We start from the raw sequence: 54,768 nt of genomic DNA, 5'->3' as shown, positions 1-54,768 counted from the left end.
CATCCAGACCGCCGCCGAGCTGGCGCCTGAACAGGAGGGGCACCTTCCGGGCTGCTACGTGCATCCCAGCGCGGTGCCCGCGGGCCGTCTCGGCCGCTGCGTGCTGGGACCCGGAGCACGTCCGCCCGCGGCCATCACCGATGCCGACGCCCTCTGGTTCGAGGCGCGGGGCCGCCAGGTGCGCCTGGGGCTCTAGGGGTTTTCTGTGTTCATCCGTGGCCGACATTCCCTCCAGGAGTACCCTGTTCGGATGGACCCACGCCTTCAACGCGCGCTCGATCGCTGGCAGCTGTCGGAACCCCGCCCACTCATGGGGGACGCGGGCACGCGCCAGTACGTCCGCGTGAACCACCCCCAGCTGGGCACGGCCCTGGTGGTGCTGCACCCGCTGGACACGCCCGAAAAGACCGACGACAGCTACTTCGAGTTCCGCGCCCTCCAGGCCTACCTGGATCCGCTGCTGAGGGTGCCCACCATCCTCCAGAGCGACGATGCGGACCGCTGCCTGCTCGTGGAAGATTTGGGTGACACCACGCTGGAGCGCCGCCTCGTGGAGCACCCCGAAGAGGAGCTGGCCTGGGCCCAGCGCGCGGGCTGGCTGCTGACCACCCTGGCGGGCCCTCTGACCCTGGGCGCGCCCAGCCACACCTTCTTCATGAGCCGGGCCTTCGACCAGGCCAAGTTCGAATTCGAATGGGAGTACTGCCGCATCAATTTCTTCCACGATTTCCTGCAGAAGGATCCGCCTCGCTGGCTGGACCGCATGATGGAAGAGGTCCACGCCAGCCTGGAGACGCGGGCGCACTTCTTCGTTCACCGCGATTTCCACGTGCGCAACCTGATGGTGCACGGCGACCGCCTCGTGGCCATCGACTTCCAGGATGCCCGCCGGGGCGCGGCCACCTACGACCTGGCCAGCCTGCTCTACGACGCCTACTGGGACTGGTCGAAGGAGGCGGGACGCGTCCTCGTCGCCCCCCTGCAGGACGAGCTGGGCTGGAACCACGAGGCCCTGATGGAGGAGTTGAACCTCAGCGCCCTGCAGCGCAGCCTCAAGGCCCTGGGCACCTTCGGCCATCAGCTCGTGCACCGGAAGAAGGCCCACTTCGCTTCGGCCGTGCCCCGCACCCTGCGCCATCTGCGGGGCCATTTCCAGCGCCTGAACCACCAGGACGGCGTCCTGGCCAGCGAACACATGCTGCGCCTGGCGGAAGACCGGCTGCTGAAGGGGCTGGAGACCTAGCCGCCCAGCAGGTCTTCCACGAAGGCGGGCACCAGGTCGGTGGCCCGGCCCGTGCGGGCCTCCTGGAAGGCGCTGGCCACGAGGCTGGGTTCGAGGTTGAGTTCGACGGTGCGGGCACCGGGACCGACGGCCTCCACGAAGCCCGCCGCCGGGTAGACGTGGCCGCTGGTGCCGATGGACAGGAAGAGGTCGCAGCGGTCCAGGGCCTCGTAGATGCGGGGCATCTCCAGGGGGAGCTCGCCGAACCACACGATGTGCGGGCGCAGGGGGCCGCGGTCGCAGGCGGGACATCGATCCGCCGCGCCCAGATCGCCCGTCCACGGCTGTACCCCATGGCAGGCCAGGCAGCGGGCCCGGAGCAGTTCGCCGTGCATGTGCAGCAGGCGCTGCGAGCCCGCGCGGTCGTGGAGGTCGTCCACGTTCTGCGTGACGAGGAGGAAGTCCCCCTTCCAGGCGCGCTCCAGGCGGGCGAGGGCCAGGTGGGCGGCATTGGGCTGAACCGCCTTCAGGCCGCGCCGCCGCTCATTGTAGAAGCGGTAGACCAGGTCGGGATCGCGATGAAACGCCTCGGGCGTCGCCACGTCCTGCACCCGGTGGTTCTCCCACAGACCGTCGGCGCCACGGAAGGTGCGCAGCCCGCTTTCCGCGGAAATGCCCGCTCCCGTGAGGATCACGAGGCGGGCATCCCGTGTGTGCATCTGGGGCTACTTCCGCGGGCCGAGGTCCAGCGCCTTCCCATCCACGGCGCCGGGCCGGAGGCCCAGTTCGTGGGCGAGGGTGGGGGCGAGGTCCACAGTGCGCACGGGCTCGCGGCGTTCGGCGGCCTTCCAGGGCCCCCAGAAGATGAGGGGCACGCGGCGGTCGTAGCCGTTGGGCGTGCCGTGATTGGCGGGATAGTCCGTGGGCGGCGTGCCAATGACGACGAGGGGTTTCACGGCGATGAGGATGTCGCCGCTGCGGTCGGGGTGGAAGCTGCGGCGGAGCAGGGCGCGCAGGCTGCTGTCGCGGGGGCTGCCCTGGACGGTCGGATCGGTGGCCTGAAGTTCTTCGGAGGTGAAGGCATCCGCCACTTCGGGGCGCGCCCGCAGCCAGGCCTGCAGGTGGGCCAGCACCGCGCGGCGGTCCAAGCCCATGGCCTTCACCACCGTTTCGTCGAGGTAGAGGGAATTGGGTTCGGTGCTGGGCAGCACCAGGTCGTGATCGGCCTTGAAGGCCGCGCGCAGGTCCGCTTGCAGGGCGCCCATGAAGGGCTCCGCCAGCAGGCGGCGGGCGGGGAAGCCCTGGTCGGCCAGGGCTTCGGGCACATCGAGGCCGCCGTGGTCGGCGCTCAGCACCACCCAGGCGCCGGGATACTCTCGGTCCAGCCGCGCCAGCAGGCGGCCCAGCACCTGGTCCAGGCGGTGCATCTGGTCGCGCATCTCGGTGCCGAGGCTGCCGTAGCTGTGGCCGATGTAGTCGGTGGCCGAGAAGCTGAGGGCCAGCAGGTCCGTACCCGGGCCCTGGCCCAGCTTCTCGCCGTCCAGCAGGGCTTCGGCAGCCTCCAGCGTCACGGCGTCGAGGAAGGGCGACTTGCGGAAGCGGACCTCGAAGCCCTTGTCGACGGGCATGCCCGCGCCCTGGATGAGCCGGGGCAGGGCGCCGTTGCGCATGGTCTGGGCGCCGTAGGTCCACTCGGCCTTCCGGCCTTCGGGTGTCGCGGGATCCTTCGACCAGAGCCAGTTGTCGGTGGCGATGCGATCGGAAAGCTCCTGGTCGTAGCGGACGAGCCACTGGGGCAGGCGCGTGCCGTAGACCGTGGAGCTGGTGAAGCCCGCGGAGCCCGTGAACCAGAAGGCGCCCGTGGGTTTGCGACCGGCCATGAGGATGGCGGCGCGATCCTTCCCCGAGACGGCGAAGACGCGGCTGCCGGGCACCTGGGCTTGCAGCCAGTCGCCGAGGGCGTCGCCCAGGAAGCGCAGGTTGGAGGCGCTGGCCTGTTCCGGCGCATGCAGGGCCTTGGCGGCGGGATCCTCCACGCAGTAGACGCGATGGCCGAGGGCCCGATCCATCCACACGTTTTCGACGATGCCCGTGTGGGCGGGGAAGCGTCCCGAGAGCAGCACGGAATGGCCCGGGCCGGTCTCCGTGAAGCCGTGATCGTGATAGGCCTCGCTGAAGAAGACGCCTTCCTTTCTGAGCCGCGCGAGGCCGCCGTGCAGTTCGGGACCGTAGGTCTGCATCAGGGCAGCGGAGAACTGATCGACCGAAATGACGACGACGAGCTTCGGTCTGTGCGGCGGAGGCGCGGCGACGAGGGCCGGGACGAGCAGCAGGGGGAGGAGCGCGGCGCGGCGCATCAGAAGCTCACGCCCACACCGAAGGTCCAGAGGCGTTCGAATTCCTGGCCGTTGCCCTGGGCCGTGAAGTAGGCGGCCAGATCCGATACGCTGCCGAGTTTCACGGGGCGATCCTTGGTGACGGGCTGCTGGTAGCTGGCCACCACGTAGGGGTGCACGATCACGGAGGGCACGCGCCACCGCGCGCCGACGCGCAGCCAGGTGCGGCTCAGGTCCTTGGCGCTGGAGGCGCCTTCGGTGTCGACGGTGTAGCGCTGGAAGCGCTGGATGAGGCCGATCTCGCCGGCGATGCCCACGAAGGGCACCCAGACCTGGGCGTTGAGATCCACGCCGGCGCCCTGCTGCTTGAGGGTGGTGCCCTGGGAGCCCGTGCCCTTGGCGAGGTTGCCGTCGGCGGTGAACTGTGAGTATTCGAGCCCGCCCTCCAGCTTCAAGAGGGGGCCGATCTGAAAGATCTGGCGGTTGGCCGTGGCGATGAAGCCCTTGCCGGTGTCGAAGCTGCCGGCGACGAGCTGGCCGCTGCCACTGAGGAGGGTCTGGGGCAGGCTCTGGCCCGTGGGCCGGGGCAGCTCCAGGCGCAGGTCCCACTGGGCGCAGAGGGGCAAGCTGGCGAGGCAGATCGCGAGGAGGGGAAGGCGCATGCGAGCTCCGGCAGAACTTTCGATCATACCCCCCGAAGCGGCCAGGTCCCCAGGGGCGTGTGATGTCCGCGGGGCCGGCTTTCGAAGAGCACGAGCCGGTCCGCGGCAAAGGCGCGAGCCGGCGGATCCGCGAAGGCGGCAAAGGGCTGGGCCTGCTTGAAGCGGGCCAGGGTCAGGTGGGGATGGAAGGGCCGCGTGTCGAGGCTTTCGCCCGCCGCGAGCAGGGCGCGGCGCAGATCCTCCGCAAGGGCCTCCAGGGCCCTGGCGGGATCCAGGCCCAGCCAGAGCAGGCGCGTGGTGGGGTGCTTCGAAAAACTGCCGAGGGCGGCCGTCTGCAGGGAAAAGATCCGGTGGCGGGCGGCGACGCTGGCGCCGAGGGCTTCCAGGCCGGGCAGGATCAAAGGCGGACGGTGCCCCAGGAAGGCGAGGGTCAGGTGCAGGTCCGCGGAGGCGCACCAGCCCTCGATGCCAGGGTATCCCTGCCGCCAACCTTCCAGCGCGGCGGCGAGCCCTTCCGGCAGCGGAAGGGCGAAGAACAGCCTCAGACCCCGGCCTTCCACTTGATGGAACATCCCATGCTCGGGAGCTGGGTGGTCGGAAGCTCCTCGCCGTTCAGCACGCGGACGATGGCTCGCCGCAGGTCATGGCGCGTGACGTGGGCGGCGTCCTTCCAGTTGTCGTCCATGCGGCCCCGGTACCTCAGGCGGCGGTGCGAATCGTAGAGGAAGAAATCCGGCGTGCACACGGCGCCCAGGGCCCGCGCCACGGTCTGTTCCTCGTCCCAGAGGTAGGGGAACACGTAGCCCTTTTCCGCGGCCCGGGCGCGCATGGCTTCGAAGCTGTCATCGGGGTAGGCGACCGCGTCATTCGAATTGATGCCCACCACGGCGCACTGCCCGGCATGGATCTTGGCAAGTTCATTCAATCGGTCATCGATGGCCTGCACATAGGGACAGTGGTTGCACATGACCACCACCAGCAGGGCGGGGGTGTGGAAGTCGTGGAGGGACCAGAGCCGCCCGTCCACCCCGGGCAGCGTGAAGTCGGGACAGGCGGTGCCGAGCGGGACCATGGTGGATTCCGTGAGCGCCATGGGGACCTCCAGGAAGTCCCTTCCATCGTACGCCGGGGAGCAAGCGGAGGCGCGCGCCGTCATTTTTTTGACTTGACCGAAAGCGACCTGCATCTAGGCTAAATCCAACCAAGGAGCTTATGACGCAGCTGCCCCGCCTTCACTGGTCCACCCTCGGCGACGATACGGGGGGGCTGGAACATCGGTGGGCGGCCCTTTGGAACGTGAGCGTGGATCGCGGTACCGCGCCGGCCCTGGCGCCCAAGGACGTGGATCTCTGGGTGATCAGCGCCAAGGGCGCCTGGCCCCCGCCGGAACTCAATCGCATGATGGCCGAAGTGGCGGCCCTGCCCATCCTGCTGGGCCTGAAGCCCGACGCGGCGCCCATGGATCCCAAAGCCCTGTCGGAATGGGGTTCGCTGGGGTCCGTGCGCTGGGGCGTGCTGGGCCCCGAGCCCCCCATGCCGGGCCTGCGCCCGCGCTCGGGCACCACCACCCAGCTGACGGTTTCGCAGGCCCTCGCTTTTGGTCTCGTAGGCACCAGCGTCGCCATGCAGGACGTGCTCGCCCGCGCTCGCAGCGCCGCCGCCACCCGCGCGACCGTGCTGCTGCTGGGGGAGAGCGGCACGGGCAAGGAGGTCATCGCCCGCGCCATCCACCGCATGAGCGCCGACGTGGCCGAACCCTTCGTGGCCGTGCACTGCGGCGCCATCCCCGAGAACCTGTTGGAATCCGAACTCTTCGGCTACAACAAGGGCGCCTTCACGGATGCCCGCAAGGACACGCCGGGCAAGTTCCGCGAGGCCCACGGCGGCACGATCTTCCTCGACGAAGTGGGAACCATGCCCCTGGGCGCCCAGGTGCGCCTGCTGCGCGTGCTGCAGGAGCGCGAGGTGCAGCCCCTGGGCGGTGGCGCGCCCGTGAAGGTGGATGTGCGCGTGGTGACGGCCTCCAACGTGGACCTGTGGAAGAAGGTGCAGGACGGCAGCTTCCGCGAGGATCTCTTCTACCGGCTCGAAGTGGTGCCCATCACCCTGCCGCCCCTGCGGGCGCGGCGCGAAGAAGTGCCCTTCCTGGCCCAGCATTTCCTCAACCGCAAGGCCCGCGAACATGGCCTCTACCCCAAGGCCCTGCACCCCAGCGTGGATCCCCTGCTCATGGCCATGCCCTGGCCGGGCAACGTGCGTCAGTTGGAAAACGCCATCGAGCGGGCCATCGTGCTGTCGGGCACCCGTCCTGTGCTCACCCGGGAGGATTTCGCCTTCCTGGCCGAGCGCATGGGCGAGGCTCCGGCCCTCAACCAGGCCCCCGATAGCACCCATCCCATCGCCTCGAAGGCCGAGTCCGCCCCGGTGCTTCCCGATGCCTTCGCGCCCCTGCCGCCCGCGGCCTTCGGCATGGACCTGCCGGCCGAGGGACTGGACCTCAACCAGGTCGTGTCGGACATGGAAAAGACGCTCATGCTCCAGAGCCTGGCCATCACCCGGGGCAACAAGAAGCGCGCGGCGGACCTGCTGGGCCTCAAGCGCACGACTTTCCTCGAAAAGATGAAGCGGCTGGATCTGGAGGATTCCGAGGCGGCGGAAGCGGCCGAGTAGCCCGACCCAGACGCAAGCGCGGGGGAACCCCCGTTCCCCCGCGGCATACCCCCTGTCCCACTTCACTTCCCACTTCCGCGGCGATCTGGCCGGCCGCACCCATTGAATGCAGGGCGGGGGGGAATGGTTCCCGGGGGCCCCTGCTAATCTGGGCGAATGGCGAATGCGACCCATCTGAGGTGGAAACTGGAGGTTCCGGACCCCCAGGAAGAGGCGCTCTGCGCCTGGCTGGAGGGGGAGGGCTCCTCCGCCTTCTACCGGGAAGCGGATCCCCCGCAGGCCTGCTTTGCGTATTTCCCGCCCGACCAAGCCCCCCCCGATGCGGCGGGCCTGGGTGCCTTCCCGGGCGTGCGCCTGCTGGAGGCCGAGGCCTTTGGCGACGAGGACTGGTTGGCCAAGAGCCGCGAAGGCTTCGACGCCTTCAACGTGGGCCGGCGCTTCCATGTGCGGCCCCTCTGGGACGAGACCCCGGGTCCCGCGGACCGCATCGACCTGGTGGTGAATCCCGGCCTGGCCTTTGGCACCGGCGGCCACGAGACCACGCGGCTCTGCATGGAACTGCTGGAGGAACTGGCGGCTTCCGGGCGCCTGAAGGGGCCCATCCTCGACATCGGCGCCGGCACCGGCATCCTCTCGCTGGCGGCCCATTTGCTGGGGGGCCAGGGGCTCACGGCCTTCGATATCGACCCGGACTGTGGCCCGGCCATGGACGAACTGATCGAATTGAATGCCCACCTGCTCAAGGGCGCCAAGCCCTATGACAGCTTCGTCGGCACCCTGGAGCATCCCCAGGCCGCGGGCCCCTTCGCCGGCCTGCTGGCCAACATCCTGCTGCTCACCATCCAGGATCTGCTGCCCCGCATGGCCGAGGTGTCCGCGCCCGGCGGCTGGCTCATCGCCAGCGGCATCCTGGCCGAGTGCACGGACGAGGCCCTGCTGAGCCTGGCCTCCCACGGCTTCAGGCCCGAGAAGGTGGTGAAGGAAGGCGAGTGGATCGCCATCTTGGCCACGCGGGTGACGGCATGAACGGATTCGCCACGGAGGCACGGAGAACACGGAGAAAAACGCACGGAGATTCACTGCGATCTCCGGCCCTTTCTCCGTGTCTTTCCTCGGTGCCCTCCGTGTCTCCGTGGTGGGTCCTATGAACCGCTCGGATCGTCCCATCGGCGTCTTCGATTCGGGCATCGGCGGGCTCACCGTCATCCACGCCCTGCGCCAGTCGCTGCCCCAGGAGGACCTGGTCTACCTCGGCGACACGGCGCGCCTGCCCTACGGCAGCAAGAGCCACCGCACCATCGAGCGTTACACCCTGCAGATGGGCGAACTGCTGCAGCGCCATGATCCCAAGCTCATCGTCATCGCCTGCAATACGGCCAGCGCCCACGGCCTTCCGGCCCTGCAGGCCGTGAGCCCCTGTCCGGTGATCGGCGTGATCGAGCCCGGCGCCGAAGCCGCGGCGGAGCAGCCGGGGCCCGTGGGCGTCATCGGCACCCTGGCCACCGTGGGCAGTGCCGCCTACGAGGCGGCCATCCGCCGCCACGACCCGGAGCGCGTGATCCACAGCGTGGCCTGTCCCCTGCTGGTGCCCCTCGCGGAAGAAGGCTGGTTCGATGATCCGGTCACCGACACCATCTGCCGCCGCTACCTGAACCAACTGCCCTTCGAGGTGAAGACGGTGGTGCTGGGATGCACCCACTATCCGACGCTCATGGCGAGCCTGGAACGCAGCCGTCCCGGCACGCGGTGGATCGACAGCGGGCGCGTTACGGCCAAGGCCGTGGACCGGCTGCTGCAGCGCAGCCTCGGCTACCGCACCGCCAGTGCCCGCGGCAGCCTGCGGGTCCAGCTCACGGACGCCAGTAGCCGCCTCAAGGAAGTGGGCAGCCGCTTTCTGGAGGAAGCCCTGGGCGATGTGGAAGTCGTCGAAATCTAGACTGGTTCGGGCAGGAAGTCGTACCCTGCCGGTGGGAGGGCGCCCATGGAAGGCCATGTCCATTCGATGACCAGTCTGTTCGCCCAGCTTGGTCTCCCCTCGGCCCCCGCGGAGATCCAGGCCTTCATCGAATCCCGCCGGCCCCTGGCGCCCGGTCTCGCCTTGCACGAGGCGCCCTTCTGGACGCCCTCCCAGGCGGGATTCCTGCGCGAAGAAATCCAGAACGATGCGGACTGGGCCGACATCATCGACGAGCTCGACAGCGGATTGCGCCGATCCAATCCGTGAACCAAGCCCGCATGCCCCACCTGAAACGGCCGTCATCCCCTTGGAGCAGACGTTCATGAGCAAGGTCGCCCTCATCGTCACCGCCGAATTCGAACCCGAGCTGAAAGGGGAGATTCTTCATGCCCTTCTCGCCCATCGGGAACGGTCCCTGAGGGATGAGTCTGGAACGCTGCAGTTCGAGGTGTTGGTGCCGCAGAACGAGCCGGGCAAGTTCCTGATCTTCGAACTCTACGCGGATGAGGCCGCACTCGCGGCCCACTCCGAAGGCGCCAGCATCGCGCAGTACCGCGCAGAAACCCGTTCCAAGATCACGAAGGTTTCGAAACACAGGTGCGACCTCGGCCAGGAACTCCCGGCCTGAGTCGCCAGCCTTTCCGCCATCCTCAGCCAACCATAGGGCCCGACCATGTCCACCGATCCAGACCATCCCGCACCCCTGACCTGCCCTGCCTGCCACAGCGACTATGTCCGCCGCTCCCGTAGGACGGGCCTGCTGGACCGCCTGTTCAGTTCGTTCGCCGTCTACCCCTTTCGCTGCCAGCTCTGCCGGCACCGGTTCCACCGCCTCCAGAAAGGCGTCACCTACACGCGGATCGACGAGGATCGGCGCGAGTACGAGCGTCTGCCGATCGACCTGGCGGTGACGCTTTCTCTCGGAACGCGGCAGGGCCAGGGCACGCTCACGGACCTATCCATGGCCGGTTGTTCCCTTGGCACGGAAATCCGCTTCGAGCCCGGCGACATCCTGCGGCTCCAGGTGCAGCTCCCGGATCAGGCGGAGGTCGTCGACGTGCAGGAGGCCGTGCTGCGGGGGCTCCACGCGAACCAGGCGAAGCTGGAGTTCCTGCGATTCAAGACCGGGGACGAGGCACGGCTGCAGCAGTTCATCCGCGAACGGATCCGGCAGGGCGTCAGTCGTTCTTAGCCTGGTAGATCTGGATGAGGTTGCCGCAGGTGTCGTCGAAGACGGCCAGGGAGGCCATGCCCACGTCGGTGGGATTCATGGAGAAGGACACACCGAGGGATTTCAGACGGACGTACTCGGAATCGAGGTCGGCCACGCGGAAGGCGGTCAGCGGGATCCCCTGTTCGAGGAGGGCCCGCTGGTAGGTCCTGGCCGCAGGGTTGCTGTTGGGTTCCAGCAGCAGCTCCACATGGTCGGGTCCCTCGGCGGAGACGACGGTCAGCCATCGGACTTCCCCCAGCGGGATGTTGCGCTTCTGCATGAAGCCGAGCACTTCCGTGTAGAAGGCCAGGGCGTGGGCCTGGTCGTTCACCAGGACGCTCGTGAGTTCGATCTTCATGCAACCCCTTTCGCCCGAATCTAGGCGGCTCCCGGCAGGGTGAACACGACGCAGGTGCCCTGGCCTTCGGTGCTTTCGATGCGGATTTCGCCGCCGTGGCCGCGCACGATCTCGCGGCAGATGCTGAGGCCCAGGCCCGTGCCGCGCCCCTCGGGCTTGGTGGTGAACATGGGGCGGAAGACCTGGCTCAGCAGGTCGGCGGGAATACCCAGCCCCGAATCATGGAAGCGGAACTCCCACCACTGCCCGCCAGGGGTGCTTTCCTCGGAGAGTTGGGCACTGAGGGTGACGGCGCCGCCGCCGGGCATGGCGTCCACCGCGTTGTTCATGAGATTGAGGAAGAGCTGCTCCATCTGCTTGCGGTCCACATTCAGGAGGCAGTCCGCGGGGGCCTGGGCGGTGACCGTGACGCCGTGGGCTGTCAGGGTGGGGGTCCACAGCTGCTGCAGATCCAGCAGGAGGGCGGAGAAGGACTGGGACTGCCGATCGAGCTGGGGACGGCGGGTGAGGTCCAGCATGCGGCGCACGATGTCGCCCACGCGCTTGATCTGGCCGCCGATGACGCCCAGCCTTTCACGGGTCTTGTCCGGCAGGTCCTTCTGGCCTTCGAGCAGCTGGAGGTGGCCCGTCACGAGGTTGAGCGGCGTGCCCACCTCGTGGGCGAAGGTGGCCGTCAGCTGGCCGGCGACGGCGAGCCGTTCCTGGGCGCCGAGTTCCTCGCGCAGGAGGGCGTTGCGTTCCACCAGGGCGGCCAGTTCGCGGTTCTTGGCCTGGAGTTCGGACAGGGCCTCGTCGATGCGGCCCTGGAGGTTGGCGTTCAGACCGCGGATCTCGCGGATGAGGGTCTCGCGTTCCTCGGCGGCCTGTTCGATGCGCCCGGCCATGTCGTTGAAGCGGGCGGCGATGAGGCCCAGTTCGTCGCTGCGGCGCACGGGGGCGCGGGCGTTGGCCTCGCCCTGCTCCAGGCGCTGCATGGTGAGGACCAGGCCCTCGATGGGATCGCTGATGAGCACGCGGAGGATGAGCCAGAGGAGGATGAACTCGCCCATCAGTACGCCGGGGAGGGTGTGCAGGGTCTTGTTGAAGTTGTTGGTCCAGACCACCTCCCAGCGCTCCAGGTCGCAGTAGGCGCGGATGAGGCCGATGGGCGGTTGGCCGGGCTTGTGGGTGTGGATGGGCAGGTAGACCTTCCAGGCGCGCCCGGCGGGATCCAGGTCCACCAGTTCGGCCTGGGGCCCGGGCAGGGAGAGGTAGGATCCGATTTCCGAGCCCCACTCCACCTTGTCCTCTTCGCCGGAGGAGCGGACGAGTTCGACCTCGGAGCCCTTGCCCACGCGCTTGAAGACATCGATCTGGAAGATGCTGCGGTCCGGGCCGGCGATGCTCTCCAGCAGCTGGTCGAGCTTGTCTGGATCCTTGAAGGTGGGATCGCGCTCGACGATGTCCGTCTCCACCGTGAGGGCCGTTTCGATGGTGAGCTTGCGCGAATAGCTCTCCAGTTCCCGGCGGCTGTTGCGGGTGATGGAGTAGGCCACGGCCACGGTGAGCACGCTGGTGACGAGCCCGAGGAGAACGAAGAGCTTGGCGTGCAGGCTGCGCATCCAGGCCAGGGGTCGAATCCGCATCCGCCAGAAACTCATGCGAGGGTTTCCTCAAGGGGCAGACCGAGCGCGGCTCGAAGGGCGCGGGCGAGGACAGCGGAACCCAGCGGCTGGGCGAGGGCGGCAAAGCGGTCGAAGGCCGCGCGGCGGGCCTCGGCCACGGTTCCGAGAAGGTCGAGCACGCCGGCACATAGGGTGGGCCGCGTGCGCGCCCGAAGCTCGCCTTCGACTTCCCAGAGCAGGGCCTCCAGGGCGGCGAGGTCGTGGTGCTCCCCGAGGATGGTCTGAAGCGCCCGCAAGTCTCCAAGTACGGCCTCGGGTGATTCGGCGAAGGCGCTTTCGAGGGCCTCGACGGCATAGCGCAGTTTCTTGAGGCGGACCCGGCCCTTGTGGAGGGCTGCGGGATCCTCGTGGGCGACCAGGGCGGGCAGGGGCTCCAGGGCCGCGGAGACGCGGGGTTCCAGGCAGGCCCAGGCGGCCTCCTGCAGGGAGGTGGCCTGGAAGGGCTGCTGAAGGGCACGCACGTCGAGGAGGCGGCGAAGGTCCGGCAGGCGCAGGCGCTCCAGGGCTTTGCCCATGGCGCGGCGGGCCTTGGCGCGGCGATGGTCGACCCCTTCGAGCAGGTGCTCCAGCACGGCGGCCTGGGCGGGGGTGGCGGCCTCGAGGTGGCGGGCCTTCAGGAATTCCGCGTGGACGTCGAGTTCGCGGGGCAGGCCCAGGATGTCCACCAGGTCCTTCAGGGCGCGGCGCTGACCCTTGTGGCCGGGGTAGACCTCTGCATCCACGAGATCCAGCACGGCGCCGAGGCGGCGGGACGAAACCCGCACCTGGTGGAGCTGTTCGGCCTCAGCGGCCCAATCATCGGTCCTGAGCAGTTCCTGCAGGCGCGCCAACCGGACCTCGAGGGCGCGGTGAAGCAGGATCGCCAGGTCGGCTGGATGCATCTGATGATTTTAGACACAATTCGCAAAAGCGAAAAATTGGCGTAAGCTGGGGAAACCATGGAACACATTCACATCAAGGGTGCGCGCGAGCACAACCTCAAGAACCTCGACCTCAGCCTGCCGCGCAACCAGCTGGTGGTGATCACGGGGCTGTCGGGCTCGGGCAAGTCCAGCCTCGCCTTCGACACGCTCTACGCCGAGGGCCAGCGGCGCTACGTGGAAAGCCTGTCGGCCTACGCCCGGCAGTTCCTCGACCAGATGGAAAAGCCCGATGTGGACAGCATCGAGGGGCTGTCGCCGGCCATCTCCATCGAGCAGAAGACGACGAGCAAGAACCCCCGCTCCACCGTGGCGACGGTGACGGAGATCTACGACTACCTGCGCCTGCTCTACGCCCGCACGGGCCGGCCCACCTGCGTGGGCTGCGGCAACGCCATCGCCAGCCAGACCATCCAGGAGATGGCGGATCAGATCCTCGCCAAGCCCGAGGGTTCCAAGCTGCAGATCCTCGCGCCTGTCGTGCGGGGCCGCAAGGGCGAGTACAAGAAGCTGCTGCAGGACCTGATGAAGCGCGGCTACATCCGCGCCCGAGTGAACGGCACGATGCTTGATCTCACGGAAGGCATCCCGGACCTGGACAAGCAGAAGAAGCACACCCTTGAAGTGGTCATCGACCGCCTGAAGGTGAGCCCCGCTATCCAGTCGCGCCTGGCGGACAGCCTGGAGATCGCCTGCAACCTGGCGGAAGGCAGTGCGCTCATCGATCTGGACGGCACCGAGCAGCTCTTCTCCAGCAAGCTGGCCTGCAACAACGTGAAGTGCGCCAAGTTCGGCCAGGGCCTGCCGGAGCTGGAGCCGCGCTCCTTCTCCTTCAACAGCCCCTACGGCGCCTGCCCCACCTGCGACGGCCTGGGCTTCAAGCGCCAGTTTGCGGAAGAGCTGATCATTCCCAATCCCGCGCTGTCCATCAACGAAGGCGCCATCCAGGCCAGCGGCTGGAAGAGCGTCAGCGAAGACGGCTGGCGCTCCCAGATGCTGGATCAGCTGGCCCGCAAGCTGAAGTTCAACCTCGACACGCCCTGGAAGAAGCTGCCCGCCGACATCCGGCGCCTGCTGCTCCACGGCACCGAGAAGGAGATGCGCTTCACCTACGAGAGCAAGCGCAACCGCTACGATTTCGTGCACCACTTCGAAGGCATCATCGGCAACCTCGACCGCCGCTACCGCGAGACCACCAGCGAGGAGATCCAGGCGGAGCTGGAGGAATCCATGCGCGTCATCCCCTGCGAGGATTGCGGGGGGCAGCGCCTGAAGCCCGAGGTGCTGGCGGTCTTCGTGGCTGGCCTGAACATCGCCCAGGTGGTGTCGAAGAGCGTCCGCGATTCCCGCAAGTGGTTCGCGGACCTGGCCCTCGAAGGCAAGGACGCCGTCATCGCCGAGAAGGTGCTGAAGGAGATCCGGGAGCGCCTGGGCTTCCTGGATGACGTGGGCCTCGGTTACCTCACGCTGGACCGCAGCGCCGCCACGCTGTCGGGCGGCGAGGGCCAGCGCATCCGCCTCGCCACCCAGATCGGCAGCAAGCTGCAGGGCGTGCTCTACGTGCTGGACGAGCCGAGCATCGGCCTGCACCAGCGGGACAACCTGCAGCTCATCCGCACCCTTCAGGAGATGCGCGACCTGGGCAACACGGTGCTGGTGGTCGAGCACGATCTGGAAACCATCCTCGCCGCCGATCACGTGGTGGACATGGGCCCCGGCGCCGGCGAGCACGGCGGCATGGTGGTGGCCCAGGGCACGCCCGAGGAGATCGGCCGCACGGAAGGATCCATCACCGGCGACTTCCTGTCGGGCCGGGACGCCATCCCCGTGCCTCGCACGCGGCGCAAGGCCAAGCGCGGCTACCTCTCCGTGGTAGGCGCCGAGGAGAACAACCTCAAGAAGGTGGACGCGGAATTCCCCATCGGTCTCTTCACCTGCGTCACCGGGGTTTCAGGCTCGGGCAAGAGCACACTGGTGAACGAGATCCTCTACAAGGCCCTCGCCAACCAGCTGCACCAGGGCGTTCACATCGTCGGCAAGCACAAGGCGATCAAGGGCCTCGAGGCGGTCGACAAGGTCATTGACATCGACCAGGCGCCCATCGGCCGCACACCCCGCAGCAATCCCGCCACGTACACGGGCCTCTTCACGCCCCTGCGCGAGCTCTTCGCCCAGTTGCCCGAAAGCAAGGCCCGCGGCTACGCGCCGGGCCGCTACAGCTTCAACGTGAAGGGCGGGCGCTGTGAGAAGTGCGAGGGCGACGGCGTTCTCAAGATCGAGATGCACTTCCTCCCGGATGTCTACGTCACCTGCGAACAGTGCAAGGGCAAGCGCTACAACCGCGAGACCCTCGAGATCCATTACAAGGGCCACAGCATCTCCGAAGTGCTGGCCATGACCGTGGAGGAGGCGCTGACGCTCTTCGCGCCCATCCCCGTGCTGGCCAACAAGCTGCAGACGCTGATGGACGTGGGCCTGGGCTACATCCGCCTGGGGCAGAGCGCCACCACGCTCTCAGGTGGCGAGGCCCAGCGCGTGAAGCTGGCCAAGGAGCTGAGCAAGCGCGCCACGGGCCGCACGGTCTACATCCTGGACGAACCCACCACGGGCCTGCACCTGAAGGACATCCAGAAGCTGCTGGAGGTCGTGAACCGGCTGGTGGAGACGGGCAATACGCTCATCGTCATCGAGCACAACCTCGACGTGATCAAGACCGCGGACTGGATCCTCGACCTGGGCCCCGAAGGCGGCGGCGAAGGCGGCCGCATCATCGCCGTGGGCACCCCCGAGGAGGTGGCCAAGCGCAAGACCAGCGTTACCGGGAAGTTCCTGGCGCCGTATCTGAAGTGAATCCGAACGGCCCTATCCTGCCTCAGGCGTACTGGTCCACCCGCTGGCCCACGCCGGCGGCCTGGGCGACCATCTTGGCCATTTCGGCGCCCTGCTCGGCCTGGATATCCAAGGATTTCTTCAGGACGCTGACGGCCACCTGGTTCTGGGTGTTCGCCTGAACCTCGGCAGCAAGCCCTGCGGCGCTGATTTCCATAGAGACCTCGACAGGGCCTTATCGGATGTGGGGCTTGCGGACTTGAGCGGCCCGGAGCAGGGCGGCCGCATCCTGCACGGGGGCCTTGGCGGTGGTGGCGGCGCGGTTCTCGGCGGCGATAGCCTCGAAAACCTCGCGCCGATGCACTTGCACGCTGCGCGGGGCCTTGATGCCCAGGCGGACGCCATCCTTCGTGATCCCGAGGACGACGACCTCCACCTCGCCGCCAATGACGATGGACTGATCCGGCTTTCGGGTGATGACGAGCATGGGCGGGTTCCCGGCTTCAGTCTTGGACGAGGATCGGGAACCGGAGGGGGAACGTCTCCGAACTGAGGATGATCTGGTAGCCCACGCGCGTCTTCACGTTCACCACCAGGGGGCCGGCCAGGTTCGTCGTCATGTGCCGGGGGTTCTCGGGCACCACCACGAGGGTGAGAATGAGGGCGTCCTCGGGGGATTCCAGGCCGAGGGCCTGGGCCTCCTCATCGCTCAACGACACCTCGTAGTCCTTCTTTACGGCCACGGGATCGATGCAGATGAAGGACACCTCTTCGGCCTCGGTGGACTGGAGGAATTTGAGGGGGTAGGCGTCCTGCGGCTCCACGAGCCGGTAGCTCGTGAGCTGTTCGAAGCCGAGCAGGCCCTTGGGGAAGGTCAGGACGACCCCTTCTTCGAAGAAGGGAGAGGCGGGCTTGGTCGTTTCGGGTTCGGGGGTCATGGCCGTCCAGGGTTGTTCCAGATCAATCCATCGGGAGATTCCGGGTCATCCTGAGTTTCCACCATCCCCTCGCTGAACACGGCCCAAAGGGCGTCCAGCCGTTTGCGGCGGAACCGGGGGTTGGCGATGGTGCGCTCCAGGGCCTCCTTGGAGGTGGGCGGATGGGTGAGCCGCGCTGTGAGCCAGCGATTGCCCAGTTCCATGACGGCACCCACGTCCCCCTCGTTGCCCCAGGCCCAGCGCAGGGCCGTCAGCTTGAGGGCGCGCTCCACGGCCAGGTCGCCCAGGTGCCGGATCTTGTCCACGACGGGATCGTGCTTGGGGGGCGTGTAGGCCCGCACACGCTTGAGCAGGTGGCGCATCTCCTTGGGCAGGCTGGCGAGGCGGGGGCCGATCTCGGGATGATCCCGGTGGGCATCGCATTCATCGGCCAGGATGCGCAGAAGGGGCAGCAACAGGGCGGCGTCACGGCTGGCGTAGCTGATCTGGGCCTCGCGCAGGGGGCGGATCATCCAGTTGGAATCCTGCTCCTCCTTGGGGATGTCGAGCCCCAGCTTGAGCTTGGCCATGGTCTTGAGCCCCGGCTGAGGGTAGCCCAGGGCCCGGGAGAGCAGCATGGTGTCGAAGATGCTCTCGGGCACCACGTCGTAGAGGCGTTTGAAGACGATGCCGTCGCCGGAGAAGTCATGGACGATCCAGGGCACCTGGGCCATGGCCTGCAGGGCGGGGCGCATGAAATCCTCCAGCGGCAGGGGATCCACGAGCCAGGCCTGGTCGTGGGTCGCCACCTGCATGAGCGCCAGCACGCAGTGGTGGACGCCGGTGAGGCTGCACTCGATGTCCACCGACAGCAGGCCCGCCGCATGCCACTGGGGCAGCGCCTCCTGCAGCTTTTCCGGCGTGTCCACGTAGGTCGTGGGGAGGTCGAAGTGATCAAGCACCATCCCTCCAGTGTGCCGCAGATGACAGTCCGTTACCCTGTACAGTCCACAGGAATTCCAAGGAAACACGATGAATCGATCCCTCTTCTGGACCACCTTCGGCACCGTCTTCCTCGCCGAGGTCGGCGACAAGACGCAGCTCGCGGCGATGACGGCCACCGTGCGCAGCGGCCAGGTCTGGACCGTCTTCCTCGCCGCCAGCGCGGCTCTGGTGTGCGCCACGGCCATCGGCGTCGCGGTCGGCGGCGTGCTCTTCAGGTTCATCCCCGAGGCGGCCATCAAGTGGGTGGCGGGCGTGGCCTTCATCGCGGTGGGGCTATGGGTGCTGATCAAGGGCTGACCCGGCTCTTCTACGATGGCGACTGCGGCTTCTGCAGCGGCGCGGCGCGATTCGTGGCCCGTCATGACAGCTCCGGTCGCATCCACTTCGCACCCCTGTTTGGAAGCACCTTCACGCGGCTGGTGCCCGCCTCCCGGTGGCGTGGGCTTCCCGACAGCCTCGTGGTGCTGACGCCCGAGGGGGAGCTGCTGACCCGCTCCGAGGCGGCGATTCACGTCCTGAAGCGGATGGGCCCGGCCTGGCGGCGGGTGGGGGTGGTTCTGGCCTGGATTCCAACCTGGCTGCGCGATGGGGCCTACCGGTTCATCGCCTGGATCCGGCCCGCAAGACGAGCTTGTCCAATGGATAAAGCCGTGCTGGACGAGCGGTTCGAGGCATAGACATAAAAAAATGTCACAAAGCTCGATGAACCCGCACCCCAAGGGTTAGGAACAGCAACACGGTCTCGATCGCTCCTCCAAATCGGGGGGATCGGGTCGCGTTCCATCACACGTGGGGTCGCCGTGCGCCCCCCGCCGCGGCTCTGTCCGCATGGAGGATTCATGATCACGAAGCTCATCGGTGCCGCCACCCTCTTCGCCGCCGGGTCCCTGACGGCCGCGGGCTCCCCCACCCTCGGCGCCACCCCCGTCGACGCCTTCGGAAGCGAGGCCGCCCTCAGCCAGGCCGGTGGATGCGGTACCAAGGATGCCAAGGACGCAAAGGAGGAGGGCAAGGCCCCCGCCAAGGCGAAGGCGAAGGATGCCAAGTCCAAGGACGGTTCCTGCGGCAAGGGTTCCTGCGGCAGCAAGGACAAGAAGATGAAGAAGGACGGTTCCTGCGGGAAGGACAAGAAGGACGGCAGCTGCGGGAAGGACAAGAAGGAAGGCTCCTGCGGCAAGGACAAGAAGTCGTAGGAGGCTGCCGTGACTCAGGACCGTTTCCACGGCGTCGGCCTCGGGCTGCGCCGTCCGCACCTCGAAGAGGTCGCACGGAGGGAAGGCCACGGCGTACCCTTCTGGGAAACCTGTCCTGAGAACGTGGTTGGGGACGGGGGCCGCCAGCACCGGCTGGCCTGCGCCATCCTCGATCGGGATCCGGTGCTCACCCACGGACTGACCATGTCCGTGGGTGGCTACGATCCCTGGGACGAGACCTACCTCCAGGACCTGGGGGACTTCCTCCTCCGCACTGGCACGCCCTGGCATTCCGAGCACCTCTGCTTCACCCGGGTGGACGCGAACTGCCTGCACGAACTGCTGCCGCTCCCCTTCACGCGGGAGGCCGCGCGCCACACCATCGCCCGCGCGCGGGACCTGCAGTCCCGGCTGCCCGTGCCGCTGCTGCTGGAAAACATCACCTACTACGCCGAGCTGGGGGCTTCCGACATGGACGAGGCCGACTTCATCAGCACGGTGCTGGAGGGCGCGGACGTGGGCTGGCTGCTGGACATCAACAACGTCTACGTCAACGCGCTCAACTTCGGCTTCGATCCCAAGGCCTGGCTGTCCCGCATGCCCCTGGACCGGGTCTCCCAGATGCACATCGCGGGGCACAAAAAATTCGGCAACCTCACCATCGATACCCATGGCGCCGACGTCATCGACCCCGTCATCGAACTGATGCAGTGGACCCTCGCGCGCCTCGGCCGCCCGGTGCCCGTGCTGCTGGAGCGGGACAACCACATCCCCGACCTCGATGCGCTCCTCGCCGAACGGGCGCAGATCCAGGCCGCCTACGACGCGGCCTACGACGCAGCCTTGGCGTCCGCGGAGGCCCGCCATGCCTGAAGCGACGACCGGATCCGGGTCCGAACCGAGAACCCTCCGCCTGCAGCGCGCCATGGCCTCGCTGGTCCTGGATGCGGACGAGGTCGCCCTCGAGGCCGACCCCGGCCGCGTCGCGCGGAGCCAGGCCCTTCCGGGCGCCGATCAGCAGGCCTTCCGGGACCAGGCCGAAGCGATGCTCACCTACCGCGAGCTGGCCCGGGCCAGCCTCATCGAGCCTCTCGAAACCATGTTCCCTGTGACAAAGGCTCTGCTGGAACCGGCCGGAGCCTGGGAGCCCTGTGTCCAGGCCTTCCTCGAGGCCCGTCTCATCCGCAGCGGCCAGTACCGCGACATCGCCCCCACCTTCCTGGGCTGGCTGGCCAGCACGCGCTGGGGCCAGGACCGCTGGCCCTTCCTGCTCGAACTGGCCCACGTCGAGATCCTGGAAGTGCTCGTCGCCCGGTTTCCGGATGCGGCTCGGCCCGAAGGCCTGCGCGCGGAACCGACGCCCGAAGACTGCATCGTCCTGGATCCGGCCACCCAGATCCTGACCTACACCCATGCGGTGCATCGCGCGAGCGAAGCCTCACCGGTGCCCGAAATCCGCCCCACTCATCTCATCGCCTATCGCCTGGCTGATGGCGATGCCCGGCTCCTGGAGCTGACCCCCGCCACGGCGGCGCTCCTCGTGCGGGCCCAGGACCGGCCCCTTGGCGAGGTGGCCGCGGCCCTGGGCCTGGCCGGCCCCGACGCGGCGATGACCCTGCTCAAAGACCTGCATCGAGACGGCGCCATCGCCGGATTCCAAACCCCCACCTAGCCCGAGAGGCCCCCATGCTCCTTCGCATCCTCCTGCCAGCCCTGCTGCTGGCTCCTACCCTCATGGCCCAAACCAAGGTCTTCCGCGTGGACGACAACCACACGGTGCTGGGTTTCAAGGCTTCGACTCTGCTCTTCGACGTGCCGGGCCGCTTCGCGCACTACAAGGCCGATATCCAGGGCGATCCGGCCACCTTCGAGGGTGCGAAGGTGCGCCTCGAGATCGATGCGAAGTCGCTCAACACGGCGATCCAGAGCCGCGACGAACACCTGCGCTCGGCGGATTTCTTCGACGTGGCCAAGTATCCGAAGATCACCTTCACCTCCAGCGATGTCCGCAAGGAGGGCGACCGCGTGAAGGTCCACGGCACCCTTCAGATGCACGGGGTCAGCAAGGACCTCGACCTCTCCTTCGAGCCCGCCGAGGGCATGAACGGCGCCGGCGTGCGCACCTGGTCGTACCGAACCATGCTGCCCCTGGACCGCCTGGACTACGGCATCGGCGCCGAAAGCGTGGCGGCCAAGATCAGCCTAAAGCGCCAGGTGGAACTGAACCTCCTGCTGGTGGGCTTCTTCGAAGAGCCCAAGGCCGCGATGAAGCCGCCCGTCGCCTCGAAGAAGGCCCCCGCCAAGAAGTAGCTTGCCGGGGAAGGGGCCGCCGCCGACACTGGCAGCGGCATGACGGCAACCCTTCTCGCAGAACCGGAGCTGATCCAGCGGGCCGCCCAGGGCGACTCGGAGGCCTTCGGCGGTCTCGTGCAGCCCCACCTCTCGCTCTTCTTCAACGGGATCCAGCGCATCCTGGGCAACGAGGCCGATGCCCAGGATGCGCTGCAGGACGCGCTCATGAGCATGCACCGCGATCTGCCCAGGTTCGAGGGACGCAGCCGCTTCAGCAGCTGGGGCTACAAGATCTGCCTGAACGCGGCCCTGATGACGCGGCGCAGCCGGGTGCGGATCCAGGACATGGAACGCCCCGAGCCGTTGGCCCTCGGGCCCTTTGATGAGCGCGGCCACCACACGGAAACGGACCACCTGCCCGAATGGCAGGAAGAGGCGCAGGCCCACGCGCTGGTGGAGAAGCAGGAGATGCGGGCCTGCCTGCTGCGGGCCCTGGACGAGCTGCCGGATTCGCAGCGGATCGTCTTCGTCCTGAAGGATCTGGAGGACTGGGATCTCGACGCCATCGCCCGCCACCTCCAACTGGCGCCAGGCACCGTCCGGCAGCGGCTCCACCGCGCCCGGGTGCTGCTTCAGGCGCGCCTGCGAAGCCATGTCCTGGGAGGCCGCTCATGAAGCTCCTGCCCTCCTGCCACGACGTCCAGACCGAACTCACCGAGTATCTGGAAGGCGCGCTGCCGCTGCGGAGGCGGCTCGGCATCTGGCTGCATCTCCTGCTCTGCCGCGTGTGCGCGGGCTTCCTGCGCGGCCTGGAAGCCCTGCCCGGCGTGGCCAAGCGATCCCTCGCGGCGCCGGCGAAGGCCCCCGAAGCCGCGACCCTCGCCCTCGCCCAAGTACAGGCCCAGGTGCAGGCAGCCCTTCGCAAAGAGAAGTGAACGGGGAAGTGAACTAGCCCCGCTTCAGCGTGATGATGACGATCTCCGGCGGCGCGGCGATGCGCATGGGGAGGCCCACCACGCCCAGGCCGCGGCTGACGTAGAGCAGATCCTCGCCCTCGCGGAAGAGGCCCTGCGTGCGCGGGCCGATGAGGCGGGCGCTGCTGATACCGGGAATGGGGTTGATCTGGCCGCCGTGGGTGTGACCCGAGAGCGTGAGCCGGGCCCCCGCCGCCAGGGCCTGTTCCCATTCGCTGGGGCGGTGGTTCATGCAGATGCGGAAGGCGTCGGCGGGCAGGTCGCGGGCGGCCTCGGCGGGCCGGGGTCCGGGGCCGAAGACCATGCGGCGGAAGCGGCCGTTCCGCGCCATGGGATCCTGCAGGCCCATGAGGGCCAGGGTCGCGTCTCCCCGCGGGATGAGGGTCGCCGCGTTCTCCAGGCAGCGGATTCCCGCGGCCTCCAGGTCGCGCCAGATGGGACGGGGATCGTCAAAGTAGTCGTGGTTGCCGAGGATGGCGAAGCGTCCGAGGGGCGGATTCCACCCCTGGAAGGCGACGAGCAGGGCTTCGAGTTCCTCAGGGCGACTGTCCACCAGATCGCCGGTGAAGAGGAGCAGTTCGGGCTGTTCGCGCTCCGCCAGCTCGCGCCAGCGGCGCAGGGTGGCCGGACCGATGAGGGGGCCCGCATGAAGGTCGCTGAGCTGAGCGAGGCGCAGGCCATCCAGTCCCTCGGGCAGATCCGGGAAGGCGAGGGGAAGCCGCGTGATCCTCGGATCCCCGTAGGCTTCGCGGGAGCCGCCCGCGCCCAGGGCTGCGGCGGCGCCCGTGCTGGCGACGGCCGCCGTGCGCAGAAAGGCGCGGCGCCCGGCGTCGTCCGGTGCCTCGGCTTCCGCCTCCAGATCATCCGGATGGCCCAGGCGGCTGATCCGCCAGGTGCCCTCCGCGATCATGGCGATGATCAGGTGGAGCACCGTGAAGGCCTGGAAATAGAAGCCCGAGCGCGCCAGGGACCGCAGCAGGGGCAGGGAGGGGTGCCCGCTCAGGCTGGCCACGCGGAGGAGCGCGAACACGATCAGGGGCACATGCACGAGAATGAGCGCCCAGGGCAGCCACCGGTGCGTGCGGTCCGGAAGCTCCAGGCGCAGCAGGCGCAGGTGGAACCACTGGACGAGCACGATGAGGATGAGGGCGATCAGGAAGGGCATTCGAGTCCCTGGGGCAGCTTAGGGTCGCACGATCACGCTGAGGGTTCCCACCGTACGGTCCTTCATCACCCCGTCGAGGGGCCTGTGGAGGCCCAGGGTGAAGGAGAGGTTCCCCGCCATCCTGCGCAGCACATCCATCGGCAGATTGAGGTGGCGGCTATCCAATTCGAGACCCGCCACCCGCTGGGCCGAAGGGCGCGGCGCGCTGTCCGGCCAGAGGGTCGCGTGTTCGACGTAGGCCCGGAAGACGCCCAGGCCCAGTTCGCTCCGGAGCCGCGCCAGGCGGTTGCCCGTGCTCGTGTAGGCGGGAAGGGCGGCCTGCACCACGCGGTTGGCATCCAGGGCGGTGGGCAGGAGGGAGGTCGGCACGCCGCCGAGGTGGAAGCGGTCGAAGGGGCCCGGGTCGCCGTTGAGACGGCCGGCCTCGGCCTGGAGGCTGAGGGGCGCCCAGGGGTTGATCCACCCGGCTGTGAGGGCGAGGCGGCTGAGGGTCCAGGCCCGGCCCTCGGTGCGTCCCTGGTACTCGTGGAGAGTCGCGGCGCCCCGGAAACCCTGACCGTCCTGGCTCCAGTGGTTGGACAGGGAGGCGACGCCGCCAGCCAGGGCGCGAGTGAGCACCTCCCCGCCGATGGGCGTGATGCGCTCGAAGGCCGCCACGGGGCGGAAGCTGAAGCGAGGCCGGCCCAGGTCCTCGTAGGCGAAGGCCAGCTCGGCGCCCCGTCGCTCCCGATCCATACCCTTCACGAAGAGGTGATCCTGCCGGGAGGGCTGATCCAGCGTGGAGAAGATCTGAAGCGAGGGTGCCCAGCGCCAGCCCCGCCAGGCCGCGCCCAGATTGCCGCCGCGCGGGCCCGTGGCGTTGCCGAGGCCCGCGAGCACCTGCCAGTTCAGGCGCCCCAGCACATCATTGCCGCCGCCGCCCACCTGCAGGCTGGTGCCCGAGGGCGTGTCGCTGTAGCCCACGAGGGAGAACACATGGTGGGTCTCTCCGACGCGGTAGGGGTGCGGCTCCACGGAGACGGGCGGAGGCAGGGGGCTGGGTTCGTCGGCCTTGGGCAGAATCGTCTGCTTCACCAGGGCCGCGGCGTCCTGGGGCAGGGGCCTTTCCTCGAGGGGCGGCAGGGACGCGTCGAGCCTGCGGATCTGCAGGCCCGTGGCGCTGAGCTGGGTGTAGTAGATCCACTTGCCATCGGGCGAGGCCACGGGATTCCAGGCGGCCGCCAGGGTGCGCGTGAGGGGCCTTCCTGCGCCATCCACGAGGTTCCAGATGCCGTCGACCTCTTTCCAGGCGAGGGAGGCGGTGGGCGCGGGCGTCACGGGTGCGGTGCCCGGGCCCACGCGCCAGGTCCGGAGGTGCGGTTGGAGGACGCCTTCACCATCGGGCAGGCGCAGCTCGTAGGCGATGGTGCTGGCCGAGGTCCAGGAGGGCTTGGCGGGCAGGGCGCCGTCGATGCGGCCCAGCCGCCGGGTGGGGGGAAGCACGGGCAGCGCCGGGGCATGATCGGCGGGCTCGTCGGGGTCCGCCTTCTTGTCGGCGGCCTTGGCCTTCGGAGCCTTCAGGTCCCAGAGGTAGAGCCCGGGCTTTCGGGGATCGAGCACCCGCGCCAGGAGCCTGGAGCCATCGGGGCTGAGGGACAGGTCCGAGGCCCAGCCGTGCAGCTGGGTGACGAGTTCGCCCTCACGCAGCCCTTCCTGGGCTGCGCCCTGCGGGTCATCGCGCTTTGCGCGACGGTGGACCTCCGCTCCTGCTTCGGTCTCGCGGAGCCCCTCGGCCTTGGCGCGGCGCTCCAGTTCCAGGGCCGTGTGGGTGAGCTCGGCGCAGAAGCGCTGATAGCCGTCCTTGGGAGCGAACCCGAAGGTGGCCTTGAAGGATTCCTCGAAGGAGCGCTTGCCAGCGATGCGGAGCCACAGCGTCTGGAAGGCCTTGGGATCGGCGGCTCTGGCGTCCAGCCATTCCAGGTAGGCGCTGCCCGCCAGGTAGGCCATGCTGCCGCCCAGGAAGCCCTCCGCCCCGCTCATCGCCTCGTACGAAGGCAGCTTCCCCTCCAGGGCCCACTGGCGCAGGACCGAGGCGCGGATGGCGCTGTGGGGCCGGCCGCTGCCGGTGAGCTTGCCTTCGATGTAGGTGGCGTAACCTTCGATCGCCCAGCGGGGTGTCTTGCGGGGCAGAGGGCCCACCACGGCGGTCCAGCGTTCCAGCAGGCTGGCTTTCCGGGCAGGCCGCAGCAGGTGGTGCATGTGGGCCAGCTCGTGGGTGAGCAGCAGCTCGGGCCAGCCGTGGTGGTGGCCGATGCTGGAGTCCGCCTCGGGCTCGGTTTTCCAGAGCACCACGTGGGGCCGGTTCAGGAAGGGCAGGGCCTGGCCGTTGGACTCCATCACGGGGTCCTGGATCAGGATGTCGATGGGCTTGTCGTGGGCGTAGCCGACGAGGTTCAGGTACTGGGCATGGATGCCTTCCACGCGACCCGCCACCTCGCGGCCGAAGGTTTCGAAGGCCCTGGGGCAGTGGATGCGGTAGTGGGTCGTGGTGAAGGTGATCCAGGCGGCATCGGGCGCCTGGGTGCGGGGGGCCGCCTGAAGCAAGGCGGGCAGAAGCAGGAGGGTGGAGAGAGGTCTCAGAGGCATGGCTCCAGTTTGCCCGCCGGGTGACTCGGGTCACATTATGAGAACCAATCTCAAAAATGCCTTGAAAGGGGAATGTGATTATTTGAGACTCATTCTCGTGTTGATCGCGCTTCCCCCTCCCGCTCCGGTGCCACAGGTGTCGCAGCCCACGCCTTCCACGCCGCTTCCGGCGATGGACCGCCGGGTGCTCGCCATGGGCACGGAACTGCGCGTCCACCTGGAGGGGACGGGTGATCTGGGTAAGGCCTCCGAGGCGGCCCTGGCCGAAACCCAGCGCATCGAGGCGGCCTGCTCCACCTGGAATCCGGCCTCCGCCTGGAGTCGCCTGAACGCGGCCCGGGGGGCGGCCGTCCCGCTGGCGGCGGAGTGGATCGGTCTGCTGGAAACCGTGAAGGGCTGGACGGCGCGCACCGAAGGGGCCTTCGACCCCGTGCTGTGGGCGCTGCTGAACGCCTGGGGCATTCGCCAGGGGGGCGCGCATCCAAGCCCCGAGGCCGTGGCGCAGGCACGCGAGGCTTCGGGCGCCGCCCTGCTTCGGCTCGATGCGCGCAGCGGCATGGCGCAGCTGGGCCATCCCGCCGCGGGCTTAGAAGAGGGGGGTTTCCTCAAGGGCTACGCCCTGGATCGCATGAAGGCCGCTGCCCAGGCCCAGGCGGGACTCCTGGATTTCGGCGGCCAGCTCCTGGCATGGGGAAGCCCGGTCGAAGCCTCGGTGGCCGATCCCCTGGACCGCCAGCGACCCCGCCTCACCTTCCGATTGAACGAAGCCTCGCTCTCCTGCAGCGGCACCTCCGAGCGGGGCCGTCACATCCTGGACCCTCGTAGCGGAGAACCCTGCCCGGCCTGGGGCAGTACGGCCGTCGTCGCGGCGGACGGCCTGACGGCGGACGTGCTGTCCACCGCCCTCTACGTCCTGGGACCCAAGGCTGGCCTTCGCTGGGCCGAACGCCACGACGTGGCGGCGGCCTTTCTGCTTCGGGACGGCAGCATCCGGTTGAGCCCGGCCTTCCGTTCCCTCCACCCCACCCTGATTCTAAGAGAGCCCCGATGAAAGCCTTCCTCACTCCCCTGATGTGCACCCTGCTGGCCGGGCCAGCCTTCGCCCAGGAACCGCCCAAGCCCGATCAGGAGAAGCGCATCCAGGATCTGGAGCGCAAGCTCGACATCCTCTCCAAGCAGCTCGAGGCCCAGAGCACGGGCACCCAGATGGAGGCGCCGGACCAGGGCCGCTTCGGCCTGGGCGCCTCTGCGTCCAAGGTCTACGACACCAAGGGTGGCCTGAGCATCGGCGGCTACGGCGAGGTGCTCTACACCAACACGCGCAGCAAGCTGCTTCCCGATGGCAGCACGCTGCCGAGTACGGCCCAGACGGATGCCCTGCGGGCGGTGCTGTACATGGGCTACAAGTTCAACGACTGGATCGTGCTCAACACGGAACTGGAGTGGGAGCACGGCGGCTACAGCGACCGCAGCACGGACGGCGAGGCCATCCTCGAATTCGCCTACCTGGACTTCCTCGTGAACCGCGCCTTCAACGTGCGGGCGGGCCTTCTGCTCATGCCCATGGGCTTCGTCAACGAGCTGCACGAGCCGCCCTCCCGCCTGGGCGCCCGGCGCCCCTTCCTCGAAAACGAAGGCGGAATCATCCCCACCACGTGGCGCGAGAACGGCGTGGGCATCCACGGGGATCTCGGCCATGGCCTGACCTATCGTCTTTTCGCGGTCAACGGCCTCGATGGCATCGGGCGGGATGCCGACCACGGTTTCAACGCCGAAGGCATCACGGGCGCCGTGCAGCTGGGCAAGCAGGCCCAGGCCAACAAGCTGGCCCTCACGGGACGGCTCGATTGGACCTTCACGCCCGGAGCGCTGGTGGGTGGCAGCTTCTACCGCGGCAACAGCAACCAGGGCGGCAATGACACGATTCCTGATACCGGCGTGCCCCTCGACACCAGCATCGCCGAAGTGCACGGCGAGTACCGGGCCCGGGGCTGGCAGGTGCGGGCGATCTACGCTCAGACCAGCATCAGCAAGGCCGGAGTGGAGGCCCTGCCCGCGGCCAGCGTCCTTCGGGAAGTGGGGACGAACCAGGCCGGCGGCTATCTGGAAGTGGGCTATGACCTGCTGAGCAGCGGCGGCACGCGCCAGTCCCTGATCCCCTTCGTGCGCTACGAGCAGCTCAAACTCCAGAAGCAGGTGGCGGCAGGCGTCGTGGCCGACCCCGCCAACGACCGCACCTACCTGACCTTCGGCATGGACTACAAGCCCATCCCCCAGGTGGTGGTCAAGGCCGACTACACCAAGGCCGACAACAAGGCCAAGACCGCCCAGGATCAGTTCAACCTCGGCATCGGCTACAACTTCTGAGGAGGGCGGCATGCGCCTGTTTCAAAGCCTCCTCGCGGGCGTGACGTTGGCCGCCTTGGTGGCCTGCGGAGGCAGTGGAGGTTCAGACACCAAGTTTTCCCGCCCCATGCCCGTGCCGCCCCTCCTGGCCGCCACGGTGGGGACGGGGGGAAGCGTGCATTACGACCTGGTGGCCCAGGCCGGCACCAGCGAACTTGAAGCGGGGAAACCCACCGAAACCTATGGCTACAACGGCGCCATCCTGGGCCCCACGCTGCGCATGCGCCGGGGGCAGGCCGTGGAAGTGGCCCTCGCCAACCACCTGCCCGAATCCGATCACAGTGACACCAACCTGCATTGGCACGGACTGAAGGTACCGGGGAGCATGGACATCGTCCCCGACCTCCACCAAGGGATCCATTCCGGTGAAACCGCCTTGGCCGCCTTCACACCCGACCAGCCCGCGGCCCTGCTTTGGTACCACCCCCATCCGCACGGATCCACGGGCCTCCAGGTCAATCTGGGGATGGCAGGGCTGATCCTCCTGGAAGATGACGTCTCCGATGCCCTCCCGCTGCCGAAGGCCTATGGCGTGGACGACTTCCCCCTGGTGGTGCAGGACCGCCGCCTGAAGGCCGACGGTTCCCTCGCCTACATGGAAAGCATGGGCGGCAAGGATTTCATGATGGGCGAGCGGATCCTCGTAAACGGCGTGGAGAATCCCTACCTGGACTTGCCCGCAGGCCTGGTGCGGCTGCGCCTGTTGAACGGTTCCAGCACCCGCCGCTACGCCTTTGCCCTCGAGGATGGACGCACCTTCCATCAGATCGCTTCGGATGGCGGGTTTCTCGCGGCCCCCGTGGCCCTCACCCAGCTCAGGCTGGGGCCCGCCGAACGGGCGGAGATCCTCGTGGATTTCTCGAAGGACCTGGGCCGCAGTCTCTTCCTGCGCAGCGAGGCCTTCGCGGCCGCAAGCGAAGAGGCCGAGGCGGGCCAGGGGAGGGGCTTTCCCGTGATGCAGCTGCGCATCGCGAGGCCCGGAACGGCCCGTCCCGTGCCTGGGTCCCTGACGCCCGTTCCTCGCATTCCCGAATCGGAGGCCGCGATGACGCGCAGGTTCGGGCTGGAGGATACGGGTGACGCCGTGATCAACGGGAAGACCTTCGATGAGATGCGAGTGGATGTCACGGTATCCGCCGGAAGCACGGAGATCTGGGAGGTGACCAATTTCGCCACCACCATCGCCCATCCCTTCCATATCCACGGCGGCCAGTTCCAGATCCTCAGCCGGAGCGGCGGTGAGCTGCCCGAGGGCGAGCGGGGCTGGAAGGACACCTTCCTGGTCAGTCCCGGCGAGACCGTGCGGGTGATCTTGCGTTTCCAGGGGCTCAGCGGCCGCTACCTCTACCACTGCCACATCCTCGAGCATGAGGGCGCCGGCATGATGGGCCAATTCGAGGTCCAGTGATCTTCTGGAGTGATCATGATGCGTCTCGTTCCAGCCTTCCTCCTGACCGCCTCTCTGGCCGCCGCGCTGCCCAGTCGGGATGAGGCGTTGAAGCTCGCTTTTCCGGGCGCCGCCTTCACGCGCAAGGAATACTTCCTCAGTGAGGCCCAGGCCCAGAGGGTGAAGCAACTCTCCCAGCGGGAGCTGCCGGGCCTCTGGTGGATCGCCTACGAGGCCGCGGTGAATGGAAAACCCGTGGGCGTGGCCTTCTTCGACACCCACCGAGTGAGGACCCTGAACGAGACGGCCATGGTGGCCGTGGCCCCCGATGGCCGGATCCTGCGCGTGGAGGTCATCCAGTTCCATGAGCCCCAGGAATACATGGCCAAGGATGCCTGGAAGCAGCAGCTGGTGGGCCACCAGCTCGATGACGAACTGAGCCTCAGGCGGGGCATCCGTCCCCTCGGCGGGGCCACGCTCACGGCCAATGCCCTCACGGACGCGTCGCGGCGCTGCCTCGGCCTGTGGCAGGTCCTATACGGGGACAAGAAATGACGCGCCTGGAACGCTGGAGCCTCCACCTGGCCGCCCTGTTCACGGGCGCGACGGGCCTGATCTACGGCTGGCTCCGCTACTACGGGCAGCGCGAGGGCGAGTTCGGACTGGAGGCCCATCCGCTTCAGGGCGCGCTGCAGCATCTGCACGTGCTTGCGGCGCCCCTGCTGGTCTTCGCCCTGGGCATGCTGGTGCGGGGCCACGTGCTGCCCATGTGGCGCTCGGGTCGGCCCGTGGGCCGGGCCTCGGGCTTCCTGCTGGCGATGGTCTTGGCGCCCATGGTGCTGAGCGGCTACGGCGTGCAGGTGGTGGTCGCACCCGCCGGACGCCTGGCCCTGGCCTGGATCCACGGTGTGTCGAGCCTGCTCTTTCTCGCGGGCTACGGCGTGCACCTGCTCGCGCCCCTGAGGCAGACGCGTAGCGCCCTGGCCGAAGCGGATGCCTCCCTGAATCCGTCCTGAGCTCAGACTCCAAAGGGCAGGCGTTTTCAAGGGACCACCAGCGGCCGGGGAGGGGTACATTCAGGGTATGTCACGCATCCGCATTCTCCCCGACCAGGTGGCCAACCAGATCGCTGCGGGAGAAGTGGTGGAACGGCCCTCCTCCGTGCTCAAGGAGCTGGTGGAGAACGCCCTGGATGCGGGTGCGCGGCACATCGAGGTGGCCTGGGAGGAGGGCGGCAAGCGCCTGCTGGAAGTGGCCGACGACGGCTCGGGCATGGCCCGGGACGACCTCTACCTGGCCCTGGAGCGCCACGCCACGAGCAAAGTGCGCACGGCCGAGGACCTCGGTCACCTCGGCACCTTCGGTTTTCGCGGAGAGGCCCTGCCCAGCATCGCCAGCGTGAGCCGCTTCGATCTCACGAGTGCGGAAGCGGAAGGCGCGGGCCATCGCCTGCGCTGCGAATTCGGTGTCATCAAGGAGGTGGCGCCGGTCTCCCGCAGCCGGGGCACCACCGTGACCGTGCGCGATCTCTTCGCGCAGCTGCCGGCGCGGCGCCGCTTCCTCAAGTCCACGGACACCGAACACGCCCAGCTCTGGGGCGCGGTGGCGCGGCTGGCCCTCAGCGCGCCGGGCGTCCACTGGGTCATCCGTCCCGATCGCGGTGCGCCCCTCGTGCTGCCGCCCGTGGAGGATGCGGGCCTGCGCCTGGCACCCCTGCTGGGCGACAAGCTGGGCCGGCTGGTGCCCTTCGTGAACGGCGAAAGGCCCTGGCAGGTGCGGGGGTTCGTCTCGCCGCCGGATCTCAGCTTCCGTGACCGCAACCACCTCTACCTCTTCGTGAACGGCCGTGCCGTGCGGGATCGCCTCCTGCTGGCGGCCCTGTCGGAAGCCTGGTCCGGTACCTTCGCCAAGGGCTCGTACCCCGCGGCCGTGCTCTTCCTGGAGATGCCGCCAGAAGCCGTGGACGTGAACGTGCATCCCACCAAGGCCGAGGTGCGCTTCCGCGAGCCCCAGCGCATCTTCGCCTGGGTGCGGAGCGGCGCGGAAGAAGCCTGGGCCAAGCTGCGGGGCGGCCTCGCCTCGGTGCTGGAACTGCCGCCCAAGCCTTTGGAGGCCGAATTCGAACTGGATCCGTCGCGCCGCGCCGCGCCCCAGCATCCGCGGCTCTGGTCGGATCATTCGGGCGGCGCCCTGGGCGCCTACCAGACCCAGACCGAGACCTTCGACACGCGGCCCCTGGACACCATCTACGCCTACGAACCCACGCCCACGGGCGTGTCTGAGAACCTGGAGGAACGCTCGGAGATCCGCTACCTGGGGGCCTTCCAGCGGACCTACCTGGTGGCGGAAATTACGACATCCGCCGGGCCCGAACTCTGGCTGGTGGACCAGCACGTGGCCCACGAGCGGATTCTTTTCGAGCGGCTCTTCCTGCGCCGCCACGCCCCCGCCATCCAGCCCCTGATGCCGCCCCAGGTGGTTCAGCTCGGACCCGAAGCCATGGCCCGGCTCTCGCCCTTCCTGGGGGAACTGGGGGCCGTCGGTGTCGAAGCGGAGGCCTTCGGCGCGGACGCCCTCGTGGTCCGCGGCCTGCCGGATTTCCTGGCGGACCGGGATCCGCAGGCCCTGCTGGAGGATCTGCTGGCCCGTCTGGAACGGGAAGGCCGCGTGGATCTGGACGTCTTCCGGCGCGATCTCAACGCGGAACTGGCCTGCCGCGCCGCCATCAAGAAGCACCACGCGCTGCCCTCGGACCTGGCCCTGGGACTCATCCGGGACCTGCTGGCCTGCGAGGTTCCCAACACCTGCCCCCACGGCCGGCCGATCATCAAGAAGCTCACTCTGGATGATCTGGACCGCAGCTTCGGGCGCAGGGTGTAGACGCCGAAACGCGGATCAGGACGGTCTCAGCGCCTTTTCGGCCACCAGGTCTACGCCCAGCCGTTTGGCCGTGGCGTAGAGCGCCGGACGGGCGAGGCCCAGGGCCTGGGCCGCCTCGGCCACCTTGAAGTGGCGGCCCTGCAGGGTGTCCAGCAGAAGGCGGCGCTGGAAGGCGCGGGTGGCTTCATCCCAGGTGCGAGATTGCAGGGTCGGGGTGTCCAGCTCGGGGAAGTGTCGGGGTTTCAGGATGCCGTCCTCGCAGCGCAGGATCGCGCGCTCCAGGGTGTGGAGCAGTTCCCGGACATTGCCGGGCCAGGGCAGGCGGGCCAGGGCCTGGGCCAGGCCCGGGGCCAGCGCGGGGATGGGCCGCTTCACCGCCTGGGCCGCGCGGAGCGTCAGCCGAGGCAGCAGGAAGGGGAATTCGTGGCGCCGCTCGGCCAGGGCGGGCAGGTTGAGCACCGCGCCTTGAAGCCGGAAGAGCAGGTCGCGACGGAAGGCGCCGGCCCGGCTCAGATCCTCCAGAGACCGGTGCGTGGCCGCGATGAAGCGGACATCCACCTTGAGGGCGTGATCCGATCCCACCCGGCGGATCTCGCGCTCCTGGAGGACGCGCAGCAGCATGGACTGGAGGCGCGGCGAAAGGTCCGCGACCTCGTCGAGAAACAGGGTGCCACCCTTGGCGACCTCGATGGCGCCGCGGCGGTCCCGGTCAGCACCCGTGAAGGCGCCCTTGGTGTGCCCGAACAATTCGGATTCCAGCAGGCCCTCGGCGAAGGCCGAGCAGTTCACCGCGACCAGAGGGCCGGATCGACCCGAGCGCTGGTGCACCTCTCCGGCCGCGAGTTCCTTGCCACTGCCCGTGGGGCCGAGGATGAGCACGGGCAGATCCGAGGCGGCCACGCGGTCCAGCTCGCGCAGGATGGTGGCCATGGGTTCGCTGCCATCCGTCAGCAGGAGGCCGGACTCGACGACCGCTTCGACCGGGCGCCGCGCCCGGATCCGCGCCAACCAGGGCGAGATGAGCAGGGGTTCCAGGGCCGGCGCCGGAGGCGCGTCCGCCCTTTGGCCCAGCAGCACGGCGCCGACGGGGCTACCCTCCCAGATCAGCGGGTACCCCCGCCAGGCCCAGCTCCCGTGAAGGAACGGAGCCAGGCTGCCGTTCTTGGCTAGGCGGCTGAGCGCTCCTTCAGGAGGCGGGTCCCCGCTCCCGAGGGAATGCAACTGGCCATCCTCTTCCCAGACGATCCAGATCGGCGTCTCGCGCTCGTCCAGCCAGGCCTTGAATACAAGCTCGGGTGCGGGATCAGCCTCCCCCTCGGACAGAGGCCAGAGCGCCGCCAGACGCCGCTGATGCCGAGGCGAGGCCGCCCGATCCGCGATGACCTGCAGTGCCAGCAGGTCCGCCGCCGTGCGCAGCTCCGGCACCCGCTCCATGACCTGCAGCCCCAGTTCCAGGCACATGATCTGCGTCGGGCAATCCCGCCAAGCCGACCAGAACGCCTGAGCATTCCCTGTGCCCCGGAACAAACGATGCGCTTCCCAGCTGAGGCGGGTTTCGGGGTCAGTATGTTCCGGAGGGCCTTCTATCAACGGGCCCAGTGCAGCTTCCAAGAACCGTGCATAAGGGTGTTCACTTACATGCGGCAAACTTTCTCTGACCAGATCCCATCGGTCAGCATCAACACCATGCGTCGCTTGCAACCCCCACCCCTCAGGCAAATCCGGGTATTGTTCGACTAATTTGCGAATTTGAGAAAGAGCCTCCTCTTCTTCTAGATAAATTCCAGCAAGTTGTGCTTCTTCGAGATCACGCCAGGGCCCCGGGAGAGGGCCTCTTATTAAACGCCAGAGTTTATGGGTTGGAACGTTCGCCCATTGAAGAGCCGCGATGGCTGCATTCGAGGCAGCACGTGAGGCCCACCCGACTGCCTGTAATCGTACGAAGTGAGCGTAGGCCAAATTGAAAGCTTGAAGTGCACCTTTGGGGTTGTAATTTCTAAACCAAACCTGCCCCTGTGCCATCCAGTGGAATGGGTCTGCGCAGGGAGCGGCGGGGGTATCCCACGCGGGGTAATGGGGGGCGGGAGCTGCGGGCTCGCCACCCCAGCGCATGCGGAGTCGGTCCCAGGTTGGATGTCCCGAGGCCTTGGGGGCTTCGGGGCGCTGGAGGTCTTCTTGGAGGTCGGCCTGGATGGAAGGTCCCCACCCCGATGGGTGGGAGGCAGGCATACGCAGGGCGAGGAGATCGGCGAGGTCGGCGCCGGGGGCATGGCCGGCACCGAGGCTGTGGGGCACCAGGGGCATGAGGCCCTTGGGTGACGCTCCGAATCCCCGAGCCCAGGCCCGGACCGCGGGGGCCAACATCCAGCCTCCGGTGGGGGATTCCCATAGCCAGGCGGCCTGGTGGTGGGCCTTCAGATCCTCGGGGAGAGTGGCCATCACCAGGGGATCCGCATGCTTCTGGAGGGTGGGCCAAGGAAGGTTCGGATTGAGGGGTCCCTCGGGGAGCAGTCGGCCTTCTGCATCCATGGCTTTGAGCAGGCTCTCCCACCATCCGCAGGGTAGGTCATGCCATTCGGGCGGGATCAGATCCAGGTAGGGCGGGAGCCAGAGATGGCCCTCCGGATCCACTGCGCCGAGGGCCGCCACCCATTTCAGGCGCAGAGGCAGGTCCAGCAGCACCGACCCCGCCGCCATCCAGGGCGTTCCATCGCCTTCAAGCAGGGCTTCCCAGGCCCAGGCTAGGAGTTCGTCCTCCCGGTCGCCGCGCTGGGTGGCGGGGACCTTGGCGCTCCCGTGGCGCAGGCGCGCAACCCAGGCGGGATCCGGACGGGAATCGAAGGTGGTCGGGGGCGAGAGCACATGGGGACCACGGGATCGGTGGGCCTCCTGATCCAGCCGCGGCCACCGTCCCTCATGACCTCCTAGCAGCCAGGCCTGGGAAATGGCGGCCAGGGCCCAGGGGGCATCCCCCCAGCGCCTTCCCCGGTCGAGTCCCCAGGGGGCCTTCCAGTCTCCCAGCCAGGCCGCTCTCAACATCGGAGCATGGCTCGCCAGACCTCCCAGAAGTCCGGGAAAGTCTTGGCGACGCAGTGGGGGTCCAGGAGGTTTCCGCCCCAGCGGAGTCCGCCGAGGGCGGCGGCGAAGGCCATGCGGTGATCGTTCCGAGGATCGAAGGCGGGCCGCTCGCGAGGCGGCGTGCCTGGGCGGATGCGCAGGGTGTGGTCTCCGATCACCTCGGCCTGGCCGCCCAACCAGCGCACCAGTTCGGCCGAGGCGTCCAGCCGGTCGCATTCCTTGAGAGGCAGGGTATGGAGGCCCCGCAATTCCGAAGGCTCGGGCGCCAGGGCGGCCAGGGCGGCGAGGACCGGGCCCAGGTCGGGGCAATCCGTCAGATCCGCATCCAGCCCGCGAGACAGGCGGCCTGAGGCTTCCAGGACCTGCGCATCCACCCAGTGCAGACTGCAGCCGGCGGCTTCCAAGATCGCGATCATGGCTCGGTCTCCCTGGGCGTCCTCCGGATCGAGGGGGCCGAGCCGCAGCGTCCGTCCCGTCGCGGTCGCGGCGGCGAGGAAGGCCGCGGCTCCGCTCCAGTCCCCCGGCAGCTCGAACCGGCCGGCCCGGAGGGAATCGCCGGGAATGCGCCAGCAGCCGGGTTCCAATTCGGCCATGCATCCGAAGCGCCGAAGCCACTGGGTCGTCAGGGTGAGGTAGCTGGGGCTCGCCACCTCGGTCCAGGTCAGCAGGCTCGGTCCAGGCAGGGCGGCTGCCGCGAGGGCAAGTCCCGACAGGAATTGGCTGCTGAGGTGGGCGTCCACGCGGAGGTCGAGCTGTTGCGGGGGCGTGGGACTGGGATGCAGCCATGCTCCGGATTCATCCGGCAACCAGCGCGCGCCCAGGGCCTGCAGGGGTTCAAGGAGGGGACCAAGGGGACGTTCGAAGAGGCGGGGGTCGCCCTCCAGGTGGATGGGTCCTTCGGAACACAGGGCCAGCCAGGGCAGCAGGAAACGCAGGGTGGTGCCGGAGGCTCCGAGCCAAAGGGGGGCCTCGGCTCGGGGTCGGGCGCCTCCCCGAAGGCTCCATGTCCCGTCGGCTTCTTCGAGGGCGTAGCCCAGGCTTCGCAAGGATTGGCGCATCCAGCGGGTGTCTTCAGCCTCCAGACCGCCGCGCAGCAGGCTGGGACCGGGGGCCAGCGCGGCCAGCAGCAGGGCTCGGTTGGTGACGGATTTGGAGCCCGGGATGCGCACCGACGCCAGGGGTTCGCCAGGGGCGAGGTGGGTGTCTTCGGGAAGTGACAGGCGCATCTGGGCAGGGTGCCGTGAGGCAGGCCCGGCCGCAAGCGCGGATTAGCGTATGTTTTCGTAGAAGGGTTTGCTGAGCCGCTTGTCCGTCACCAGGGTCCACTGGTAGACGCCGTAGAAATCGATGGTCCGCTTGTAGCGGAGAGTGATCGTACAAGTTCCAGCCTCTCCGGCGCCGACCTTGGTGACTCGAATCGCGTTTTTGTCGGTCAGGGCTTCATCGACCTCCAATTCCTTGGCCTTGGCTTTCACTTCTCGTTCCAGTGTTTCGACGGGCTTGCCCGCGGCACCGCTGGCGATGAAGTCACAGGCGTCAGCCAGTTCGCTGTTGCCGTAGTAGACGGGGACAGCCTTGTACGCCACCGCACCCAGGACGCCCAGGACGAGAAAGGAGATGATGCACCCGATCTTGCCTTCACCGCGCTGCCGTTGCCGCATGGATGGTACCTCCGGACTCACTTCAGGTCTTCGAGCGCCTGCTTGGCCAGGGGGGCGACCAGGGGGCCATCGGGACCGAGAAGGGTTGACTGAGGATACTTCAGGGACTGCCGGAATGCCTGCCCGGCTTCGGATTGGTAGGCACTGCCCAGATGCAGGAAGCAGAGGCCCATGTGGTAGTCGATGGTGCCCTGGCTGACTCCGCGGACGGTGCTGAGCCGCGCATCGCGAAGCAGTTCGATGGCCTTGTCGTACTTTCGGAACTGCATCAAGCCCAGGGCCAGGTTGAGTTTGATCAGGTTCGCCTCATCACCCTTGGCGCCGGCGGACAACAGGCGCAGGTGGGCGAGCAGGGCGGGATAGCTCAGGTTCGTGGCTCCGAGGGGGATCTCCAGGGCCTCCGATTGCAGCGGCAGGGTGGAGGTCGCCCCTTCCTGGACCAGACTCAGCGCTCCCTTGGCTGAGCCTTCCGCCTGCTGAAGCTGCTCGACGGTGGAAACGGAGCGTTCCTGGACCTGGAGGATGGGCCTGCCGACCGCCAGACCCGCCTTGAGGGCGGGCTCGGTCGCGGCGAGCACCCAGGGGCCGGGTTCGCCCGGGATATCCAGGGCTGAGAGGCCGAGGCCCGGACGGTGGAGGGTCGGTACGGCGTTGAGGCGCGCCGCCAGGGCTTCGAGGGGATCCTGTTCCAGGGGTTTGACGACCAGACGTTCTTCCTCGCCGTCGAGGGTGGCCACCAGGAGTTCGACGCGATGGATCACCTTGTCGGGGACCGGCCGAGCCAGGAGCACCAGTTCGGCGTCCCGCGAGGCCTTCAGGCGCACCAGGGCCTCGGCCGCAGGTTCGCCGGCATGGGCGGGAAGGAAGGCCAGCTGCTGAAGCCGGTCACCCAGGGATTCCAGCAGGGCCTGGAAGCGGGCCCGTCCGGTGAAATCCCCTCCCTCGAGCCCCAAAAAGGCCAGGCGGGGTTTCGGACGGGCCTCCAAACGGAGCGACTTGCCGTCCTCCACGGTGATGCGCTGCGAGAAGCCGCCGCCGGGGAACCGCACCATCACGTCGTAGGGGCCCGAGCAGACCTGGAGGTTCGTCAGAGGAAGCATCCCCTGGCTTCGGCCCGAAAGGAACAGCTCGCCGCCGGGCCAGGCGGAACTCACGCTCAGCAGGCCCCGGGAGGGTTCCATCCGGATCGGCTCCAGGGTGTGGTCCGCAGCCGGGGTCGCGAGTTCCGCGCCCAATTCGAGCACCTTGGTCCGGTAGCAGCCAGCGCGAAGCTCCAGACGGTGCTTGCCCGGCGCGAGTTCAGGAATGATGAAGGGCGCCGAGAGGTCCTCAGGCCGCAGTCCCAGGGGCACGGCGAGGGGCGCAGCCTCGGGGCCGGCCTTGCCGATGGCGTACCCGAGGCTCTTGCCGTCCACGAAGACTTCCACATCGCTGGGCTGTGTGTACAGCGTGACGGTGGACGAGGTCCGGGTCAGCTTGAAATCCACTGGTTTCGCATCCTTCGGAGCGAAGTCGAGCGTGACTTCGGCGGGGGCGTGTCCCGGTCGCGCGTAGACCAGCTTGTGATTTCCGAAAGGGAGGTATTTCCGCGGTAGGGCCGGGGTGGCACGGCCGTCCACGGTGAGCCGACCGCCTTCGGGCGCGTAGCTCAGTTTGACCAGGGCGAACTTCTCCCCCTTCATACGGTCGAACTGGGCTGCCAGGCGCTGGGAGGTTAGGGCGCGGTCCAGGTCGAAATCCGGATTGAGGTCGATGAGGGCCTGGAGGCGAACCTGGGCACGCGCCTTGTTCTGGGCGCTGCGGTCATCGAGCACGGCGAGCCAGTTGTAGCTTTCGCACAGCACCTGGATCCACTCGGGCTCGAGTCCGGCGGCCTTGGGGGCCAGCGCGGCCACCACGCTGTCGAAACGGGCGGTGGCGCCCTCCCGGTCCCCCTGAGTGGCCCAGAGGGCCTTGGCCTGAAGGAAGGTTTCCTTGAGGGCGGCGTCCTGGCCCCAAAGGGCGGCGCAGAGCAGAAAAATGGACAGAAAATGTCGAAATCTCATTTTAGTTCAACCGGATCAGCAGGTCGTTGCGGCGGTCGCAGAGGATCAATCCTCCGGAGCGGTCCAGGGCCAGGGAGGTGATGCGTCCGCTGATGCCCAGGGCCTTGAAGGTGGCCTGACGAAGCAGGGCGCCATCGGGCCCGAAGATCACGACCCCTTCGCCAAAATCGCCGCCATCCACGAGGGCGGCCACCTGGCCGGCGCCATCCGCGGCCAGGGCGGTCACGGTGCGAAAGGGGGCCGGCAGGTCCTTGCCATAGGGCACGACGATCCGGGGCTGGCCCTCGGCGTCCAGGAAGAGCAGCTTGCGGTCCGCGTCGGCGGCGACCGCCAGACCACCGCTGGGCAGGGGGGCGAGGGCGTTGAGCGTCGGGGAGGCCACGGTCCGGGATCCCCCATCGGCTGCGAACACCGTGAGCGCGGGGGTCTTGGCATCCGCCACCCAGAGGCTGCCCCAGCGGTCCAAGGCCGCTCCCGAGATGGCGCCGAGGCCACCCAGGGGCTGCACGGCGGCGGCGTCTTCGCGAACCAGGCCGTTCTTCGTCAGCATCCACAGGGCACCTTTGGGGCTTGCGAGCAGGGCGCGCGTGCCGGGCGCCGGAGGTCCCAGGGGCCCGGCCTCAGCGGCGTGCAGGCGGAAGGCGCGGTCCAAGTCGTTCTGGAAGACGAGCAGGTCCCCGTCCGGGGCCAGGGAGAGCAGGGTCGGCGTCTTGAGCCACTTGGTCCGGCCCGCGGGCCAGGGGCCCTCATTGCGAAAGGGGGGCTTCTGCAGGCGGTGCTTCACGCGTACCGCCATGCGCCAGGCGGCTTCCTGGGCCTCGGGGGACTGGGGCGCCTCGGAGCGCACCCGCTGCAGCATCCGCAGACAGCCCGGCAGGTCGCCCATCTGGTCGAGGATCTCGGCGGCTTCGAACATGGCCCGGGGGGCCACGGCCGATCCGGAATGGAGGCGGAAGGCGTCGATGGCCTGCTGGAGGGCGCGTCCCCACTGGCCCTGGTCCCGCCAGGCCCGGGCCAGTTCGAGGCGGGCCTCGGCGCAGGCGGAAGCATCCGGGAACAGGTCGAGCACGCGATTGAACTCCGCCATCGCATCCTTCAGGTCGGCGGGGCGGCGGGCCTCCTGGGCCAGGAGCTGGCCGTGCAGAAGCAGCCCATCGGCGGCTTCGGGGGCCTTGATGTACTCGCTGCGAAGACGGTCCAGATAGGGCTTGGCCGCCTCGGGTTTGTGCTCGACTTCCACCTGGTGGCGGGCGAGGCGGAGGAGGACCAGGGGCGCGAACTCGCTGCGGGGGCTGGTCTGCAGCAGCTGCTCCCAGGTGTCCGTGGCTTCCTTGTAGGCCTTGGAGGCGTAGGCCCGCTCCCCGCTGTGATAGAGGCGGTCGGCCAGATCCCCGTCCTGTGCCGATGCTTGGGTCGGGGCCTGGGCCAGAGCCATGGCCGGCAAAGCGCAAAGCAGCGCAGCCGGGGGTCGGAACCAGGGGGACAGGACGAGCATGGAGGCCTCGGGTCAGAAAAAAAGCATATCCGCCTGGGACTCGCTCAAGGCTCCAGGGCCTTGAGGAGCGCTTCGGGCGCATAGGGCTTGTAGAGCACGCCCATGAGCCAGGACTCGCCGGGGCTGACGTCGCGGGCCGCCGTGGAAAGAAGGATCTGGCGGCATTTCCGAGCCTCCACCTGGGCCTTCAGCCAGGGCAGGAGATCCCCGGAGCCGTCGGTTTGTTCCGAGATCACGAGGTCGACGGGATGCTGCTCCAGGATGGCTTCGGCTTCGGTGCGGTGGCCCGCTTCCTGGAGCTCCCATCCCTGTCCGAGGGCCGCCAGCAGGCGCTTGCGGAAGAAGGCGCTGGGCTCCAGAAGCAGGATGGTGCGGATCGGTGGCCTTCTCGAGATGTCGGCTTCGCTCAGGCCCAGGGCGAGGAGGGACTCCTTCGCGGCGCTGCGCAGGCCCAGGCCCGAGGCGCGGTTGAAGACGTCCTTGAGCGGGTCGACGAGATCCATTTGGCGGGTGAGGCCGCCGATCTCGCAGAGGCGGGCCAGTTCGCGCCAGTCCTGGTCCGTGCGGCCCATCTCCTGAAGCACGAAGGCGGACAGCTCCTGGGCCAGTTCGGCCCGCATGATGAATTCGGGATCCTGCAGGGCCTCGCGAAGCGCCAGCAGGGCGGGGGCGCGCCCGGGCCCGGCCGCGGGCAGGCCCTGCATCATGTTCCGGACCTTCTCCTCGCGCCCCGCGATGTGGTTCAGGCTGGCGCTGCGGCGGCCGAGTTCCTTGACCACTGCGGCCACGCGGTCATTGGTGTCGCGGTCCCAGTCGCCCTTGGTGCGGAGGTCGAAGAGGAAATCGGAAAAGGTGTCCTTCAGCCGCGTGTAGAGGGCCTGGTCGAAGCAGTAGAGGTGCTGGGTGGCGAGGATGGCCCGCAGGCGCTGGCCTTCGCCCTCCCGCTCGTCGCAGCAGCGGGTGATGAGCTGTTCGAGGGCCGGCAGCGTGTCCTGGGGCAGGGGTTTCTCGAATCCGGGGAAGGCCGCAAGGAGGCCCTCCAGGGCCCGAATGAGGACGAGGGGCAGTTTGAGGTGAGCCGACTTGGTCAGCAGACCCAGGCCGGATTCTGGCGTGGCGATTTCGGCCAGGGCTTCCACGAGGGCTTCCTGCAGGCGGGCGGGTTTGCCGTCATGCAGGAGGTCGAGCAGCACGGGCGCCGCGCTGGGGCAGCGGATGGCGCCCAGGGCCTCGACCGTTTCGAGAAGCAGGTCGTCGCGAACATCCGTCTTGAGGAAGGCCATCAGCGGTTCCGCGGCGGCCTGGGTACCGTTCACCGCGAAGATGCGGAGGGCCGTGCGGACCTTCTCGGGATGGCCCGATTCGAACAGGGCCATGACCGCCGGAAAGCTGGAGGGCAGCTTCCCGAAGTGGTGCATGGCCCGGTGTCCCACCTCAACGATGGGATCCTGCATGGCGAGCAGGAAGAAAGGGACCAGGGCATCCTCCTCCCGGGCGCCGATCACATCCAGGCAGGCGGTGCGGCGCTTGGGCTCGGAGACGCCGAGCACGCGCACGAGGGCGGATTCATCCGAGGCCGGCACCAGGCGGCAGAAGGTGTAGTCCAGGCCCTCGCTGTGGGAGAAACGGGCGAAAGCCTCCTGGAGCACGGGCATGGCCGCGGCCACCGGAAGCTGGGCCTGAAGCACCTGGCGCATCAGACCCTCGCAGACCTGATTCAGCGTGCCGCTCAGGATGACCTGCTGCTTGGTGGCGAGGTCCTGTGCCTCGGTCACCATGGCGCTGAACCGGGCCACCTTGCCTTCCACCAGAACGGCCAGCGCGTCGGTGAGGAAGAGCTCGTAGGGTCCCTTGGCCTGTTCCCGGATCCGATCGAGGCAGGGGATCGGGTTGCCGGCTTCGCCCGCCGCGAGGGCCTGTTGCAGGGCTTCGACCGTTTCCGGTTGGCGCGTGCCCATGCGGGCCACCAGGGCCCCGGCCAGTTCTGACCGGGCAGCGGTCCGGGCTCCGACCTGCACGCGGTGGGTGAGGGTTTCGAGGGCCTCCAGGTCCTCCAGGGTCTGCAGGGTCTCCTGGAACAGGTCCAGCAGGAGGGGGCCAGCGGCCTCCCCCTGGAATTCGGTGATGGCCCGCAGGAGCAGGCGGAAGGCCAGGGGATCGGCGCCGTTCAAGGCCTCCCAGAGGGCGGGCAGGTCCTTGGGCTCGGCCACGGCGGCCAGACCTCGTGCGCCCTGGTGCGCCAGGCGGGCGTTCGCTTCGCCTTCCAGGAGGCGGCCGAGAAAAAAGGACAGGGGCTGCTGGGAATCCTGGGCGCCCAGTTCCCGCCGCAGGATCAGCTGGCGGTCGGGGTCGGTGCGCTGGGCCGCCAGCTTGAGGAGGGCCTCCCGGGCCGACCGGATCTCCAGGCGGCCCAGGGCCGCGCAGCCTTCGTCGAAAACGCCCAGGTCCGTCTCCTGCTGGAGGGCCTGAAGGAGCCAGGGCACCCATTCCGGCCAATCGAATTTGGCCGTGAGGCCCAGGATGAAGCGCTTCATGGCCGGTGGGTTCGAAGCCTTGGTCAGGCGGCTTCCGAGTTCGGGCAGGGCCATTTGGCGCAATTGTTGGAGAAGCTGGTAGAGGCGGAGCTGGGCGCTGGCATCGCTTTCGACATGGTCGCTCAGCCAGGCCCGGAGTTCGTCCAGGGGGGTGACGGGGATGTGTCGGAGAAGGGCGGCCATGCCCTTCCATCGGCCCAACCGCTTCCCGGGTCAAGAACCACCATTTTCCTTCGGAAGTGTTAGCGTTTTTCCATGCGCGCCCTGCTCCCGATCCTCCTGGTTTGCACCCTCCAGGCCCAGGCCCCGGCTTTCCTGGACCAGCTGCCGCCCGCGGCCCAGGTGGAGGCCATGGACATCGTGAATCGCGCCGACTTCGTGTTCGAAACGCGGACCGAGCCCAAGCACGTGCGCATGTCCACCATGGAGAAGCTCTTCGACCACCCGGTCCTGGGTGCGGCCATGTGGCGGAACTGCCAGTTCGTGCCGGGGTTCTACGCCTTCATCCACCCGGATGGCGCCTGGAGCATCGACGATACCCGGGGCCTCCACGGAACGTTGCGCTTGGTCTACAAGCGCCCGGGCCATCGCGTGTACCTGGTGGAGGGCCGGGCCGAGAAGGGCCGCCTGAAGACGCCCTTCGCCGTGGGAGCGAAGATGCTCACCTCGTACCGCTACTGGGAAGGCAAGAACGGCTTCGAAAGCCACCTGCAGACCTGGACGGCCCTGGATTCAGCGGTGCTCGGCGCGCTGTCGCGCCCCTTCCGCGGCTACATCAAGGGGCGGCAGGATGAGTTCATCGCCTACATCAACGGCAATGTCGCGACTTTCGGGGAATTCGCGGAGCTGAGTCCCAGGGACTTCTACGGGCCCCTCAAGCGGGATGGCGACCCGATGGCGCTGCGCGAATTCGAAGCCCTCTTCCTGGGGAAGTGATGCTGTTCCCCTTCTCGGCGTCCTGCCGGGCCCTGCTCCGGCCCGGCGAGGCCTTCGCCCCGGCTCCACCGAGCCTGGCCCGCGCCTGTTGGGAGATGGCGCGGGTCTGGATGCCGCTGGCCCTGCTGAACGCGCTGGGCACGGCCTGGCGGATGGGCCAGGCCTATGAGCTGCTCCGGCGTGGGGCCGTCGCAACAGGTCTCTTCGAAAGGTTCGGCGTGGATCCTTCGGATCTGCGCGCGGCCCTGGCCTCCTTGCCGCCGGCGCCGGCCTTCGGGAGGATCTGGCCCTGGCTGCTGTTGGCAGTGCCCCTCGGCGTGCTGGGCACCTGGCTCCATCACGCCGTCTGGGATCATCTCGGCCTGTGGCTGCTGGGCGGGCTGAAACGGAAACGGGGGTTCCGCACGAGTCTGCTCGCCGAGGCCCAGGCCCTGCGGGTGGCCGCGTTGGGCACCCTGCTGGGGCTCCTGGGCTTCGTCCCGGTGTTCGGCACGCTGCTGGCGCTACCGCTTCTGTTGCTGGACGCCTACCTGTGGGTGTTCCGGGGCTTCGCCCTGGCCGCGCGCCACGATTGCGAGCCCTGGCGGGGCCTGGCGGCCACGGTGGTCCATGCGGTGCTGGTGAGTGTCTGCGGTCTGGGGCTGCTGGGGCTGACCCTGTTCGTGGCCCGGTTGGCCGTATGAGACGGGTGCCGTGGTTGGCCCTGGGGGCCCTGCTGGCCGGGCTGGGAGCCTGGGCTTCCACCTGGCTTCGGCCGGTGGCGGACCTGCTTCCGGGCTGCGCTTTCAAGCACTTCACGGGATTGGCCTGCATGACCTGCGGCCTGACGCGCTGTGTCATGGCCCTGGGACAAGGAGATTGGCGAGGCGCCTTCCACTGGCATCCCGCAGCGGCGGGCCTCGCCTTTCTGCTCCCGCTCCTCTCCTTATGGGACCTGCGGCGGGCCCGGCGGGGCGATCCCTATCCGCGGCTTCCGGATTCCCGAAAGGCGCGGACGTTCATCTGGGTGCTCCTGCTCGCCGTGTGGGCGTTTCAGGTGGTGCGGGGGATTTAGAAGCGGTTGGGGAAAACCCATGCCTGCCCAGGTCGTGCCGAAGCACCTTCCTGTGCCCTTGTGCCCCTGGGGATGAAAAGGTTGTTTTGTGGGAGTGACCCAGTCCGGTCATGCTTTGGTCACGCATCACCGGAGTCCCACCATGTTCCAGCAAATCCTGGATCAGCTTATCGAGCGCGTGCCCGAAGCCCTGGCCGCGACGTTCAACGACCGGGACGGAGATCCCGTCTGCGCGCGCACCATCCAGGTGTCCAACGAAGGGCTGCAGTTGCTGGGCGCCTATCAGCACGTGGTGAAGCGGCACCTGCAGCAGGCCGTGGAGGAATTCGACCGCGGCGAGATCAAGCAGGTGGCCTTTGCGACGGACCAGCACTGGATCCTGATGGTGGGCGCCAAGGAACAGTGCACCCTGGTGCTGGTGATGCAGCGGGAGGGCCTGCTGGGCCGGGCCCGTTTTCACATGGAGCAGGCCATCGAGGCCCTGAACCACGAACTGTAGGGAGAACTCGATGGAACGGTTCATTGGACTGGCCGGAATCGTGGCCTTCGTGGCCCTTGCGTACCTGCTGTCCCACAAGCGCAGCGCGATCCACTGGCGGACGATCCTCTGGGGCCTGGGGCTCCAGTGGATCTTCGCCCTCATCGTGCTCAAGGGCGTGCAGATCTCGAGCCTGCTGAGCTTCCTGCCCTTCCCCAGGGGAACGGGTTGGGTGGTGCTGGCGCTGATGTTCACGCCCATGCTGCTGCGGCGCTTCGCCGCCTACGAGAACAAGCCGCTCAACTGGGGCCTCTTCGGCGTCATCGTGCTGGGCCTGCTGCGCGGGAACCTGGTGGGTTCCACCTTCGACAAGATGCGCCTGGTGGTCGAACACCTCATGACCTATGCCCACGAAGGCGCGAGCTTCGTGTTCGGCAGCCTGTCCGATGGCCCCGGCAGCAGCGTGGGGATGGTCTTCGCGTTCGCCGTGCTGCCCACCATCATCTTCGTGGCTTCGATCTTCGCGGTGCTCTACTACGTCGGCATCATGCAGTGGGTGGTGAGCGCGGCGGCCCGCGCCATGGGCCGCTTCCTGAAGGTCTCCGGCGCGGAAAGCGTGAGCGTGGCGGCCAGCATCCTCATGGGCCAGACCGAAGCGCCCCTGACCATCCGGCCCTTCCTGGCCAAGATGACCCGCAGCGAGCTCATGGTGATCATGACGGCGGGCATGGCCCACGTGTCGGGCAGCATCATGGTGGCCTACGTCCAGGTGGCCCACGTCGACATCGTCCACCTGCTGACGGCCGTCATCATGACGGCGCCCGGCGCGGTGATGATGGCCAAGATGCTGGAACCCGAGACGGGCGCCCCCGAAACCGCCGGCGAGATCAAGGTGGACATCCCCAACCACGACGCGAACGTGCTGGATGCCGCGGCTCGCGGCGCCTTCGAAGGCGGCCAGCTGGCCTTCAACGTGGCCGTCATGCTTATCGCCTTCATCGCGCTCATCTACCTCATCAACGGGCTCATGAAGGCCATCCATCCCGGTTTCAGCCTGGAGCTGGTGCTGGGCTGGATGTTCAAGATCCCCGCCTTCCTCATGGGCGTGCCCTGGGGCGAGGCGGGTCGGGTGGGCGGCCTGCTGGGCAAGCGCATGGTGGTGAACGAATTCGTGGCCTTCCTGGATCTGGGCCGGATGACGGATCTGTCCGCCAAGGCGAGGCTCATCTCCACCTTCGCCCTCTGCGGCTTCGCCAACTTCAGCAGCATCGCCATCCAGGTGGGCGGCATCGGCGCCCTCGTGCCCGAACGGCGGGGCGACCTGGCCCGCCTGGGCATCCGGGCCATGCTGGCCGGAACCCTGGCCAACTTCCTCAGCGCCTGCATCGCGGGCATCCTGAGTTAGCCGAGCAGGCTGTAAAAAACCCGCTGATGCGGTGAAAGCTCCAGCCTTTGAGGAAGGCTGCCGATGAAGGGGCATCGGTTGGAGGTTTCATGTCGAGGGTCCGTTCTGTCGCGGTGTTACTGGCCATGGCCGCATCGACTCTGGTCGCTGGGGATTACGATGCGATCATCGGCGCCATCAAGAAGTCCTGGCCCAATTGCGAAACGCTCGCCGTGGTCTGCGATTCGAACGGCAGCAAGGGCGCCCTGGCGGCCCTTACGGGGGCCGCGGGCGGCATGAAGCTGATCGTGGTGGACGTGAAGGGTCCTCAGGACATGGGCAAGGCCATCGGCACCCTGTCGAGCCGGAAGCCGGACGCCGTGCTGCTCCTCGCGGGGGACCGCATCGCCGGTGACGGATCTTCCGCGGCGACCTTCCTCATCCAGCGCATGGCGGCCATCAAGGTGCCGACGGCCGCCACCACCGAGGCGGGCGTCAAGCAGGGCGCCGCCCTGGGCATCGGGCCCGGGACGGGCGGCAAGCTGCTGGCCAATGCCAAGGTCTCCGCCGTCGCGGGCGTGACCGTTCCGGCCGGCGCCACGGCGCTCTAGACCGGCTCGGCACTTTGCTTCTGAAAGGTCAGTGGACCGTTTCCGGTTCCTTGGGCCCGTCGTGAGGCGGCTCAATGCCGCGCCAGCCCGCCTTCCATGCGAGATTCATGATCAGCGAAAGCGTGATGTAGGCCGCGAAGAAGCTGCCGAAGAAGCGCTGCTGGAAGAGGATCATCATGGCCAGGACGAGCACGATGCTCAGGTTGGTGACCATGACCGCGCGGGGGCTGGTGGCGCGCTTCTTGAAGCTCGAGAACCGGATGGTGGACACCATGAGCAGGCCGACGAAGAAGAGCATGGCCGCGAAACAGTAGGCGAGGCCCGCCGCAGCGGGCGGCGTGGGATGCCAGATGATCACGGACGCCACGCAGGCGGCGCCGGCGGGAATGGGCAGCCCGACGAAGTAGCGGGAATCCACGGCCCCCACCTGCACGTTGAAGCGGGCCAGGCGCAGGGCGCCGCAGGCCGTGAATACGAAACAGGCGGCCCATCCGGCGGCCCGCACGTGGGAATCATTGATGCCGAGCTGGAAGAACCCGTAGCGGTAGGCCAGGATCGCGGGAGCCATGCCGAAGCTGACGACGTCCGCGAGGCTGTCCAGCTGCACGCCGAATTCCGTGGCCGTGTTGGTGGCCCGCGCCACCCGGCCGTCCAGACCATCGAAGACGCCGGCCAGCACCAGCAGGCCCGCGGCCCAGAGGAAATAGCGCTCCGGCGTGGCGCCCGCGGCGTTGATGGACATGACCACGCTGGAAAAACCGCAGAACACGGAAGCCATCGTGATGCTGGAGGGCAGCACGAACATCGACCTCCGCATGGCTCGCTGTCGCCGCGCGCGGCGTTCCTCGGGACTCAGACGGGGTCGCATGACACCAGTTTACCCGGGGCCCCAGGGGATGTCGCCGGCGCGGAAGGGTATCCTGACAACCTTCGGAGGTTCGGTTGAAGCACGTGGTGGTCATCGGGGGCGGGCACGCGGGGATCGAGGCTGCCTACATCGCGGCGCGCATGGGCATGGACACCACCCTGCTCACCATGAACCTCGACCAGATCGGCCAGATGAGCTGCAACCCGAGCATTGGAGGGGTGGGGAAGGGCCACATGGTCCGCGAGCTCGACGCCCTGGGTGGCGCCATGGGCCGCCTCATCGATGCGACGGGGATCCATTTCCGCATCCTCAACGAAAGCCGCGGCGTGGCCGTGCGCGGCCCGCGGGCCCAAGCCGACAAGGTGAAATACCGCATCGCCGCTCGCCACCTGCTGGAGCACACGCCGAATCTGCGGCTGCGCCAGGGCATGGCGGCCGCCCTGCTCTGGCGGGAAGGCACACAGGGGCTGCGCGGCGTGGAGCTGCTGGACGGTTCCGTCCTGCCTTGCGAGGCCGTGGTGGTGACCAGCGGCACCTTCCTCAACGGGTGCATCCTCATCGGGGAGAAGCGCCTGGAAGCGGGCCGCGCGGGCGAACCCGCCAGCACGCACCTAGCCGAGCAGCTGCGCAGCCTCGGGCTGCGCCACCGCCGCCTGAAGACGGGCACCAGCCCGAGGCTGGCCAAGGCCTCCATCGATTTCAGCCGCCTGGAGGTCCAGCCCGGGGATGATCCACCGCGGCCCTTCAGCTTCTTCAGCCCGGGCATCCCTCAGCCCCAGGTGCCCTGCCACATCGTGCACACCACGCGGGACACCGAAGCCATCGTGCGCGAGAACCTGCCCAAGTCGAGCCTCTACGGGGGCCACATCGAAGGCGTCGGGCCGCGCTACTGCCCCTCCATCGAAGACAAGTTCGTGAAGTTCCCCGACAAGGGGCATCACCAGATCTTCGTGGAGCCCGAAAGCCTCGAGACCGAGGAGATCTACCTGGCGGGCCTCTCCACCTCCATGCCGCCGGATGTTCAAGTGCGCATGGTGCGGAGCCTGCCGGGCTTCGAAGCGGCGGAAATCCTGCGCCCGGGCTACGCCATCGAGTACGACAGCTTCGACCCTCTGCAGCTTCGCCAGGATCTTTCGGTGGCGAGCCTGGAAGGCGTCTGGTTCGCGGGTCAGATCAACGGCACCACCGGGTACGAAGAGGCGGCGGGGCAGGGCCTCCTGGCGGGCATCAACGCCGTGCGGGGCTTGAGGGGCCAGGAACCCATCGTCCTTGGTCGCGAGCAGGCCTACCTGGGCGTGATGGTCGACGACCTCGTCACCAAGGGCACCGATGAGCCCTACCGCATGCTCACGGCCCGGGCCGAACACCGGCTGGGCCTGGCCTGCGACCTGGCCGACGGCCGGCTGCTGGCCGTGGCCCGCGAGGTGGGTGCCCTGGATCCCGCCGAGCTCGCCCAGGTGGAGGCGAAGGTCGCCCGCCGGGAGCGCCTGAAGGTGCAGTGCGAGGCGGCCTGGGTCACTCAGACCAGCCCCTTCGGCGCCATCGCGGCCGGGGCTGGATTGCGCCTGGAGGCGGGCCTGAGCCTGTCGGACCTGTTCCGGCGTCAGCAGATCGGTCCGGCCGAGGCGGATGCCTGTCTGGGCCTGCTGGAGGGGTGGGACGACGCTCAGGCGGGTTGGACGCCTGCCACCGAGCGGGACCTGCTGTTATTCGATCTGCGCTACGCGCCCTATCGTGAGCGGGAGGCCCGGCTGCTGGAGGGGCAGCGCGCCTGGGATCACGTGCGGATCCCCTCGGACCTGCGCGTGGAGCACCTGCACGGCATCTCGAAGGAGGTGCTCGAGAAGCTGGCCCTGCATCGGCCTGAGACCCTCGGCCAGGCCAGCCGCATCCCGGGAATCACGCCCGCAGCCGTGACGATCCTCCACCTTCTGATCCACCGGGCCAGGGGCGCTTCGTCGATGTGAATTTTTCCCTTGAGTCTCCAGGCGACTGGAACCTTACCCTGGGATCCAAGGCGCTCGGGAGGGTCCCATGGCGAAGCAGATCGAAGGGTTGGCGAAGGGTTCCGGCCCATCCGGGATGCTCAAGATCGGCCAATTGGCCGATCTTTCGGGCGTCACTGCCCGCAACCTGCGCTTCTATGCCGATGCGGGCGTGTTCGGGGAGCTTCCGCGCTCCGGGAAAGGCTATCGCCTCTTCCCTGCGGAGGCGGTGCACTGGGTCCGGATGCTCCGGGCTGCCCAGGTGGCCGGATTCGATCTGGAGGAGATTCAGGAGTTGCTGCGGGTCCTCCGGGGAAGCACCGCGCCCTGCGGGCATGTGCGCGAAGCGCTCGGCACCAAGCTGACCGCGCTGGAGGTTCGGTTGGCCGAGATCAACGCCCTGGTGGAGCTGCTCCGGCTCACGCTGGCCACGCCGGACGGTCAGAGCAGCACCGTCGGTTGTGATTTGATGGCGACCCTCCTGGATGGAGCTGGCCGCCTCCGTCCTCGGGAATCCGAGACTTTGACGTCTTCAAGGAGGCACTCATGAATGCCAAGACCTACCGCATCACCGGCATGACCTGCGGCGGATGCGCCAAGCACGTGGAGAAGGCCCTGCGCTCCGTGGAGGGCGTAACGGGAGTGACCGTGGATCTGGCCCAGGGCACCGCCACCGTGGAAGGCGGGGCGCCCTTCGAGGCCATGGCCGCTCGCGTGGCCGAGGCCGGCTACGCGATGGCGAGCCAAGCCTAGGCCTTCGCTTGTGCCTGTCGTCAGGGAGGAAGATCCGTGAGCCAGCAGACCTTTTCCGTATCCGGCATGACGTGCGCCTCCTGCGTGCGTCACGTGGAGAAGGCCCTGGCGGCCACACCCGGCGTCGCCTCGGCCACCGTGAATCTGGCCACGTCCACCGCCACGGTGGATGGGACGGCGACCTACGAGGCCATGGCGCTCCAGGTGGAGGATGCAGGCTACGGCTTGAAGCGCATCGAGGCCGAAACGCCTGAAGGGGACAGTCTGGCGCCCGCGCGCTGGCGGATGCTCGTCGCACTGACCCTCACCGCGCCATTGCTGGTGGGAATGCTTCCTGGCCTAGGCTGGCACCTGCCGGGCTGGGTGCAGGCCCTGCTGGCGACGCCCGTGGTGTTTGGCGCGGGGCTGGGCTTCTTCCGCCGCGCGGCGCGCCAGGCCCTTCACGGACAGGCCTCCATGGATACGCTCATCGCGCTGGGCTCCGGTGTCGCCTGGGCTTTCGCTGTGAGCGAATGGTGGGGTGGGGCCCACGAACTCAGCTTCGAGACGGCCTCGGCCCTGGTGGCCTTCCTGCTCACCGGGAAATACCTCGAGGCCCGGGCCAAGTCCCGCGCCACGGACGCCTTGAAGGCCCTGCTCGCCCTGGCCCCGCCGACGGCCCTGCGCCTCGAACCCGATGGGTCCGTCCTGGAAGTGCCCGTGGCCGCCCTGGTGCCGGGAGACCGGGTCCGCGTGCTCCCGGGACAAGCCGTCCCCGCCGATGGACGGGTGATGTCCGGGCAGGCGGAGGTGGACGAATCCATGCTCACCGGGGAGCCCCTGCCCGTGCCGAAGGGGCCCGGCGAGGCGGTGGTGGCGGGTACCGTCGTCCATGGCTCTGTACTTGAACTGGACGTGATGGCCGTCGGGGCGGACACCCAGTTGGCCCACATGGCCGCCATGGTGGCCCAGGCCCAGGGTTCCAAGGCCCCGGCCCAGGACCTGGCAGACCGCATCAGCGCGGTGTTCGTGCCGGCCATCCTCGCGCTGGCTCTCGTGACCTTCGCGGGCTGGTGGTGGCTGGGCGGAGGGCTGGCCCAGGCCTGGCGCCCCGCGGTGACCCTGCTCGTCATCGCGTGTCCCTGCGCCCTGGGCCTGGCGACACCGGTGGCCGTCATGGTCGGCATCGGCGCGGCCGCCCGCAAGGGCGTGCTGGTGCGCGACGCTGCGGCGCTGGAAGCCCTGGGGCAGGCCACGGACCTCGTCTTCGACAAGACAGGCACGCTCACGGAAGGGCGACCCCGACTCCGGCGCGTGGTGATCTCAGGGACCCTGGGCGAAGCCGACGTGTTGAAGGTGGCGGCCAGCCTGGAGCGGGATTCCGAGCATCCCATCGCCCGGGGCATCCGCTCTGCGCATGAAGGACCGCTCCTGCCCGTCGAAGGATTCCGGGCGCATCCCGGTGGAGGCATCACAGGCGTGGTGGAAGGGCGGGCGTGGCGCCTGGGAAGCGCGGCCTTCCTCGATGTGAGCTGGCCGGAGATGGACGAGGACGGCATTGCGGTTGGCTTGGCGGATGAGCTGGGTCTTCAGGGTGTGCTCGTGCTGGGCGATCGCCTGCGATCTGAGGCGGCCGCGGTGGTACACGCGCTGGGGGCCCAGGGGCTGAAGCTCCACCTGTTGACGGGGGATCGCAGTGCCCCGGCCCGCCTCATGGCGGAGGCCGTCGGCATTCAGAACGTGATCGCCGAGGTTCGGCCGGAGGGGAAGCTGGCGGAACTGAAGCGCCTGCAGGAGGGCGGGGCCGTTGCTGGTTTCGTGGGGGATGGCGTCAACGATGCGCCGGCCCTGGCCCAGGCCGATTGCGGCATCGCGATGGGATCGGGCGCGGGCGAGCAGGGCACGGCCGCGGCCATGGCCGCGGCTCCGCTGGTGCTGTTGCGGCCCGGGCTGGAGCCCATCCTCGCGGCGCGCCGGTTGGCGCAGCGCACCCATCGCATCATCCGGCAGAACCTCGGCTGGGCCTTTGGCTACAACCTCGTGCTGGTGCCGCTGGCTGCCTTCGGGCAGCTCGAGCGGTTCGGCGGCCCCATGCTCGCGGGCGTGGCCATGGGGTTGAGCTCACTGACGGTGGTGCTGAACGCGCTGCGCCTGCGGCGCTAGAGGTCGCAGGACAGTTCCTTCAAGTAGGCCGCGAACTCATCACGCAGATCATCGCGCTTGAGGGCGAACTCCACGTTGGCCTTCAGGTAATCCAGCTTGTTGCCCGTATCGAAGCGGGTGGCGGGGATGGGGGCGGCGACGAGTCGACCCTCCTCGGCCAGGGCGGCCAGGGCATCCGTGAGCTGGTACTCGCCGCCGACGCCGGGCTCCAGCGCGGCGAGGTGATCGAAGACCCGCGGTTCCAGGACGTAGCGCCCGACCACGGCCCAGCGGCTAGGCGCGGCCTCGGGGCGGGGCTTTTCGACAATGGATGTCACATCCCAGGTTTCGTGTCGGCCCGCCGGCGCGTTCACGATGCCGTAGCGGGAAACGTGCTCGAGCGGGACCTCCTGCACACCCACCACCGATTTGCCGGTGATCCGGTAGGCGGCGATGAGGGCATCCAGGGCCGAATCCCGTTCGTCAAAGACATCGTCACCTAGCAGCAGGGCGAAGGGTTCATCGCCCACGGCATGGCGCGCGCAGAGGACCGCGTGGCCGAGGCCGAGGGGTTCGCCCTGGCGCACATAGGCGAACTGGGCGAGATGGCTGATGCCACGCACCAGATCGAGATCCTCCTGTTTGCCGCGGCGCCTGAGGGTGTCCTCAAGCTCGAAGGACACATCAAAGTGGTTCTCGATGGCGGCCTTGCCGCGTCCTGTCACCAGCACCAGGCTTTCAATGCCGGCACGAATCGCCTCTTCCACCACGTATTGGATGACCGGCGTATCCACGAGCGGCAGCATTTCCTTGGGCTGGGCCTTGGTGGCTGGAAGGAAACGAGTGCCCAGTCCTGCAACGGGAATGACGGCTTTGCGTAGGGTCTTCATGGCATCTCCGATGGCTCATGATGGCTGAGGATGCTCACAGAATGAAGGTTTGGGGCCCTCTGCGGAAATTTTCTCTTGCACTTTAGGATGAGGGTGATAGTCTGAATGTCTGCGCGGTTGAGGCTGCGAGGTGTCAGGAAGGGCTGAGAGGCCGTTCTGGGCCATGCTGAGGAGCATGGGGGCGTCTTTGAAAACCGGAT

The 54,768-nt window shown here is 68.2% G+C and carries 55 protein-coding genes (1 of these 55 only partly in view); 33 read left to right on the top strand and 22 right to left on the bottom strand.

What is annotated here, in order from left to right; genetic code table 11:
- Together QSJ34_RS08175 and QSJ34_RS08170 are read left to right on the top strand one after the other, a co-directional pair.
- On the top strand, window positions 1-196 hold the final stretch of the coding sequence (locus QSJ34_RS08175) for an NTP transferase domain-containing protein (RefSeq protein WP_285573722.1). 635 nt of this gene lie to the left of the window's left edge; 196 of the gene's 831 nt are visible here — the last part of the coding sequence; its start codon lies off the left edge, out of view; it ends in the stop codon at window positions 194-196.
- A 54-nt stretch (window positions 197-250) separates the two neighbouring features.
- On the top strand, window positions 251-1,243 hold the full coding sequence (locus QSJ34_RS08170; protein ID WP_285573719.1) for a phosphotransferase: 993 nt from the start codon (window positions 251-253) through the stop codon (window positions 1,241-1,243).
- Here the strand turns inward: QSJ34_RS08170 and cobB are convergent.
- The 5 genes from cobB to QSJ34_RS08145 are packed head-to-tail and all read right to left on the bottom strand — an operon-like array spanning window position 1,240 to window position 5,313.
- Entirely contained in the window at window positions 1,240-1,941 is a 702-nt protein-coding gene (cobB, locus tag QSJ34_RS08165) for a Sir2 family NAD+-dependent deacetylase (protein WP_285573717.1), read from the bottom strand. The two genes, QSJ34_RS08170 and cobB, sit on opposite strands and share 4 nt — an antisense overlap.
- Window positions 1,942-1,947: 6 nt before the next feature.
- Window positions 1,948-3,579: an alkaline phosphatase family protein gene (locus QSJ34_RS08160; protein WP_285573714.1), complete on the bottom strand. Its 1,632-nt coding sequence runs from the start codon at window positions 3,577-3,579 to the stop codon at window positions 1,948-1,950.
- The gene (locus QSJ34_RS08155; RefSeq protein ID WP_285573711.1) at window positions 3,579-4,220 is read right to left on the bottom strand and encodes a hypothetical protein; all 642 of its coding nucleotides are present in this window, start codon (window positions 4,218-4,220) and stop codon (window positions 3,579-3,581) included. Before QSJ34_RS08155 ends, QSJ34_RS08160 begins: the two co-directional genes overlap by 1 nt.
- 23 nt (window positions 4,221-4,243) lie before the next feature.
- Entirely contained in the window at window positions 4,244-4,792 is a 549-nt protein-coding gene (gene thpR, locus QSJ34_RS08150) for an RNA 2',3'-cyclic phosphodiesterase (RefSeq protein WP_285573708.1), read from the bottom strand.
- Window positions 4,762-5,313: a thioredoxin family protein gene (locus QSJ34_RS08145; protein ID WP_285573705.1), complete on the bottom strand. Its 552-nt coding sequence runs from the start codon at window positions 5,311-5,313 to the stop codon at window positions 4,762-4,764. Before QSJ34_RS08145 ends, thpR begins: the two co-directional genes overlap by 31 nt.
- Window positions 5,314-5,432: 119 nt before the next feature.
- Between QSJ34_RS08145 and QSJ34_RS08140 the strand changes: the two genes are divergently transcribed.
- From QSJ34_RS08140 to QSJ34_RS08115, 6 genes are all read left to right on the top strand, one after another.
- Complete coding sequence (locus QSJ34_RS08140) at window positions 5,433-6,890, top strand: sigma-54 interaction domain-containing protein (RefSeq protein ID WP_285573703.1); 1,458 nt, start codon at window positions 5,433-5,435, stop codon at window positions 6,888-6,890.
- Window positions 6,891-7,046: 156 nt separating this feature from the next.
- On the top strand, window positions 7,047-7,916 hold the full coding sequence (locus QSJ34_RS08135; RefSeq protein WP_285573701.1) for a 50S ribosomal protein L11 methyltransferase: 870 nt from the start codon (window positions 7,047-7,049) through the stop codon (window positions 7,914-7,916).
- A 118-nt stretch (window positions 7,917-8,034) separates the two neighbouring features.
- Window positions 8,035-8,826 carry a glutamate racemase gene (murI, locus tag QSJ34_RS08130; protein ID WP_285573699.1) on the top strand — a complete coding sequence of 264 codons (792 nt, stop codon included), beginning with the start codon at window positions 8,035-8,037 and terminating at the stop codon, window positions 8,824-8,826.
- A gap of 45 nt (window positions 8,827-8,871) precedes the next feature.
- Window positions 8,872-9,114, top strand: coding sequence for a DUF2789 domain-containing protein (locus QSJ34_RS08125; protein ID WP_285573697.1), 243 nt, complete (start codon window positions 8,872-8,874; stop codon window positions 9,112-9,114).
- Window positions 9,115-9,169: 55 nt separating this feature from the next.
- On the top strand, window positions 9,170-9,475 hold the full coding sequence (locus QSJ34_RS08120; protein ID WP_285573695.1) for a putative quinol monooxygenase: 306 nt from the start codon (window positions 9,170-9,172) through the stop codon (window positions 9,473-9,475).
- 45 nt (window positions 9,476-9,520) lie between these two features.
- Window positions 9,521-10,039, top strand: a complete 519-nt coding sequence (locus tag QSJ34_RS08115) for a PilZ domain-containing protein (protein WP_285573693.1) — start codon at window positions 9,521-9,523, stop codon at window positions 10,037-10,039.
- Here QSJ34_RS08115 and QSJ34_RS08110 read toward each other — a convergent pair.
- From QSJ34_RS08110 to QSJ34_RS08100, 3 genes are read right to left on the bottom strand one after another with little or no spacing between them, the layout of a single operon-like run.
- Window positions 10,026-10,418: a VOC family protein gene (locus tag QSJ34_RS08110; RefSeq protein WP_285573691.1), complete on the bottom strand. Its 393-nt coding sequence runs from the start codon at window positions 10,416-10,418 to the stop codon at window positions 10,026-10,028. The genes QSJ34_RS08115 and QSJ34_RS08110 overlap by 14 nt on opposite strands.
- Before the next feature lie 20 nt (window positions 10,419-10,438).
- On the bottom strand, window positions 10,439-12,058 hold the full coding sequence (locus tag QSJ34_RS08105) for a sensor histidine kinase (protein ID WP_285573690.1): 1,620 nt from the start codon (window positions 12,056-12,058) through the stop codon (window positions 10,439-10,441).
- Complete coding sequence (locus QSJ34_RS08100; RefSeq protein WP_285573688.1) at window positions 12,055-12,963, bottom strand: CHAD domain-containing protein; 909 nt, start codon at window positions 12,961-12,963, stop codon at window positions 12,055-12,057. The genes QSJ34_RS08105 and QSJ34_RS08100 overlap by 4 nt, the downstream gene beginning before the upstream one ends.
- Window positions 12,964-13,020: 57 nt before the next feature.
- Between QSJ34_RS08100 and uvrA the strand changes: the two genes are divergently transcribed.
- On the top strand, window positions 13,021-15,852 hold the full coding sequence (gene uvrA, locus QSJ34_RS08095) for an excinuclease ABC subunit UvrA (RefSeq protein ID WP_285573686.1): 2,832 nt from the start codon (window positions 13,021-13,023) through the stop codon (window positions 15,850-15,852).
- A gap of 22 nt (window positions 15,853-15,874) precedes the next feature.
- On the opposite strand, the gene QSJ34_RS08090 is transcribed toward uvrA, so the two are convergent.
- From QSJ34_RS08090 to QSJ34_RS08075, 4 genes are read right to left on the bottom strand one after another with little or no spacing between them, the layout of a single operon-like run.
- Window positions 15,875-16,048: a YjfB family protein gene (locus QSJ34_RS08090; RefSeq protein WP_285573684.1), complete on the bottom strand. Its 174-nt coding sequence runs from the start codon at window positions 16,046-16,048 to the stop codon at window positions 15,875-15,877.
- 18 nt (window positions 16,049-16,066) lie between these two features.
- Window positions 16,067-16,318: a carbon storage regulator CsrA gene (gene csrA / locus QSJ34_RS08085; RefSeq protein WP_285573681.1), complete on the bottom strand. Its 252-nt coding sequence runs from the start codon at window positions 16,316-16,318 to the stop codon at window positions 16,067-16,069.
- A 16-nt stretch (window positions 16,319-16,334) separates the two neighbouring features.
- Window positions 16,335-16,769 carry a flagellar assembly protein FliW gene (gene fliW / locus QSJ34_RS08080; RefSeq protein ID WP_285573678.1) on the bottom strand — a complete coding sequence of 145 codons (435 nt, stop codon included), beginning with the start codon at window positions 16,767-16,769 and terminating at the stop codon, window positions 16,335-16,337.
- Window positions 16,766-17,713: a ribonuclease D gene (locus QSJ34_RS08075; protein WP_285573673.1), complete on the bottom strand. Its 948-nt coding sequence runs from the start codon at window positions 17,711-17,713 to the stop codon at window positions 16,766-16,768. Before QSJ34_RS08075 ends, fliW begins: the two co-directional genes overlap by 4 nt.
- Before the next feature lie 67 nt (window positions 17,714-17,780).
- Here QSJ34_RS08075 and QSJ34_RS08070 point away from each other — a divergent pair, with 67 nt between their 5' ends.
- The 8 genes from QSJ34_RS08070 to QSJ34_RS08035 all read left to right on the top strand — a co-directional run bounded on the left by QSJ34_RS08070 (window position 17,781) and on the right by QSJ34_RS08035 (window position 22,173).
- Window positions 17,781-18,050: a TMEM165/GDT1 family protein gene (locus QSJ34_RS08070; protein WP_285573670.1), complete on the top strand. Its 270-nt coding sequence runs from the start codon at window positions 17,781-17,783 to the stop codon at window positions 18,048-18,050.
- Window positions 18,029-18,430: a thiol-disulfide oxidoreductase DCC family protein gene (locus QSJ34_RS08065; protein ID WP_285573667.1), complete on the top strand. Its 402-nt coding sequence runs from the start codon at window positions 18,029-18,031 to the stop codon at window positions 18,428-18,430. The genes QSJ34_RS08070 and QSJ34_RS08065 overlap by 22 nt, the downstream gene beginning before the upstream one ends.
- 162 nt (window positions 18,431-18,592) lie before the next feature.
- Window positions 18,593-18,946: a hypothetical protein gene (locus QSJ34_RS08060; RefSeq protein ID WP_285573665.1), complete on the top strand. Its 354-nt coding sequence runs from the start codon at window positions 18,593-18,595 to the stop codon at window positions 18,944-18,946.
- Between the two features lie 9 nt (window positions 18,947-18,955).
- Window positions 18,956-19,819 (top strand): MbnB/TglH/ChrH family RiPP precursor modification enzyme, encoded by an 864-nt coding sequence (locus QSJ34_RS08055; RefSeq protein WP_285573662.1) that lies wholly within the window; start codon window positions 18,956-18,958, stop codon window positions 19,817-19,819.
- The gene (locus tag QSJ34_RS08050) at window positions 19,812-20,618 is read left to right on the top strand and encodes an HvfC/BufC family peptide modification chaperone (protein ID WP_285573660.1); all 807 of its coding nucleotides are present in this window, start codon (window positions 19,812-19,814) and stop codon (window positions 20,616-20,618) included. The genes QSJ34_RS08055 and QSJ34_RS08050 overlap by 8 nt, the downstream gene beginning before the upstream one ends.
- 14 nt (window positions 20,619-20,632) lie before the next feature.
- Window positions 20,633-21,256: a YceI family protein gene (locus QSJ34_RS08045; protein WP_285573657.1), complete on the top strand. Its 624-nt coding sequence runs from the start codon at window positions 20,633-20,635 to the stop codon at window positions 21,254-21,256.
- Between the two features lie 39 nt (window positions 21,257-21,295).
- Entirely contained in the window at window positions 21,296-21,913 is a 618-nt protein-coding gene (locus QSJ34_RS08040; RefSeq protein WP_285573656.1) for an RNA polymerase sigma factor, read from the top strand.
- Complete coding sequence (locus tag QSJ34_RS08035) at window positions 21,910-22,173, top strand: hypothetical protein (RefSeq protein ID WP_285573653.1); 264 nt, start codon at window positions 21,910-21,912, stop codon at window positions 22,171-22,173. Before QSJ34_RS08040 ends, QSJ34_RS08035 begins: the two co-directional genes overlap by 4 nt.
- Window positions 22,174-22,186: 13 nt before the next feature.
- Here the strand turns inward: QSJ34_RS08035 and QSJ34_RS08030 are convergent, their stop codons facing one another.
- Window positions 22,187-23,377: a metallophosphoesterase gene (locus QSJ34_RS08030; protein ID WP_285573651.1), complete on the bottom strand. Its 1,191-nt coding sequence runs from the start codon at window positions 23,375-23,377 to the stop codon at window positions 22,187-22,189.
- Window positions 23,378-23,395: 18 nt separating this feature from the next.
- Window positions 23,396-26,002 (bottom strand): hypothetical protein, encoded by a 2,607-nt coding sequence (locus QSJ34_RS08025; protein WP_285573649.1) that lies wholly within the window; start codon window positions 26,000-26,002, stop codon window positions 23,396-23,398.
- Window positions 26,003-26,138: 136 nt separating this feature from the next.
- Here QSJ34_RS08025 and QSJ34_RS08020 point away from each other — a divergent pair, with 136 nt between their 5' ends.
- The 6 genes from QSJ34_RS08020 to mutL all read left to right on the top strand — a co-directional run bounded on the left by QSJ34_RS08020 (window position 26,139) and on the right by mutL (window position 32,675).
- On the top strand, window positions 26,139-27,053 hold the full coding sequence (locus QSJ34_RS08020) for an FAD:protein FMN transferase (protein WP_285573648.1): 915 nt from the start codon (window positions 26,139-26,141) through the stop codon (window positions 27,051-27,053).
- Entirely contained in the window at window positions 27,050-28,369 is a 1,320-nt protein-coding gene (locus QSJ34_RS08015) for a hypothetical protein (protein ID WP_285573646.1), read from the top strand. Before QSJ34_RS08020 ends, QSJ34_RS08015 begins: the two co-directional genes overlap by 4 nt.
- A gap of 10 nt (window positions 28,370-28,379) precedes the next feature.
- Complete coding sequence (locus tag QSJ34_RS08010; RefSeq protein WP_285573644.1) at window positions 28,380-29,816, top strand: multicopper oxidase family protein; 1,437 nt, start codon at window positions 28,380-28,382, stop codon at window positions 29,814-29,816.
- Window positions 29,817-29,831: 15 nt separating this feature from the next.
- Window positions 29,832-30,350 (top strand): FMN-binding protein, encoded by a 519-nt coding sequence (locus tag QSJ34_RS08005; RefSeq protein ID WP_285573641.1) that lies wholly within the window; start codon window positions 29,832-29,834, stop codon window positions 30,348-30,350.
- Window positions 30,347-30,811, top strand: coding sequence for a hypothetical protein (locus QSJ34_RS08000; RefSeq protein WP_285573638.1), 465 nt, complete (start codon window positions 30,347-30,349; stop codon window positions 30,809-30,811). Before QSJ34_RS08005 ends, QSJ34_RS08000 begins: the two co-directional genes overlap by 4 nt.
- Window positions 30,812-30,878: 67 nt before the next feature.
- Window positions 30,879-32,675, top strand: a complete 1,797-nt coding sequence (gene mutL / locus QSJ34_RS07995) for a DNA mismatch repair endonuclease MutL (RefSeq protein WP_285573632.1) — start codon at window positions 30,879-30,881, stop codon at window positions 32,673-32,675.
- A gap of 15 nt (window positions 32,676-32,690) precedes the next feature.
- On the opposite strand, the gene QSJ34_RS07990 is transcribed toward mutL, so the two are convergent.
- From QSJ34_RS07990 to QSJ34_RS07965, 6 genes are all read right to left on the bottom strand, one after another.
- Complete coding sequence (locus QSJ34_RS07990; protein WP_285573629.1) at window positions 32,691-34,136, bottom strand: sigma 54-interacting transcriptional regulator; 1,446 nt, start codon at window positions 34,134-34,136, stop codon at window positions 32,691-32,693.
- Window positions 34,137-35,707: 1,571 nt separating this feature from the next.
- A complete protein-coding gene (locus tag QSJ34_RS07985) occupies window positions 35,708-36,979 on the bottom strand; it encodes a 3-phosphoshikimate 1-carboxyvinyltransferase (protein ID WP_285573627.1) in 1,272 nt (423 codons plus the stop codon).
- 42 nt (window positions 36,980-37,021) lie between these two features.
- Complete coding sequence (locus QSJ34_RS07980; protein WP_285573625.1) at window positions 37,022-37,414, bottom strand: hypothetical protein; 393 nt, start codon at window positions 37,412-37,414, stop codon at window positions 37,022-37,024.
- A gap of 17 nt (window positions 37,415-37,431) precedes the next feature.
- Window positions 37,432-39,459 (bottom strand): peptidase associated/transthyretin-like domain-containing protein, encoded by a 2,028-nt coding sequence (locus QSJ34_RS07975; protein ID WP_285573623.1) that lies wholly within the window; start codon window positions 39,457-39,459, stop codon window positions 37,432-37,434.
- Between the two features lies 1 nt (window position 39,460).
- Complete coding sequence (locus QSJ34_RS07970) at window positions 39,461-40,954, bottom strand: tetratricopeptide repeat protein (protein WP_285573621.1); 1,494 nt, start codon at window positions 40,952-40,954, stop codon at window positions 39,461-39,463.
- 44 nt (window positions 40,955-40,998) lie between these two features.
- Window positions 40,999-43,671 carry a HEAT repeat domain-containing protein gene (locus QSJ34_RS07965; RefSeq protein ID WP_285573619.1) on the bottom strand — a complete coding sequence of 891 codons (2,673 nt, stop codon included), beginning with the start codon at window positions 43,669-43,671 and terminating at the stop codon, window positions 40,999-41,001.
- Window positions 43,672-43,743: 72 nt separating this feature from the next.
- Between QSJ34_RS07965 and QSJ34_RS07960 the strand changes: the two genes are divergently transcribed.
- From QSJ34_RS07960 to QSJ34_RS07935, 6 genes are all read left to right on the top strand, one after another.
- Window positions 43,744-44,424, top strand: a complete 681-nt coding sequence (locus QSJ34_RS07960; protein ID WP_285573616.1) for a hypothetical protein — start codon at window positions 43,744-43,746, stop codon at window positions 44,422-44,424.
- A complete protein-coding gene (locus tag QSJ34_RS07955; RefSeq protein WP_285573613.1) occupies window positions 44,424-45,107 on the top strand; it encodes a hypothetical protein in 684 nt (227 codons plus the stop codon). Before QSJ34_RS07960 ends, QSJ34_RS07955 begins: the two co-directional genes overlap by 1 nt.
- Window positions 45,104-45,478 (top strand): DUF2752 domain-containing protein, encoded by a 375-nt coding sequence (locus QSJ34_RS07950; protein ID WP_285573610.1) that lies wholly within the window; start codon window positions 45,104-45,106, stop codon window positions 45,476-45,478. The genes QSJ34_RS07955 and QSJ34_RS07950 overlap by 4 nt, the downstream gene beginning before the upstream one ends.
- A gap of 142 nt (window positions 45,479-45,620) precedes the next feature.
- Window positions 45,621-45,977, top strand: a complete 357-nt coding sequence (locus tag QSJ34_RS07945; protein WP_285573608.1) for a roadblock/LC7 domain-containing protein — start codon at window positions 45,621-45,623, stop codon at window positions 45,975-45,977.
- 10 nt (window positions 45,978-45,987) lie between these two features.
- Window positions 45,988-47,361: a NupC/NupG family nucleoside CNT transporter gene (locus QSJ34_RS07940; protein ID WP_285573606.1), complete on the top strand. Its 1,374-nt coding sequence runs from the start codon at window positions 45,988-45,990 to the stop codon at window positions 47,359-47,361.
- Window positions 47,362-47,486: 125 nt separating this feature from the next.
- Complete coding sequence (locus QSJ34_RS07935) at window positions 47,487-47,951, top strand: type 1 periplasmic-binding domain-containing protein (protein ID WP_285573604.1); 465 nt, start codon at window positions 47,487-47,489, stop codon at window positions 47,949-47,951.
- Between the two features lie 28 nt (window positions 47,952-47,979).
- Here QSJ34_RS07935 and pssA read toward each other — a convergent pair whose 3' ends face one another.
- Window positions 47,980-48,756, bottom strand: coding sequence for a CDP-diacylglycerol--serine O-phosphatidyltransferase (gene pssA, locus QSJ34_RS07930; protein ID WP_285573603.1), 777 nt, complete (start codon window positions 48,754-48,756; stop codon window positions 47,980-47,982).
- Between the two features lie 137 nt (window positions 48,757-48,893).
- Here pssA and mnmG point away from each other — a divergent pair, with 137 nt between their 5' ends.
- The 4 genes from mnmG to QSJ34_RS07910 all read left to right on the top strand — a co-directional run bounded on the left by mnmG (window position 48,894) and on the right by QSJ34_RS07910 (window position 53,699).
- Window positions 48,894-50,786, top strand: a complete 1,893-nt coding sequence (gene mnmG / locus QSJ34_RS07925) for a tRNA uridine-5-carboxymethylaminomethyl(34) synthesis enzyme MnmG (protein WP_285573602.1) — start codon at window positions 48,894-48,896, stop codon at window positions 50,784-50,786.
- A gap of 67 nt (window positions 50,787-50,853) precedes the next feature.
- On the top strand, window positions 50,854-51,354 hold the full coding sequence (locus QSJ34_RS07920; protein WP_285573600.1) for a MerR family transcriptional regulator: 501 nt from the start codon (window positions 50,854-50,856) through the stop codon (window positions 51,352-51,354).
- Window positions 51,351-51,557, top strand: coding sequence for a heavy-metal-associated domain-containing protein (locus tag QSJ34_RS07915; RefSeq protein ID WP_285573597.1), 207 nt, complete (start codon window positions 51,351-51,353; stop codon window positions 51,555-51,557). Before QSJ34_RS07920 ends, QSJ34_RS07915 begins: the two co-directional genes overlap by 4 nt.
- A gap of 36 nt (window positions 51,558-51,593) precedes the next feature.
- A complete protein-coding gene (locus QSJ34_RS07910) occupies window positions 51,594-53,699 on the top strand; it encodes a heavy metal translocating P-type ATPase (RefSeq protein ID WP_285573595.1) in 2,106 nt (701 codons plus the stop codon).
- Here the strand turns inward: QSJ34_RS07910 and galU are convergent.
- Window positions 53,696-54,568 (bottom strand): UTP--glucose-1-phosphate uridylyltransferase GalU, encoded by an 873-nt coding sequence (gene galU / locus QSJ34_RS07905; RefSeq protein ID WP_285573593.1) that lies wholly within the window; start codon window positions 54,566-54,568, stop codon window positions 53,696-53,698. The genes QSJ34_RS07910 and galU overlap by 4 nt on opposite strands.
- Window positions 54,569-54,768: the final 200 nt, after the last annotated feature.

Origin of the sequence: Geothrix limicola, assembly GCF_030268085.1 — a bacterium.
In the GTDB taxonomy this organism is placed as follows: domain Bacteria; phylum Acidobacteriota; class Holophagae; order Holophagales; family Holophagaceae; genus Geothrix; species Geothrix limicola.
Note: the sequence above shows the minus strand (reverse complement) of the source record. Positions and strands in the feature narration are given on the sequence as shown.

Coding starts and splice junctions, on each gene's coding strand:
- QSJ34_RS08170 (WP_285573719.1), top strand. CDS start 251: ATGGACCCACGCCTTCAACGCGCGCTCGATCGCTGGCAGCTGTCGGAA.
- cobB (WP_285573717.1), bottom strand. CDS start 1,941: ATGCACACACGGGATGCCCGCCTCGTGATCCTCACGGGAGCGGGCATT.
- QSJ34_RS08160 (WP_285573714.1), bottom strand. CDS start 3,579: ATGCGCCGCGCCGCGCTCCTCCCCCTGCTGCTCGTCCCGGCCCTCGTC.
- QSJ34_RS08155 (WP_285573711.1), bottom strand. CDS start 4,220: ATGCGCCTTCCCCTCCTCGCGATCTGCCTCGCCAGCTTGCCCCTCTGC.
- thpR (WP_285573708.1), bottom strand. CDS start 4,792: ATGTTCCATCAAGTGGAAGGCCGGGGTCTGAGGCTGTTCTTCGCCCTT.
- QSJ34_RS08145 (WP_285573705.1), bottom strand. CDS start 5,313: ATGGCGCTCACGGAATCCACCATGGTCCCGCTCGGCACCGCCTGTCCC.
- QSJ34_RS08140 (WP_285573703.1), top strand. CDS start 5,433: ATGACGCAGCTGCCCCGCCTTCACTGGTCCACCCTCGGCGACGATACG.
- QSJ34_RS08135 (WP_285573701.1), top strand. CDS start 7,047: ATGGCGAATGCGACCCATCTGAGGTGGAAACTGGAGGTTCCGGACCCC.
- murI (WP_285573699.1), top strand. CDS start 8,035: ATGAACCGCTCGGATCGTCCCATCGGCGTCTTCGATTCGGGCATCGGC.
- QSJ34_RS08125 (WP_285573697.1), top strand. CDS start 8,872: ATGGAAGGCCATGTCCATTCGATGACCAGTCTGTTCGCCCAGCTTGGT.
- QSJ34_RS08120 (WP_285573695.1), top strand. CDS start 9,170: ATGAGCAAGGTCGCCCTCATCGTCACCGCCGAATTCGAACCCGAGCTG.
- QSJ34_RS08115 (WP_285573693.1), top strand. CDS start 9,521: ATGTCCACCGATCCAGACCATCCCGCACCCCTGACCTGCCCTGCCTGC.
- QSJ34_RS08110 (WP_285573691.1), bottom strand. CDS start 10,418: ATGAAGATCGAACTCACGAGCGTCCTGGTGAACGACCAGGCCCACGCC.
- QSJ34_RS08105 (WP_285573690.1), bottom strand. CDS start 12,058: ATGAGTTTCTGGCGGATGCGGATTCGACCCCTGGCCTGGATGCGCAGC.
- QSJ34_RS08100 (WP_285573688.1), bottom strand. CDS start 12,963: ATGCATCCAGCCGACCTGGCGATCCTGCTTCACCGCGCCCTCGAGGTC.
- uvrA (WP_285573686.1), top strand. CDS start 13,021: ATGGAACACATTCACATCAAGGGTGCGCGCGAGCACAACCTCAAGAAC.
- QSJ34_RS08090 (WP_285573684.1), bottom strand. CDS start 16,048: ATGGAAATCAGCGCCGCAGGGCTTGCTGCCGAGGTTCAGGCGAACACC.
- csrA (WP_285573681.1), bottom strand. CDS start 16,318: ATGCTCGTCATCACCCGAAAGCCGGATCAGTCCATCGTCATTGGCGGC.
- fliW (WP_285573678.1), bottom strand. CDS start 16,769: ATGACCCCCGAACCCGAAACGACCAAGCCCGCCTCTCCCTTCTTCGAA.
- QSJ34_RS08075 (WP_285573673.1), bottom strand. CDS start 17,713: ATGGTGCTTGATCACTTCGACCTCCCCACGACCTACGTGGACACGCCG.
- QSJ34_RS08070 (WP_285573670.1), top strand. CDS start 17,781: ATGAATCGATCCCTCTTCTGGACCACCTTCGGCACCGTCTTCCTCGCC.
- QSJ34_RS08065 (WP_285573667.1), top strand. CDS start 18,029: ATGGGTGCTGATCAAGGGCTGACCCGGCTCTTCTACGATGGCGACTGC.
- QSJ34_RS08060 (WP_285573665.1), top strand. CDS start 18,593: ATGATCACGAAGCTCATCGGTGCCGCCACCCTCTTCGCCGCCGGGTCC.
- QSJ34_RS08050 (WP_285573660.1), top strand. CDS start 19,812: ATGCCTGAAGCGACGACCGGATCCGGGTCCGAACCGAGAACCCTCCGC.
- QSJ34_RS08045 (WP_285573657.1), top strand. CDS start 20,633: ATGCTCCTTCGCATCCTCCTGCCAGCCCTGCTGCTGGCTCCTACCCTC.
- QSJ34_RS08040 (WP_285573656.1), top strand. CDS start 21,296: ATGACGGCAACCCTTCTCGCAGAACCGGAGCTGATCCAGCGGGCCGCC.
- QSJ34_RS08035 (WP_285573653.1), top strand. CDS start 21,910: ATGAAGCTCCTGCCCTCCTGCCACGACGTCCAGACCGAACTCACCGAG.
- QSJ34_RS08030 (WP_285573651.1), bottom strand. CDS start 23,377: ATGCCCTTCCTGATCGCCCTCATCCTCATCGTGCTCGTCCAGTGGTTC.
- QSJ34_RS08025 (WP_285573649.1), bottom strand. CDS start 26,002: ATGCCTCTGAGACCTCTCTCCACCCTCCTGCTTCTGCCCGCCTTGCTT.
- QSJ34_RS08015 (WP_285573646.1), top strand. CDS start 27,050: ATGAAAGCCTTCCTCACTCCCCTGATGTGCACCCTGCTGGCCGGGCCA.
- QSJ34_RS08010 (WP_285573644.1), top strand. CDS start 28,380: ATGCGCCTGTTTCAAAGCCTCCTCGCGGGCGTGACGTTGGCCGCCTTG.
- QSJ34_RS08005 (WP_285573641.1), top strand. CDS start 29,832: ATGATGCGTCTCGTTCCAGCCTTCCTCCTGACCGCCTCTCTGGCCGCC.
- QSJ34_RS08000 (WP_285573638.1), top strand. CDS start 30,347: ATGACGCGCCTGGAACGCTGGAGCCTCCACCTGGCCGCCCTGTTCACG.
- mutL (WP_285573632.1), top strand. CDS start 30,879: ATGTCACGCATCCGCATTCTCCCCGACCAGGTGGCCAACCAGATCGCT.
- QSJ34_RS07990 (WP_285573629.1), bottom strand. CDS start 34,136: ATGTGCCTGGAACTGGGGCTGCAGGTCATGGAGCGGGTGCCGGAGCTG.
- QSJ34_RS07985 (WP_285573627.1), bottom strand. CDS start 36,979: ATGCGCCTGTCACTTCCCGAAGACACCCACCTCGCCCCTGGCGAACCC.
- QSJ34_RS07980 (WP_285573625.1), bottom strand. CDS start 37,414: ATGCGGCAACGGCAGCGCGGTGAAGGCAAGATCGGGTGCATCATCTCC.
- QSJ34_RS07975 (WP_285573623.1), bottom strand. CDS start 39,459: ATGAGATTTCGACATTTTCTGTCCATTTTTCTGCTCTGCGCCGCCCTT.
- QSJ34_RS07970 (WP_285573621.1), bottom strand. CDS start 40,954: ATGCTCGTCCTGTCCCCCTGGTTCCGACCCCCGGCTGCGCTGCTTTGC.
- QSJ34_RS07965 (WP_285573619.1), bottom strand. CDS start 43,671: ATGGCCGCCCTTCTCCGACACATCCCCGTCACCCCCCTGGACGAACTC.
- QSJ34_RS07960 (WP_285573616.1), top strand. CDS start 43,744: ATGCGCGCCCTGCTCCCGATCCTCCTGGTTTGCACCCTCCAGGCCCAG.
- QSJ34_RS07955 (WP_285573613.1), top strand. CDS start 44,424: ATGCTGTTCCCCTTCTCGGCGTCCTGCCGGGCCCTGCTCCGGCCCGGC.
- QSJ34_RS07950 (WP_285573610.1), top strand. CDS start 45,104: ATGAGACGGGTGCCGTGGTTGGCCCTGGGGGCCCTGCTGGCCGGGCTG.
- QSJ34_RS07945 (WP_285573608.1), top strand. CDS start 45,621: ATGTTCCAGCAAATCCTGGATCAGCTTATCGAGCGCGTGCCCGAAGCC.
- QSJ34_RS07940 (WP_285573606.1), top strand. CDS start 45,988: ATGGAACGGTTCATTGGACTGGCCGGAATCGTGGCCTTCGTGGCCCTT.
- QSJ34_RS07935 (WP_285573604.1), top strand. CDS start 47,487: ATGGCCGCATCGACTCTGGTCGCTGGGGATTACGATGCGATCATCGGC.
- pssA (WP_285573603.1), bottom strand. CDS start 48,756: ATGTTCGTGCTGCCCTCCAGCATCACGATGGCTTCCGTGTTCTGCGGT.
- QSJ34_RS07920 (WP_285573600.1), top strand. CDS start 50,854: ATGGCGAAGCAGATCGAAGGGTTGGCGAAGGGTTCCGGCCCATCCGGG.
- QSJ34_RS07915 (WP_285573597.1), top strand. CDS start 51,351: ATGAATGCCAAGACCTACCGCATCACCGGCATGACCTGCGGCGGATGC.
- galU (WP_285573593.1), bottom strand. CDS start 54,568: ATGAAGACCCTACGCAAAGCCGTCATTCCCGTTGCAGGACTGGGCACT.